Here is a 57671-nt window from a genome sequence, read left to right on the forward strand (position 1 = left end):
CATCCATCAGCTGGCCGTTGTAGATAAGGTAGGACAAAGCAGGCGCAAATAAGGTGAAAGAAGAGGCTGAGGAACCAAGTGGTACCACTATCGTTGCTGATGTCTGCTAGCAATATAAAAAGCCCCCAGCCAGCTTGTTAGCTTCGCTGTCCTTCGGGTCAACGATAGTGGTGCCACGACCCACAAAAGTCGTGGCACTACCCAACGGCTTTGTTTACAACAGCGCAAACCGCTTGCCGGGCAATGCTTTCACTACGCCCCTAAACTCCAGACCCAGCAGCAAGCTAGCCGCCTGATTAACGGGTAATTGCGCTTTCCAGCTAAGATTATCCAGTAGTTCTTCCTGTAAGGCGAGCACCTGAATAAGCTGAAATTCCTCCGTGGAAAAATCGTCGGCGTCGTAGGTGGCTGGGGGGCGTTTTTTGCCGGTTTGGTGCAGGGCCGCGTCCCAGTTGAGCACTTCCTCCAGGTCGCGCGGCTCGGCGTACATGGCGGCTTTGTTGCTTTTGATCAAATGGTTGCAGCCCTCGGAGGTGTCGGTGCCGAGGTTGCCGGGCACGGCCAGCACGTCGCGGTTATAGCTTAGCGCAATTTCGGCCGTGATAAGGGCGCCGCCTTTGCGCGCCGCTTCCACAACCACAGTGCCATCGGAAAGGCCGGCGATAATACGGTTGCGCGCCGGAAAGTTGTAGCGGTCGGGCTGGGTGCCGAAGGGAAACTCAGTGAGCAAACCGCCTTGGGTAATCATTTTCTCCGCCGTTTTGCGGTGCGCGGCGGGGTAGATAATATTGAGGCCCGTGGCCATTACGCCCACTGTTTCCAAGCCTTCCTGCAAAGCAGCGCGGTGCGCAGCAATGTCGATACCGTAAGCCAGTCCGCTGACTACAAGTGGATTATGTGTCACCAAGCCCTGCACAATACGCTCCGTTTGCTCGCGGCCATAATCGGTAGCTTTGCGAGTACCGACTAAGGCTACAGTTTTAGAATGGTTGAGGTCGGCGGTGCCTTGATAATAAAGCAGCGCCGGCGCATCGGGAATTTGCTTGAGGCGAGTCGGATAGCGCTTGCTGGTATAAAAAAGCAATTGCACCCCATCTTTTTCCGCCCGGCGCAAGGTGGTTTCGGCCAGAGTAAGCGCTTTACCGCGCTCCGCGCCAGTGAGCGTAGCCACCGTCGTGTTGCCGACGCCGGGAATCTTGCGGAGCTTGCCGGGGGGCAAATGCAGCACGTTTTTGGCCGAGCCGCCGTAGCTCATCAGCTGACGCGTAAGCTGGGGACCGATGCCGGGAAATAATGTTAGAGCAACTTCGTAGAGTAACGTATCGTCGGCGGGCATGAAATGAAAAGCGGGATAGAAGCAGATAGGAAGCTATGCTTTCCCCCAGTCAAATAGTACGCCACGACTAAAACTGAATCGCTCGCACCTTCTCCCAACATTATGCTAAAAGGCGGTCATGCAGAGCGGAGCGAAGCATCTCGCCAGCGGTAGTGAGATTAGTAAGTAGACATCAGCATGCGAGATGCTTCGCTCCGCTCTGCATGACGTTCTGATTAAATATTATTGTGCCTTGCTAATAGCATCCAGCTCTTTCTTCATGGTAACCATGAATTTGCGCACTTTCTCCAGGCTCTGAATCACGTCGATTTTTTCCTTGAGCTGGGGGCCTTTTTGCTTCATCAGGTCGCGGGCGCCGGGGATGGTGTAGCCGCGCTCCTTCACCAGATGGTAGATGGTGCGGAAAATATCGATGTCCTGGGGCGTGTAGAGGCGGTTGCCTTTTTTGCTTTTGCGGGGGCGCAATTCCTCAAATTCCGTTTCCCAGAAGCGAATAAGTGAGGGCGCTACGTTGAATTGCGCGGCTACCTCGCCGATGGTGAAGTACTGCTTTTCGATGTCGCGTTCTTTGTAGGGCATAAGGCTAGCGCGATGTAGCGCGAACTTTTAGTTCGCGTACCGTTGAGTGAATGGCTGGGGGCATTTTTGCAGCAAACCTGACGAAACGCGAACGGAAAGTTCGCGCTACTATCAAAGTCGGCTAACTTTGCCGCTAACGCCATTAATTTAATGGCGAAAAGTAGCCAAAATCCAGCCAGCCGCCAACTTTCCGGCGGCGCGGCCGGCTTCGTTCCACGATTCCAACGATTCCCTAAGCTTCCGCTTAGGCTACCTGCCATGTCACTTCCCTCGGCCCACCACGTCCGCCAGCAATTCCTCGACTTCTTCGCCTCCAAAGGCCACCACATTGTACCCTCGGCGCCTATTGTGGTAAAAGACGACCCCACGCTGCTGTTCATCAACTCGGGTATGGCCCCGTTTAAGGACTATTTCCTCGGCAACAAGCCCGCGCCCTTCAAGCGCATCGCGGATACCCAGAAGTGTCTGCGCGTGTCGGGCAAGCACAACGACCTGGAAGAGGTAGGCTACGACACCTACCACCACACCATGTTCGAGATGCTCGGCAACTGGTCGTTTGGCGATTATTTCAAGAAAGACGCCATTGCCTGGGCCTGGGAGCTGCTCACCGAAGTATACAAGCTGCCCAAAGACCGCCTCTACGTCACCTACTTCGAAGGCGACCAAGGCGACGGCCTCGGCGCTGATACGGAGACGCAGGAACTGTGGCGGCAGTACGTGGCCGAAGAGCGCATTATGCCCGGCAACAAGAAGGATAACTTTTGGGAAATGGGCGATACGGGCCCCTGCGGCCCCTGCACCGAAATCCATATCGACCTGCGCGACGAGGCCGAAGTAGCCCAGAAATCGGGGCGGGAGCTGGTAAATAATGACCACCCGCAGGTAGTCGAAATCTGGAACAACGTGTTCATGGAATTCCAGCGTCTGGCCGACAAGTCGTTGGTAAAGCTGCCGGCCCAGCACGTGGATACAGGTATGGGCTTCGAGCGTCTGATGATGGCTGTGTCGGGCGTGAAGTCGAACTACGACACCGACGTTTTCCAGCCCCTAATTCAGTTTATTGCCTCGGAAGTTGGTCTGGAATACCACGGCACGGCCCCGGCCACCGTGAATGACCAGCCCACCACGGAGAACGAGAAAACGGACATCGCCATCCGTGTAATCGCCGACCACATCCGCACTATCAGCTTCACAATTGCCGACGGACAACTGCCCAGCAACGTGAAGGCCGGCTACGTGATTCGCCGTATCCTGCGCCGGGCCGTGCGCTATGCCTTTTCCTCGCTGAATCAGAAGCAGCCTTTCCTCTATAAACTGGTGCCCGTGCTGGCCGACCAGATGCGCAGCATTTTCCCCGAACTCAAGCAGCAGCAGCAGTTTGTGCAGCGCGTGATTGAGGAGGAAGAAATTGCCTTCCTGAAAACGCTGGAAAACGGTCTGCGCCGCTTGGACGCTTTGGAGGCAACGGCCAAAGCCAATGGTAACCGCATCGACGGCGCTACGGCGTTTGAGCTGTCGGATACGTTCGGTTTCCCGCTCGACCTGACCGCCCTCATCGCCCGCGAAAAGGGTCTGACTGTGGACGAGGAAGGCTTTAAGAAAGAATTAGAAGCGCAGAAAAGCCGCTCGCGCAACGCCCAAGAGGCTGAGCAAAGCGACTGGACCATCGTAACTGAATCGGAGGAGCAGCCCGCGTTTGTAGGCTACGACCTGGAGGAAGCGCCAGCCCGCATTCTGCGTTACCGCCGCACCGACCGCAAAGGCAAAACCGAGTATCAGGTTGTACTGGATCAAACGCCGTTCTACGCAGAGTCTGGGGGGCAAATTGGCGACACGGGCTACCTGGAGTCGGACTTGTCGAAGGTGCGGGTGATTGACACGAAAAAGGAAAACGACCTCATCGTGCACACCGTCCTGGATTTGCCCGAGGATCTGGAGGCCAGCTTCATCAGCCGCATCGACCACGCCCGCCGCGACCAAATTCGCCGCAACCACACGGCTACCCACTTGCTGCAAGCCGCTCTGCGCGAAATAGTAGGCTCCCACGTTGCCCAAAAAGGCTCCTTAGTAAATGAGAAGCTCCTGCGCTTCGACTTCAGCCACTTCACCAAAGTAACCGACGACCAACTGCGCCAGGTAGAAACGCTGGTGAATGAACGAATTCGTCAGCAAATTCCGCTGGATGAGCGCCGCAACGTGCCGATTGCCGAGGCGAAAGAACTAGGCGCCACCGCCTTATTTGGTGAGAAGTACGGCGAATTTGTGCGCGTCATTACCTTCGACAAAGACTTTTCCGTAGAGCTTTGCGGCGGCACCCACGTGCGCACCACCGGCGACATCGGCTTCTTCAAAATTACCTCCGAATCGGCGGTAGGCGCCGGTGTGCGCCGCATCGAAGCCGTAACGGCCGAGGCTGCCGAAGCTTACGTGAACCAGCAGCTAGACTTGCTACAGCAGGTGCGCGAGGCGCTGGGCAACCCACAACATCTGCTGACCAGCATCGAGAAGCAAACCGAAGAAATTGCTGGCCTGCGTAAGCAGATTGAGCAGTTTGCTCAGCAAAGTCTCAATCAGCAAAAAGAACAATTAGCATCTCAGGTGAAGCCACTGAATGGCGTGAATTTCCTTGCCGCTCAGGTGCAGGTTAACTCTGCCGATGGTCTCAAAACGCTGGCCTTTAACCTACGCCAAGCTGTGCCTAACCTAGTGCTGGTGCTCGGAGCCGAGATTGAAGGGAAGCCACAGTTGGCTGTGATGCTAGATGATGCACTAGCTGCGGGGGGCAAATTGAACGCTTCCACGCTGGTGCGCGAGCTGGCTAAGGAAATTCAGGGCGGCGGCGGCGGTCAGCCATTCTTCGCTACTGCGGGGGGCAAAAATGTGGCTGGGCTCGGCGCGGCTATTGGCAAAGCGGAGGAATTGATAGGGAAGGGGTTAGGGTAAAGGCTCTAAAAACATGCTTATGCGTTGCAATATGCTCCTGCTTTGCTGTCTGTTAATGCCTATGCACTTGCTAGGGCAAACTGCTGGCACCAAGGTAATGGCGTACTTCGACGCACAAAATAGAAGACTTATAAATTCCGTAGGCGCTTCATACGCTGTCGAAACAAAGTTCACTGATAGTTTAAGGGCTGTTGAGACGTGGTATTTCGCTCCAAAAAAAGTTAGGGAAGTTGCCTCCTTTTCTAACATCCGCCGCCGTATTCGGGATGGTGAGACGGTGGTATACTACGATAATGGGAGCGTCAAGCGCCGTGAGAGCTATCAAGACGGGGCACGTCAGGGCGAGGGACTAGCTTACTATTCGAACGGTAAAATTCGCCGCCGAGACAGATATGAAAATCAAAAGCGAGTGCTTCAGGAATGTTTTGATGAATCTGGTGGCGCCATGAACTGCGATACCTTGGACCGTCGCGCTTGCCCTAACCAAGTACCTTTCACTCAGCAGACTACCAATGTGCGTTATCCTGCTAAGGCCCTAAAACTTGGCATTGAAGGCGTAGTTAAGGTGAAATTTGTAGTAAATCGGACTGGTCAACTAGTTGATGTTTGGGTAGTTGAGTCCCCTTCACCTTTACTAGATGTTGAGGCAATAGCGGCGGTGCGCAGAATCAAGCAGTGGCGAGTCGGGCTGATAGACTGCGACCCTATGGACACATTCTACACCCTGCCACTAACATTTAAGATAAATTGAAAAGTGTCCGCTTCGCTTCTCTTCTCTACAATACTATTAGTTAAGTAAACCACTGGAACTCGTCAAGCATATTACGATTAACAGGAACGAGAAATAAAACGTAGCTGCTGTGCCTTACCTTCGCAAGTAGAAATCAGCCGCCAAATCAGCGTAAATCTGCGATTCATGGACGAAGCAATAAAATCAAAATACCAGCCTGTTATCGGGCTAGAAGTGCACGCACAGCTGCTCACGCACAGCAAAATGTACTCGTCGGATGAGAATGAGTACGGTGCGCTGCCAAATCATAACCTCTCGGTAATTACGTTGGGCCACCCCGGTACGCTGCCGCGGGTGAACTACTCGGCCGTGGAGTTTGCCATGAAAATGGGCTTGGCCACCAACTGTCACATTACCCGCGACAACCTATTTGCGCGCAAAAACTACTTCTATCCTGACCTGCCCAAGGGCTACCAGATCACCCAGGATAAAACCCCAATCTGCACCCAAGGCCACGTCCCGATTCGCTTGAGTGACGGTACCACGCGGGAAATTGGCGTGACGCGCATTCACATGGAGGAAGACGCGGGCAAATCCATGCACTTGGCGGGCGAGGTAGAAACGCTGGTGGATTTGAACCGCGCTGGCGTGCCGCTAATTGAGATTGTGTCGGAGCCGGACATTCGCAACGCAGAGGAAGCCTACGCTTATTTGGCCGAAATCAAGAAGCTGGTGGTGTACTTGGGTATTTGCGACGGCAACATGGAGGAAGGCTCGCTTCGCTGCGACGCCAATATCTCGGTGATGCTGCGCGGGGCCGATAAGTTCGGGACCAAGGTGGAGGTGAAGAACATGAACTCCTTCCGCAACGTGCAGCGCGCCATTGAGCACGAGATTGAGCGGCAGATTGCCATTCTGGAAGCCGGCGAAACCATCGACAGCGAAACGCGTGGCTTCGATGCGGCGTCGGGTACTACCAGCGGACAGCGTAGCAAGGAGACGATGAACGACTACCGCTACTTCCCGGAGCCAGATTTGCCCCCCGTGGTCATCGATGACGCCTGGTTGCACCGCGTGCAGGCCGAATTGCCGGCACTGCCCCAACAGCTTTACGCGCGCTTTACCGGCGAGCTGGGTTTGTCGGATTACGATGCATCGGTGCTCACGGACCAGAAGGAAGTGGCCTTGTTTTTCGATGAGCTTACGCGCCTGACCACCAACGCCAAAGCTGCCGCCAACTGGGTGATGGGGCCGGTGAAGTCGTATCTGAATGAGCGCGCATTGCCGATGAGTGAGTTCCCGCTCACCACGCAGCACCTTGCCGATATCATTCAGCTTATCGACGAAAACAAGATCAGCCATTCGGTTGCTTCCAAGCAGCTGTTCCCGTATTTGCTCGAGAACCCGGAGAAAAGAGCCCCCCAGGCCGCCCAAGAGCAAAACTTGCTACAAGAGTCGGACGAGGCAGGCTTGCTGGCAATGGTCGAGCAGGTGCTGGCCGCAAACCCCGGCAAAGTAGCTGAGTACCGCGCCGGTAAAAAAGCCCTGACCGGCATGTTTATGGGCGAGCTGATGAAGCTTACCGGCGGTAAAGCCGACCCCAAAGTAGCCAACCAGCTGCTGCGCCAAAAATTGGACGCCAGCGTGTAATTCAATCCCAGGGGCGTGCTTTGCCAAGCGTGCCTCTGGGGTTATAAGTTAGGTCAGACGCAGGTTGTGGAACCTCATGAACCGAATCGGGTTTAAATAAGCGTTCCCATATGGCTGCCGATTTACGCGATAATCGGCAACTTGCGGCCCCAAATCGGGTCTGTAACTGAATTTTAGCTGCCCCGACTTGGCATATCAACCGAGATGATGAAGAAAATGAAGAGCATTCTGCTATTTGCCGCCGTGCTAGGCATGGCTAATGCCTGTAACCGAGCTACGGCTCCCACGTCGGACACCGCTAATGCTACTACGGGCGAAGGCTATCAGGTTACGGGTCAACTGACCAACGCTCCGGCTGGAACCAAGGTGTATCTGGCGGAACTGGGCGAAACTCAGTTTATTTCCCGCGATACGGCTACCGTTGACGAAAAAGGCGCTTTTACCCTAAAAGGTGCTTTGCCGGAAGCCGGGCTGTATCAACTCAAAACAGACGACGCCAACCAGGTGCTGCTGGCCCTCAACAACGGCAGTCAGGTGCAGCTAAGCGGCGATGCCGCGCAACTAGGCACCAGCTACACGGTGAAAGGCTCCCCCGATTCGGAGCTATTACAGCGCCTGATGCGCGAGCTGGACAAAACCAAAAAGACAGTAGAAAGCCTGGGCGAGCGCTACAACCAAGCGGCACAGGCAGGCCGTGAGGACACCATGCGCGTCATCAGAGAGCGCTTCACGACGGTGCAGGCCCGCAACATCGCTGGTATCAAGCAGCTGGTGCGTCAGAACCCCAATTCAGTCGTGTCGGCCTTTGTGGTGGGCAACGTGCTGAATCCGGATGAGCAGTTCCCGTTCGCTGATTCCATGGCCACGCTGTTCAAGAAAACTTTGCCCGACTCGCGCTATACGCAGTCCTTGGTGACGCGGCTGGATGTGCTGCGCCCCACGGCCGTGGGTGTGGTTGCTCCTGAGATTCAACTGGCATCGCCAGCCGGTGCCCCCGTGGCGCTGAGTAGCCTGCGTGGCAAGTACGTGCTCATTGATTTCTGGGCTTCGTGGTGTGGCCCCTGCCGTCAGGAAAACCCGAATGTGGTGCGCATGTACAACAAGTACAAAAGCAAAGGCTTCGAGATTTACGGCGTCTCCTTCGATCAGGATAAAACCAAGTGGGAGAAAGCTATTGCTAAAGATGGTCTCACCTGGACCCACGTTTCCGATCTGAAAGGTTGGGAAAGCGCAGCCGGCCAGACCTACGGTGTAAAGTCTATCCCCCAGACTATCCTTCTGGACCCACAAGGTCGCATCATCGCAAAAAACCTGCGTGGTGAAGAACTGGAGGAAAAGCTAAAGTCAGTGCTGGCAGCCAACTAAGGCTCCAACTTCCTAAGACCAGAAAAAGCCCCCCGGAAAGATTCTGGGGGCTTTTTTATGCTTTTTTATTTTTCCGTTTGTCATCCTGAGGCACGAAGGACCTTGTAGCAGTTGCATGACTTGTTTCAGTGCGAGAAGCTCCTTCGTGCCTCAGGATGACAATTACTTTTGACGATAACAGTGACAACGACTGCGAGCGAGATGCTTCGTGCTGCTCTGCATGACGTTCTAGTGTACTTATGCTTCTATATTTTCGGCTAACTCAAAAACATACGCTGCATAGCTTGCCAAAGCAGCTTTTTGCGGCTGGTATCTTCCTCCAGTAACTCGATTTCGGCGGCGGGCAGGTAGGCGACATCGTTTACCAGAAGCACCGGCTCATACAGCTGCGTTTTGTACACGGCGACATCAAGCAGGTTTTTGCCGAAGCCAATGATTTGCTTGGCCGCCAGTTTTTGCCGTAAGGTGCTCAGGGCCACGGGCAAATGCGACTCTACGTTGATAATAACCACATCCTCCACAATCAGCCGAATAGCCTTGAGCAGGTTGTTGAGAAACACGTTTTTGGGCAGCCGCTGAAACCGTACCGGATCCATGCGCACGATGATAACAAGGCCATTAGCATTGCTGCCGAGCGTAGAATACGGCGTTTCGGTAAGTGGCGGCGCCGTTCGCTGCGGCTGGTCTGACACGGGTGGGGCAGGGGGAGCAGGAGCGGGACTTACCGGGCTGAAACGGCCGGCGTGGGGGGCAAATTCAGGCCCGCCATGGAAGGCAGCTTCGCGGGCGCGACGGGTTTTACCGCTAAGGGTGGAACTGGCACAGGCGGTGCCGGTGCCGCAGGTGTTGGTGGCTGAGGAGTAGCAGGGGCACCGACGCAACGGGCGCCGCAGGAGCAGCTGGGGCGGCGGCGGGCAACTGGGGGGCATTTTCATCTGCCTCCGCCACCACGTACAGCGATACGTTGGTGTAGAAATTCTGAAAAAAAGCCAGCGATGCCTCGTGCATATAGAATTGATGGTTAAATGGTTGGAGGGTAAATGGCTGGTCGTTCGCGGGTCTTGATGGAGAACCAGGCGTTTACCCTTCAGCAATTTAACTATTCACCTTAATCCAAATCAAAAAGGGCTTTAAGCTCCGATGCTTCTTCGGGCTTCATGCGGCCACCGAGCACCAGGCGCAGCTGACGCCGCCGCAAAGCACCATCATACAAGCGGATTTCCTCTTCCGTTTCGGCCACGGCTTCCGGCACATCAATCGGGCGGCCCGACTGATCTACGGCCACAAATGTGAAGAAGGCCTCGTTGGATTTGACTTTGGTACCCGTCGGGATATCCTCGGCCCACACGTCGATATGCACTTCCATCGACGAGCTAAAGGAGCGCGTCACCTGGGCCTGTAAGGTTACCACGTTGCCGAGACGAATGCCGGCACTAAACGACACATTGTCCACGGAAGCCGTGACAACGATGCGGTTGGAGTGTTTTTGGGCCGAAATGGCGGCGGCGATGTCCATCAGATGCATCATGCGGCCGCCCATCAGGTTGTTGAGCGTGTTGGTATCGTTGGGCAGCACCAGCTCGGTCATGTTCACGAACGAGTCTTTGACGGGCTTCTGTTTGCGCATTGGGGTAGAAAGAATAGGCTAATGAAGCCGCGAAGATAGGCGGCTGCGCCGGGTATATCCTATCCGCTTACCCACCCCAGCCGGCCCGGCCCAGCAAGGGCACGAACCGAAACTCCTCGAAAATCTCCCGTGAAAACTCGTCTTCGCTCTCGCGCACCACGCGCATCATGCGCTGCACCTGCGCATCACCGACCGGAATAACCAGGGCGCCGCCGATGCGCAGCTGCCGCAGCAGCGGCCGTGGAATATTGGGCGAGCCGGCCGTCACCAGAATCTTATCGAAGGGGGCTTGGTCAGGCAAGCCCAGCGAGCCGTCGCCGCAGACGAGGTGCGCCTGCTGGTGCAGGGCCGCCAGGCGCTTGCGGGTGCCTTCAAACAGCACAGGGTTGTACTCGATGCTGTAAACGTGGGGCGTAATCTGGAGCAGCACACAGCACTGATACCCCGAGCCGGTACCAATTTCCAGCACTTTATCGTCGGGCGTAAGCCGGAGCAGCTCTGTTTGGTATGCTACGGTGTAGGGCTGCGAAATCGTCTGGCCCTCGCCAATCGGAAAAGCCTTGTCCTGATAGGCGTGCGCCTGAAAAGCGGGGGCGAAGAAAAGGTGGCGCGGCACGGTACCTATGGCCGCCAGTACCTTCTCATCGCGAATACCTTTGCGGCGAAGCTCTTCCACAAGAGCGCGGCGTAGGCCGCGGTGTCGGTAGCTGTTAGCGTCCATGAGATGAATACGGAGTGGTAGGGGCAGGAGGCCGGAAAATTCCGCTTTAATGCTCTACCTTTGGCTACTCCGAAAGACAGCAAAATTGCCCTCCAGCGCAGCTCTGACGGCGAAATTACGCTTTCGTTGGCATTGCCACCCCACCACCTACTTGTTGCCGGTCTGAAAGGTCCGGCTTGTTTGTCCGCCCTTGATCCGTACCATCCAAAAGCTGAAGCTGATAGGCGCCGACTTCGGTGCGGCCCTCCTGGCCTGGATATGTTTTTTTCTGCTGCGCAAATACCTGCTCAGCGAGATCAATGAAGGCTACGTTTTCACCGAAAGCGTGATGTTTTCGCTCACGGGTTCGGCTGTTGTCATCGCTTCCTTCTGGCTGGTTCTCTATGCGCTGATTGGGGAGTATCGCGATATTTTTCGCAAATCCCGTCTGGCCGAAATCATTGGGCTGGCGCGCGTGTCAGTAATTGGGGCGATTGTGATTTTCTTCGCTTTTCTGCTCGATGACGAAGGCGTAAGCAGCTATCAGCTTTACTACAAAACGATTTCGGCGTACTTCCTGCTGCATTTCTTTATCACGGCGGTGCTGCGTACCTGGGCCGTGAGCAGCATACAGAAGCTGGTGCGCGGTGGCGTGATTTCGTTTAATACGCTGTTGGTTGGCTCCAATTCTCTGGCCCACGATACCTACCACGAACTGGTGCGCACGAGTCGGCATCTGGGCCTCAAACTCGTCGGGTTTACGCCCGTGGGCGACACTATCGATGACGCTCTGGCTGAAGCCCTGCCGCGCTGCGACGGCTACCAGCGCCTGCCGACCCTCATTCGCACGCTGGACATCGAGCAAGTAGTAATCGCGATTGAGCCCAGCGAGCACCGCATGATTCAGGAGCTGCTTGCGCTGCTGGAAGGCACCACTGCCCGCGTAAGCGTGCTGCCCGACCTCTACCAGATGCTGCTGGGCTCGGTGAAGGTTAACCACCTGTTTGGCACGCCGCTCATCGAGATAAAGCAGGATTTGCTGCCGCTGTGGCAAAAGATTCTGAAGCGCCTGATCGATGTACTGGGCTCGGGCTCGTTTTTGCTGCTGGGCTGGCCGGTGTATGCCTTTACGGCCGTCATGGTTAAGATGTCCTCGCCGGGGCCGATATTCTACGCACAGGAGCGCATCGGACGGCACGGCGTGCCCTTCCGAATCTATAAGTTTCGCTCTATGTACGTCGACGCCGAGGACTGCGGCCCCGCCCTCAGCTCCGACCGCGACCCGCGCATCACACCCTGGGGCCGCTTTATGCGTAAGGTCCGCCTCGACGAGCTGCCTCAGTTCTGGAACGTGATCAAGGGCGATATGAGCATTGTGGGCCCGCGCCCGGAGCGGCAGTTTTTTATTAATCAGATCACCAAAATTGCCCCCCACTACCGCCACCTGCACCGCGTGCGTCCCGGCCTCACGTCGCTGGGCCAGGTGAAGTACGGCTACGCCGAAACCGTTCCGCAGATGGTCGAGCGCCTCAAATTCGACATTCTTTATATCGAGAATATGAGTTTGGCCATGGACTTTCGTGTGCTTCTCTACACGCTCAAAATCATTATTCAGGGCCGGGGTAAATAGTGATTGTATTACCCTTGTTTAAAGGTCGGCACAGCCAATATGCGTCTCTACAAAACTTCATTTTGCGGCGCAACCGGCTCTACTGGTAGGTTGGGCAGGGATGGATTGTACTGCTCAATTGCTTCCTCTACCGTCGATACGGTAGTATGACCGCTCAGCATGCGCTCGGCCTGGGCGTGGTCGAGGGCACCTTCGTTGTGCGCCAGGAAAATGGTGGCCACCCCGTTGCCGATGAAGTTGGTAATGGAGCGCGCCTCCGACATAAAACGGTCGACGCCCAGCAGCAAAGCTAGGCCTTCTACCGGAATCACCTTGATAGCGGTGAGCGTGCTGGCCAGCACCACAAACCCCGAACCCGTGACGCCGGCCGCGCCTTTACTCGTCACCATCAGGATGCCGATTACCGTCAGAATTTGCCCCCCGGTCAGCGTAATGTTGTATACCTGCGCCAGAAACAGCGTGGCCAGCGACAGGTAAATGGTGGTGCCATCGAGGTTGAACGAGTAGCCCGCCGGCACTACCAACCCCACTACCGGTTTGGCGCAGCCCATGCGTTCCAGCTTCTCCATCAAGCCCGGTAAGCCGGCCTCCGAGGAGGAAGTGCCCAGCACAATCAGCAGCTCCTCTTTGATGTAGCCCAGAAACGACAGCAGCTTCAGGCGGCAATAGCGCAAAATGCCCCCCAGCACCAGAAAAACAAACAGGGCCATGGTGATGTACACGGTCGCCATGAGCTTGCCCAGCGGAATAAGCGTCTCGACGCCGTACTTGCCAATGGTGAACGCCATGCCGCCAAACGCCCCAATGGGCGCAAAGCGCATCACCCAGTGCAGCCCCAGAAACACGTAGCGCGAAGCCCTCGTTAGCCGGTCGATGATGGGCTGGCGCCGGGCGTAGCGACTCAGAAAAATGCCCCCCACAATGGAAAGAAGCAGAACCTGGAGCGTCAGGTTGTCGGCCAGAAACTGAAGCCAGGAAAATTCGCCCGCTTTCTGCGTGTACTGGTTAATGCTCGCGCCATCGGCGCTCTGAGGCACTACGCCCGCGCCCGGCTGAATGAGGTAAGCTACGCCAATGCCAATGAGCAGGGCCAGCGTAGTCACGACCTCGAAGTAAATCAGCGCCTTGCCGCCAATCCGGCCTACCTTCTTCAAATCACCCATGCTGCTGATGCCCAGCGTGATAGTGAGGAAGATTATAGGGTTGATGAAGAGCTTAACGACGTTGATAAAAGCCTTCCCCAGCACATCCATCTTCACGGCCGTATCAGGCGCAAAGTGCCCCAGCAACGCCCCGGCTATAATGGCGGTCAGCACCCAGAAAGTGAGGTTGGTGACGATTTTTTTCATGAAATCAACCTGTAGTAGAAGTAAGGACAGAAGGCGGGCGCGGCTGTGGAGTGTAACTATACCTACTTGCCCCTCGTCAGGTTAAGCAGCACCACAATAGTCGGCATAAAGAAGCTGCTCAGTATGCTGCCTTTTATTCAGCAGAAATCTTTTTCTGGCCTTATGTTGTTTCATGCGCTTATCGATAGTCACAGTTTCAGCAGGCGTACATTTGTACTCTAATAACCAGCGCAGCAACACGTGTTTACAGGAATCATAGAATCGCTCGGCACTATCACGGATGTGCAAACCGAAGGCACTAACCGCCATTTTACGGTGGCCACGCCCTTTGCCCACGAATTACAGATTGATCAAAGTGTCGCCCACGATGGCGTCTGCCTGACGGTGGTGGCCGTGGATGCGGCCGCTGGCACGCACACCGTAACCGCCATCGACGAAACGCTGCAAAAAACCAACCTGGGGAAGTGGCAGCCCGGCCGCCGCGTCAACTTAGAGCGGTGCCTATCGGCCAGCGGCCGCTTCGATGGCCACATCGTGCAGGGCCACGTCGACCTAACAGCTACCTGCGAAAGCGTAACCGACCAGAATGGCTCCTGGGTGTACCGCTTTCGCCACGAGCCCGGCCCTGGCCGCGTGACGGTGGAAAAGGGCTCCATCAGCATCAACGGCACCAGCCTCACCTGTTTCGACAGCACCGACGACGGTTTCAGCGTGGCCATCATTCCCTACACCTACGAGCACACCACCTTCCAGGACCTGCGCCCCGGCGACCTGGTAAATCTGGAGTTTGATATTGTAGGGAAGTACGTGGCCAAGCTACTAGGCAAGTAAACTCGTCGGCCAAAAAAGCCCCCGGCAGGTATTTTCCTGGCTTGGGGGCTTTTTTGTTTAAACGGCTGGCTCACTGTGCCACCACCGCCTTTCCCCAATTTTATACAGCTCGGCACAGCCCCAGGCGGCTAAGCAGCCCAGCAGGGTGCCGGCTGCTACATCGGAAGGATAATGCGCGCCTAGATAAATGCGGCTGTACGAGACAATTACGGCCCAAAGCAACACTACAATCTTGATCAGCCAAAATCGCTGCGGGAGCACCAGAATCAGAAAGACGGCCAGCGAAAAGGCGTTGGCCGCGTGCGAAGACAGAAACCCAAATTGCCCCCCACAGCCGTGCACTAGGTTCAGCGTTTCCGATAAGTCGGGGTCGTGGCAGGGGCGAAGGCGAGCAAAAAAGGGTTTGAATATGCGGCTGGAAATTCCATCTGAAAGCAATATGCTGAGCCCCAACATGGGCAGCAGCAATAAGGCGCGGCGCTTAAATAAATAGCCCAGCACAAGAGCCATTACAAAGTAGGCCGGAAACCACACGAAGCGGTCGGTGAAAAAGACCATCCACTTGTCCATCAAAGATGAGTGGCTGTCGTTTGCGGCTATCAGCAGCCAGCGGTCCAGGGCTTGAAGTCGTTCGATCAATGAGAGCGTGAATAAGCGGGCAGAGTCAGGACTTGGGGGGCATTTCGGCCCATAATACGCCTTTGCGCAGCCAGGCCAGGGTGGCTGCCTCCGGCGAATGGGGCTCGGGTTGCTGGTCGTAATGCCACTCGCAGCGGGGCGGCAGGCTCATCAGAATGCTTTCGGTGCGCCCGCCCGTTTCCAGCCCAAATCGTGTGCCACGGTCGAAAGCCAGGTTGAACTCGGCGTAGCGCGACCGGCGCAGCATCTGCCAGCTTTCCTCTCGCGGGCCATACAGCAGGGGGGCATTCTGGCGCATCAGCTCTGTGTAGGTAGGGCCAAAAACGTCGCCTACTTCCTGCACAAAGGCAAAAAGCTTGTCAGCCGAACCATGCGGCCCCACGGTCAGGCGGTCGAAGAAAATGCCCCCCACACCGCGGGTTTCCTGGCGGTGAGGCAAATAAAAGTAGTCGTCGGCCGTCGCGCGAAAGCGCGGGTAATACGTGGCGTCGTGCCGGTCGCAGGCAGTTCTCAGGGTTTGGTGAAACCAGCGGGCTTGCGCCTCATCCACATAAATCGGGGTCAGGTCGATGCCGCCGCCAAACCACGCCTCACCATTGCCGGCCTCAAAATAGCGCACGTTCATGTGGATAATGGGCACGCGCGGACTGCGCGGATGCATCACAACGGATACGCCCGTGGCGAAAAAACGCGGATCGGGCATGAGCAGCACCTTGGCCGCCTGGGCGCTCATCTCGCCGTGCACGGCTGAGAAGCCCACGCCGCCCTTTTCTAGAATGGCCCCATTCTCCAGCACCCTTGAAACACCGCCGCCCCGCCGGGCCGCTCCCAGGAGTCGGTGCGAAAAGTAGCGCCACCGTCGGCCGCTTCCAGTTGGGCGCACAGACGCGTTTGAAACGCCCGCATCCAGTCCTCAACCGCAGTGCGTAGCGTGCCGGCCGGCGCAGCGGCAGCCGTAGTTTCTTCCATATTTTGGCTGTTTAGCATAGAACTCATATCGGATAAGCTGGCCAAATAGGTGGTCATGCAGAGCAGAGCGAAGCATCTCGCCCGCGGTCATCTGATTACTACTCCAGCATCAGCACGCGAGATGCTTCGCTCCGCTCTGCATGACAGTCTGACTAAGGTTAGGAGGATCAAAATTACGCAGAAAACCTGCCGCCTCACCAACTCTGCCCCCGATGCCGTAATTTCGCCTTCCCACTTTCCCGCCGTTCATGCTGAACTCGACCGCCCACTCGCCCGATACCGAATTTGCCCCCCACGCACCCGCTATAGCCGCCACCAATCCTACCCGCGAAACGCTGCTGCGCGCCTACCGCCTCATGCGCACGGCCGACGAAATGGCGCGTCTTTACGAAGAAAACAAAGCCGTAACGGCCAAGTACGTGCACGCCACGGCCCGGGGCCACGAGGCCATTCAGCTGGCCGCCGCTTTCCACCTGCTGCCTACCGACTACGCCGCGCCTTACTACCGCGACGATGCCATGATGCTCGGCATGGGCATCACGCCCTACGAGCTCATGCTTCAGCTGATGGCCAAGCGCGACGACCCGTTCAGCGGCGGACGCACGTATTATTGCCATCCGTCTTTGCGCCGGGCTGGCTTCCCTACCATTCCTCACCAAAGCTCCGCCACCGGCATGCAGGCCATCCCGGCTACAGGTATGGCGCACGGAATCAAGTATTTGGAGGGTCAATTGGTAATTCGTAATGAAGAATTAAGAAGTAAAAATTCGCAGGATGGCGACTCGGCTTCAACAGTGCCAGCCTCAGCTACTAATTCAAAACCTCTGGTTTTGTGCTCCATTGGTGACGGCGCCATGACGGAGGGGGAAGTGTCGGAGGCGCTGCAAATGGCCGTTTTGCATCAGTTGCCCATTATTTATCTGGTGCAGGACAACGACTGGGGCATTTCGGCTACCGGGCGGGAGATGCGCGCTATGGATGCATACGAGTTTGCGGCCGGCTTTAAAGGACTGCACCGCCTGCGCGTGGATGGCGCTGATTTTTCGGCATCGTATTCGGTTATGAGTGAGGCGTTTGCTTACGTTCGCCACACCCGAGGCCCGGTGTTGGTACACGCCAAATGCCCGCTGCTGGGCCACCACACCAGCGGCGTGCGCCGCGAGTGGTACCGTGGCGACAACCTGGCCCAGCACACCCCCCAGGATCCATTGCCCCGCCTGCATCAGCAGCTGCTTCTGCGCAGCTTCACCAAACGAGAGCTGGAGCAGGCGGCCACCGAAGCCGCCGCCCTTGTGCGCGCCGATTATGAGCGTGCTCTCCTCGCGCCCTCGCCCGACCCCGCCACCTTCGCCGACCACGAATTTGCCCCCCAGGCCGTGACCGAGGAAGCCGGCGAACGCACACCCGCCGGCGCCGACAAAGTGCTGATGGTAGATGCCGCCCTGCACGCCGTGGATGATATTCTGCGTGAGTTTCCCGAGGCGCTTTTCTACGGGCAGGACGTAGGCGGCGAGCTGGGGGGCGTTTTTCGCGAAGCCGCGCTGCTGGCCAAGAAATACGGCGATGCGCGCGTGTTCAATACCCCGATTCAGGAGGCTTACATCGTGGGCAGCACGGCCGGCATGAGCGCCGTGGGGGCGAAGGCTATTGTCGAGATTCAGTTTGCCGACTATATCTGGCCGGCCCTCAATCAGCTGGTGGAAGAGCTGTCGAAGTCGTGTTACCTGTCGAATGGGCAGTTTCCGGTGCAGGCGCTTATTCGGGTGCCCATTGGCGCTTACGGCGGGGGCGGACCTTACCATTCGGGCTCTATTGAGAGCACGTTGCTTACTATTCGGGGCATTAAAGTGGTATACCCGAGCAACGCGGCCGATATGAAAGGCTTACTGCGCGCCGCTTTTCTCGACCCCAATCCGGTGGTGCTGCTGGAGCATAAAGGTCTGTATTGGAGCAAAGTACCCGGCACCGAAGACGCCAAAACCATCGAGCCGGCCGCGGGCTACGTGCTGCCTTTAGGCAAAGCCGCCATTGCCCAAGCCGCCGACGCTGAGCAGCTTCGCCGCGGCAATACCTGCGTGGTGGTTACCTACGGCATGGGCGTGCATTGGGCCAAAACGGCTAGCCGGCAGTTCCCCGGACAGGTGGAAGTGCTGGACCTGCGTACCCTGAACCCGTTGGATTTTGAAGCCGTACAGGCCGCCGTCGTACGCCACAGTAAAGTGCTGGTGCTCACCGAAGAGCCGCTCATGAACTCTTTTGCCGAGTCGTTGGCGGGTCGTATTCAGCGCACCTGCTTTCAGCAGCTCGATGCGCCCGTCTTTACGCTAGGCGCTGCTAATTTGCCCGCTATTGCGTTGAATGTGGATCTGGAGCGGCAGATGTTGCCTAGTTCCGCTAAGGTAGCCGTGGCCTTGCAGGAGCTATTGGAGTATTAAGGGTGCCCTTTATATGAAGAGTTAGCTTAAAAAAGCCCCCAGACGAGTTCTGGGGGCTTTTTTTTGTTTGCCAACGGCTAATTCTTAACCAGCTTCAGTAGTTGATGGAAATTGCGGTTCGCAACCCGAATCATATAAGTGCCCACCGGATAAGTTGCTGTAGTTAAGCGGAAAGGAGCGCCACCGGCCGCCTCGAAGCGAGCGAGCATTCGTCCGTCGGCCCCATGAATCTCGATGGTATAGCTTACCTGTGGCAATCCCGACAGATCAATGGTAGTGTACTCATTGGCAGGATTGGGGTAAAGGGTAAGCAGCGCGGCGGGCTGGGTGATGAAGGTAACGGGCTTCACCTCGCTCAGCGTTACTTTATCATCCGTATCTACCTGGCGCAGACGATAATATACCGTGCCGGGCGTGGCTCCCACGTTTTTGTCGCGGAAATCATAGGCCTGGCGCTGGGTGGTAGTGCCGCTGCCCAGCCGCTGCCCGATCACTGTAAATTCCTGCCCGTCGAGGGAGCGCTCAACGTCAAAGCGTGCATTGGTTTGCTCCTGAGCCGTGGCCCAGGAAAGAAGTGCATCGCGCCCGGCAGCATGGGCCTGAAAGTCGATAAGTACCACGGGCAGAGGTGCTGGTGCTGCCGGCGCTGGGCCTTTCTCGGGCGCTGCAATCTTCACTGGCTGAGGCACAAAGCGGAAATCGGCATCCGCCTGGGCTGGGTCGCGGCGGGGAGCTTTAGAGGGCGTTCCACCATAGGCAGCGTCAAAAATATCAACTAGGCCATTGGCGTTGTCGTCGTGGTAATGCGCGTTGCCCGGATCGAGGAAGTTGGGAATCTCATCGCCGTCCGCATCTTCCAGCCATGCCGGAGCATTGCCAACGGCCGCATAATAGGCTGCTTTGCTTGGGTTAGCAGCGGCGAATTTTGCCCCCCGAGCTAGCAAATCGTCAAGGCTGCTGTTGTTATGGTTGTCATCAAAGCCTTCCTCCCAATCAGCCAACGCATCATTGTCAGCGTTCAAGTCGAGCAGGTCGGCTACGTTGTCAAGGTCGCTGTCTGCAAGGGTAGCGGCGCTTATTTCGGTGCCAGCTACGGCTGCTTTTCCTGTAGCCGCATCAATGCCGGGGGCTGAATCATAGGCGTTGTCCAGGCCGTCGTGGTCGAAGTCCAGACCCGAAGGCGCGCGGTAAGCGGCTGTGGTTTGGGCTTCGCGGTTATCCAGAATCCCATCGTTGTCGGAGTCCAGATCGAGCATGTTGCGTACGCCATCGTTGTCAGCGTCGGCATTGGCAAAAATCGTCTGGCGGCTACCTGCGCTGAGCTGGGCAGCTACTGGCATTCCATGCACATCAACGGCTCCGCCAATGCGGCCAGCGCCCGGCTGATACTGAGCGGGCTGGGCGTAGTTATTAGCCTCCAACGCATCTGTGATGCCGTCGCCATCCGAGTCCGCATCCTGATGGTTGGGGGTGCCGTCCAGGTCCAGGTCAAAGAGGTCGTTTATGCCATCACCATTCACATCGCGAAAGCCCCCCACGCCGGGCACCATGAAGGAGCCAGCCAGATAGCGCGGCGTGCCATTCACCAGCACATCGGGGTCGATGCCAAAGCTTTCCGCTAAGTCCGTGAGGCCGTCGTTGTCGTCGTCAATATCGGCCAGATCATCTACGCCATCCTGGTCAAAATCGCAGCTGTAGGCATAGGTATAAATCGATTCGCTGGGGGCCGAAATAAAGCCGTAGGTCCAAGTGTTTATCGTGTAGTCGTTGCCGGCTTCGTTGCTGTCGTCGCCCCAGCGGTGCACTCCCTGATAGGCGGCTGTGCTGGAAATAACACCATCAGTGCGCACGCTGGCCATGTCAGGAGCGGGGCGGGTTTCGGGGAAAAACTGCGGTTTGGCCGCCGTAAGCCGCGAGTCGTCCCAATAAAGGCGGTCGTAGTACGTATTGCCCCCACCGATGGGCGGATATTCTGCACCCGCAGCCCACTCGAATTGCCCTCCACATCATACACAGGGAAGTTTACGGGCGCTCCCTGGCTCGTGAAGGAAAGCTTAATGGGCAAGCCGGCGGCTACTAGCTTGCCCGCCCGGTCAAGTCCATTCCATACCAGTGTGTTGGCTCCGGGCACCACCGCTTGCTCCAACAGCACGTCGTCGCCATCCTGTACGCCGTTGCTATTTAGGTCAATCAGAATAGCCACAGTGCCCGTTTCGTCGGAAACGGTGGTAAAGGCTACCTTGCCAAGGCCGCCTTCGCAGAAACCGCGCTGAGAGGTGACAAAGCGCGGCGCAGGTGCGCTGGGCCACAACTCTTTATCAGGATTGTTGACGAAGTTCGGGTACTCAGGATAGCCTGTATTGCCTGCCTGGCTGCGGCGCCGCTCCGCGAATGTAGTGCCGGTAGCCGCGCTGGATCGGGAGCCATTGGCGTTCGAAACAAAGTAAAACACGAGTGGCCGAATCCCGGCCAGCTCAATCTGCTTCACGTAGTACTGGCCCCGGTGCTGGGGGCTCTCTATCAAAGGGAAAAGGGCGAAGTTGGCCGACAGCCGGTTCTCATAGCCCGTGCCGCCCGACGTAGTGGTAGTAAACGACCATAGCTTGCTGAACAAACGCCCTGGCTTTTCCTGCCCGGCGGCGTCACGCACGGTAAAGTCCCAGAAGTCGTACTCCGAGCGCACGGCGCTCATAAAGTTGGGGTTGCGGGCACCTAAGTCATTGAATCCCGGCTGAGTGCCTTTGTTGGTAAACTCACCTTCCTGGGTGAACTCCACGTAGAAATCGTGGGTGGCACCGGTGGTATTCGTGTACGTCAGGGGCTCGTAGCCGCCGTCGCCGGCCGCGGCTGATGGCCCTATCTCGTGCTGAGCGGTGTTGGCAATTACGCCCGCCTGATTGGTCAGCAAGCCCGCCTGGCTTAGGGTGGCCGGGTCACGCAGCAGCTTGTTTTGGCTGACGATAGTGCCCGCGCCGGCTCCGTAGCGGAGAGTAAGCAACAGGTTGGCGTGCGTGCCGCCGCCAATCCGCGCTACGCGATGTACTCCGTAGTTGAGCGTTTCACCCGCCTTCAGCCGAATGTGCAGGCGGTAATCTTCGAGGAAAGGAACATCACTGGTGCCCCAGGCAAGCGGCTTCAGGAAGCCCAAAGACAAATTTAGCCCCCCAGTAGCGGCGTTGACATCGTGGGTTAAAAAGCCAGCCCGATCGTTTCGCGGATCGGTGAGCGAGTAGGGCAGGTTGGTGGCAGGGTTAACGGCCCGGTTTGGAGTAAGCTGACGGGAGCCTTCCGCCAATAGCAGGTAAGGAGCCAGTGCCAAAACTGATACTATAGCGCGTAAAAGTATTTTCATACAATAGAACTAGGCGATAGGAGAAGCAGACCAGAGCCTACCCAGCGCGGCCCGGATGAGGAAGCCTGCGCTGCCCCACGCCCAGACCCAGGCAGGAGAAACACAATTAACAGGAAGAAGAGAAGCTAAATCAGAGTGCTCCTAAAGTAGAAATATATCTGCCTCTCACAGCTAGTTGTGTGAGCTTCTGAATAGCAAAATTATAGCCATAAAGCGCCTATATAAGCATTTTACGCACTTTATATTGGTAAAAGCCTAAATGATTTCAACGCATTTGTTGCGCACTTTTATGACTTAAATAATAAAAGCTTTAATAAATTCAACTTGGTTAAATCCTAGAAGGGATAACCAATGCCGAGGTTGAAAGCGGTTTGGTCCTCACTTTTGCCCAGGAATTTGAAATTGCGGATGGCCCATTTCTCCCCGTCTGGCGCTGTGGGGTCGTATACCTTGGTGGCTACGTCGAGGCGCAGAATCAGGAAGGAAAAGTCGAGCCGGATGCCCACGCCGGAGCCCACGGCAAACTGCTTCCAAAACTGATCAGTCTTAAATTGAGCGTTAGAGCGCGGATCGCTTTGCAAGGTCCAGACGTTGCCGGCATCCGTGAAAACGGCTCCGTTGATGAAGCTATACACTGGGAAACGGTACTCCACGTTGGCCTCCAGCAGCAGCTCGCCGGGTTGCTCCAGGTTGTAGTCGCGAACTATTGTGCCATCATCAAGGCGGGTGGTGGTGTAGGCACCGGGGCCCAGGCGGCGCGGCTTCCAGGCCCGGACGCTGGAACTGCCCCCGGCAAACAAATACTTGTCGTAGGGAATAATCAGCTGGCTGCCCGTAACGTTGCCGTCGGCGTCCTCTACATCGGTGCGGGTGAGCGCGCGGGCAATGCCGCCGTTGAAACGGTATACGAAGAAAGTTTTGGGGCCCAGCTTATGGTAGCGGCGGTAGTCGGCCGTGAACTTGGCGAAGTCGTACACGTTCAGGTTGATACGATTCTGGTAGAGCGCCCGCGTGAGGCCGCCAACCTCCACAAACAGGCGCAGAAAAGTAGCGTCACGCGTCTGGTTGAAATCGTTGGAGTTGAAGAGCGACGTGGCATTAATACTAGGCACGTACAGTTGCGTGAAGCTGCGAAACAGTGGTGAACCTTGTTCGGCTAATCGGTTGAGGCGCACTTGAAATGAGTCGGAAACAGCGGACGCATTAATAATGCTTACGTCGATGGGGGTGAGCACCCATTGATGATATAAAGAACGCTGCCAGATGTAGTCGAAAGTGCCCTCCAGGTTGGTACGCGTATACTCGGGGCGCTGCACATAGGTGTAGGTAAGATTGAGGCGGGTGCGAGGGTTGTAGCGCGACAGAATGCGTCCCGAGCGCCAGGGCAGAATAAACTGCGGGATAACTAGGTTAATATTGCCCCCCAGTTGCGTGGTAAGCACGGTTTCGGGGATATCGCTGCCTGTTACGCGATTGTATTGCCCTTCAAAACCAGCCCGCACACCAAACTCCAGCACCTCGGCCCCACCGAACACATTCCGAACTTTCAGGCGGGCGTTGACGAAAGGACCCACTTGCTCGGCCACGTAGGTAGCACCAAACTCTGTCAATTCCTGAAAGCGTTTGTGCGGCGAAGCATTTACTACTGCGTCGAGCTGGTAAGTGGTATCAGTACCAAGAGCGGGCTCTACCTTGACGTAGTTGATATTGTTGAAGCGAAATACATCGAGGTCAGCCAGTTGGCGCTGGGTAAGCTGGGTATTAGCCAGACTATAGCGCTGCTCGGGGCGCACTGTCAGTTTACGGTCGAGCACACGAGTACTGAAGCGGTGGCGAAAAGCCAGATAGTACACGGAGTCGCGCAGGATAGTGTCGCGCTTCACTCCAAAACGTATGGCTCCGGCGTCGGTCAGAAAATTTACGTGACGAACAGAGTACACATGGTGCTCAAGGCCCGGCGCCGGATTGGCGATGAGTGTGCGAAGCTGCACTGTGTTGGGGGCAAAGCTCGTGTCGGCCTCAAGGGTAATGTATTGTTGACGAAAATCGTAATAGCCCTCGTTTTTGAGCAGGATTTCCAGACGAGCGCGTTCCTGCCCAATCAGGGTTTCATTGTAGCGTTGGCCCAGCTGTAGCAGCGACGCTTTCTGGTTGGCTCGCACCACGCGCGCCACCCCCGAATCGGGGATAACATATTCGAGCTTGGCATACGTGAAGGGCGCGTTCTCGGTGATGTGATACGTCACGGTCACCATGCGCTTGCGGACGGTATCGGTGGCCGTGACGCGGCTGCGAAAAAAGCCCTGCGACTTCAGATAAATGCTGAGCTGCTCCACCGTCTGCCGAGTCAGGGCGGAGTCGTAAACTACGGGTGCTTCGCCTAGACGCATGATGGCGTTGCCTTTGTCGAGGGCCAGCTGGTGGCGGCGCAGGTGCTGGTCGCGCTTTACGAGCAGCTTGCCCACCTTCACCGAGTCGGGGCGGGCGGCCTGAATGCGCTTGCGGTATTCGAGGCGCTCATCTTCGAGGCGCTTCTGCACCTTGGCGCGGTCGTAGAACGTGCTGCCCAGCTGGTAGATGGCCAGCTTTGGCAACGGAAAGCGGGAGTTGGGCTCTTGCTGATACAGGGCTTGCAGGCTAAGCGCGTCGGCCTGCTCTACGCCCGTGAGCTTATTGGCGCGCAGCAGATTACGGCCGGGCGGCAGCAGGCGCGTGGGCGTACAGCTGTCCAGCAGCCCGATGAGCAGAACTGCCAGCCAGACAACGCGGCTTTTCTCCTTAAAAAAGCCCCCAGCGGGCCTGGCAACGGCGAATATGGTTTCAAAAGCGGTAGCGAAGTACATGCACGTATGGCACCTGAAAAAGCGTCGGCTCCGGCACGCTGCTCTCCGGTGTGAGGAAAGCAAAACAGTGTTGGCGCTGCTAAATTCCACCTTTTTACTGGAATACGCTGGAATCGGTTAGCTCAACCAGATAGGAACCTGTTTTCCAGTGGAAAGCCAGGAAAGCAGACCGGACTAATTTAATCAGTTTCGCGCTTTGAAGGCATGGCAAAATGCTGCTTTATGCACCTGAGGGCTGCGGTGGTATAGCCGCATATCCTTTAATTTGTGGCAAAGCCTTTTACCTCAGGCTGTCGGCGCACTCATAAATAATAGTGGAGGCTTCGGCCTTGCAGCATCGCTAACGCTGCGAGGCCGAAACCTCCACGAGTGCATTTTCCTTACTCCTTTCCAGTATGATTTGTATTGTAATGGGCGTGTCGGGCAGTGGCAAAACCACCGTTGGCCGCGAGCTGGCCCAGGCTCTGAGCTTGCCCTTTTATGACGCCGACGACTTTCACTCGGCGGCCAACGTGGAGAAAATGCGCCAGGGCACCCCGCTGACCGATGAAGACCGGCACGGCTGGCTCGCGGCCCTGGCCGCGGGCATCACGAAGTGGGAAAAGGCGGGCGGCGCGGTGCTGGCCTGCTCGGCGCTGAAAGAGAAATACCGGGCCGTATTGCAGGCAGCCGCCGCGCACGCTGTTTTCTGGGTGGTGCTGGAGGGGAGTAAGGAGCTGCTGGTGTCCCGGATGCGGACCCGCTCGGGCCACTATATGAAGGAGCAGATGCTCAATTCGCAACTGGCTGACTATGAGTCGCCGACTTATGGGCTGCACCTCAGTATTGAGGCATCGCCCGAAGAGCTGGTGAGGCAAACCGTGGAGTTTTTGAGAAAACAAAAGGGTGAAAAAGCCCCCCGCTGATTCTATCCAACGGCCCCCGGCTTAAGCGGCTGGAAGCGCTACAAGGACGCCTGCTCGAACTGCTCCCGGTGGTCACTGTTAGGCCGCAGCAGCAGCCGATTGTGCGGGTAGTCGATGATCAGATCGAAGCGGCGCAGCACATCGAAGCCGAGCGTTCCACTGCGGGGCACCGTCACGCGGTCAACCAGATTGTGGGGGTCGGGGAAGGCCGTCAGCAGGGAGCGGAGTTGATAGGCGCCCAGCTGCAACAGCGCTATGGGGCCCAGATAGCCCTGAATCAGACCGCTGAAGCCATAGCCCAGGTCGGCACGCTGGCGCTCGGGGGGCAAAGACAGCCGCGGATCGGAAGCGGTTTCCAGCGAGAGGGCGTGGTTGGCGCCCGTATCCAGCATCAAGCGTAAGGGTATTGCCTGTGAGCCCGTTAGGGAAATATTGGTGGTAATGTAGGGTCGGGAGTCATCCAGCTCGATGGGCAGGCTGCTCCAGCTGTCGTCCGTTGTGGGGCGTGGAGCGGTGGGCTCAGTAAAGGTGATTTGACCCAACGTGGGGTGAATGGAAACAATGAAGCTGCGAAACAGATCATAGCCCAAAATGCCATGAATTTGTATGCCTAACAGCGCTTCGAACGCTACGACCTGTTTGGTGACGATGATAAAGTTGATGGACGGCGCTTCAATGCCCGCAAACTCAACCCGCACGGAGTTCGTTCTGTGGGCCAGAACCGGCGCTTTCTTTCCTACTCCGGATAAGTTGTAGGCTTTGGTTGTCTGTACGCCCAGCTGTCGGCCAAGCTTGGGGTTGGTAATGAGGGAGGTGGCAATGCCGGTATCGAGCAGAAAATTATACGGCCCTTTGCCATTAAGAAAAACCGGAATGATGAGCAGGTTGCCGTGGGCTTTATACTCCATGGAAACCTGCTGCTGGCTGGCCTTTTTGAAGCGAAACGGCGAATCGATAAAAACCTCTGCATCCGGTGGCGCCGCAGTGGCAAACGCCGGCCAGGCAGCCAGTAAAAAAAGCCCCCCAAGTAACCCACAGATACTACGGCAAGCCCCCAGGCTAATGCAAAAGGAAAGGAATTGCTGGAGGGTGGCTATCGGCGCTTCGAGCAAGCGCAGCCAAGGCGAGATAGTAGCCATAGAGGCAGGTGGCTCGGTGCCGCCGACACCCCCGTGGTGCCTTTTGCCCGAAATCCGCCCCTATACACTCACTTTCAGACGCCTGCTTCAATGATTATTCTTTGAGGTGCCCGATTCAGCCCGTAAGCTGCCCGTTTTGACGCCAGAAAGAAGAGCCAAAGTAGCACTAGCGAGCAGCTTTCTGCCACACAAAAAAAACGGCCTATACGCAACGGGTAGGCCGTTTTTGTAGATATTTTGACGGCTATTGAAAGGCGTCAAAAAAGCAAAAAAGGACACAGCGAGGCGTCCAGCTTTTGCTGGGGCAGGTGTGGAAATTCACTCACCATTTTTCTACGCCTGCCGGGGAGTTGCAGCTCCCTGCCTCGCTGTGTCCTTTTCTGCTACTGCCCTGGGGCAGCTATCGATTCTTGGAGGTGTGTTTGTTTGATTATTAATATAGGCCCAACCTGCGCGGTGGCTTAAACAAAGCCTGCTGCCAAGCACTGGGGGGCTTTTTAGTCAATATTTTCCGTGTCTTGCAAGGGCTGTAACTACTTGTTTCTGGTGATGAACGCCTTCACGTTATCGCGGTAAAAACGGGTCCATTTCAGCGTGTGGCCGCCGGTGAGCTTCACCAGGTACTCTCCGTTGAAATACCCCTCGAGCTCTTCCACATAATTCAGATTGATCAGATAGGAGCGGTGGATGCGCGCAAAGTCCGTCGGATCGAGGCGCTGGGCCAGCTGGGTCAGGCTCTCGTACAGCACGTAGGAGCGCTGCAGCGTGTGCAGGGTGATGTAGCTGCCGTCGGCATCGAAGTAGAGAATATCATCGACCTTAATAAAAAACAGTTTATGCTGCTCCTTGACCAGCAGACGCTTTAATGGGGGGCGCGGCCCTGGCAACTCCTCACCGGGCCTGCCCCCTTCTGGCGAGGGCTGGGATTGGGTTACATTGGCTTTCATAGGATAAAGCAGTTAACAATTCAGCGCTTAGTTTTTAAGGATAAAATCAGGCATTCCGAAAGGAAACCCGGCATCGCGCCGGCCTGCGGAGGGCGCTGGCTTTTTCGTGCCAGCACCCGCCCCATCAGGGGCGGCGCGTCATTCTGCTTGTCAGGGACACCTTTTGTTTCGGTACCGCCTGCCAAGACCGTGTTCCTGCTTTATTCCTCCACGTGAGGAGTAAATATGTGCTGTCGTGGTTAGTTAGTAAGTGAAAGACCAGTAGTCTGGAAAGAGGCTGCATCCACGATACGAATAAATTCGTACTATCTGTTCAGCTTCTTGATTTGCCCCCCACCAGCCGACCAGCCGCTTGTTAGCCGAAGGTGTAATTATCTGCTGCTCTTTGCATTCGGATAGGGGCGGAGTATGTGCGTCTGCCGGGGATACCGACCAAAGTGGCAAACGTTACAGAAAACCTCGATTTTATTTGTCTACGGCTTGCTACGGGTAGTACTGCGAGTGAAACATGGGGTAAGGTGCATGGCCGCTTTGTTGGTTTCAGGAAACATACAGGCAGCTGAAGCGCTCAAATATTCGCCTGTATACTATATGTTCAGAAAGATGATGCCATCAATATAACGTTCTTATTATCAGCGCTATTGCAAAGACGCAGCGTTGTTATAATCCTGATCTGTTCGATTTCGATACACCCGTTGTCCGGTTATGATACGCTGGTGATCGGCCACAAAAAAGCCGCTTCGGGGAAGAAGCGGCTTTCTGGTATGGGTAGGATAGGGGCTTACTGGGCCGTGAAGGTGGTGCGGGTGACGGTGGTTACGCCACTTACCGTTTCCGTGTCCACGAGGATAAGCCGGGTTTGGTTCAGTTCCTCAATCGTGCCGGTCAGCTCAACATCATAGACAAAGCCCGGAGCGGCGGTGAAGCTGACGGCGCCCGAAAGCGTCTGGTCGTTGTTGGACAGGCTCCATTGGCCCGTCAGGGTTTGAGGGCTGGCGCTGAAGCACTTGGTTTTGCCCTCATCCACAACAAATGCATTGCTGGCCTGAAACTTATACAAGTTGTCTTTAAAGCAGGCATCCTCGCTGGTAAAGATGTCTACGGCCGCCTTGGTGCCTTCCTTTTCCGTGACGGCAGTTACCATCCAGGTCTTGGCCATGAGCTTCTCGGTGGCCGTCTGGTTTGTGGGTTGAGGATCGTTGTTGTTGTCGTCGCCGCAGCTAACGAGTGCCCCGGTCAGGGCCAGGGATACAGCAAAAGAGAAGAGCTTGTTCATAAAGGGCAAACGAGATAAAAGGAATAAAATTACTGGCGGACAAACCTAGCTATACTACGCGTTGGGGCTGCACTATTTTGCCCCCCAGCGGCAAATCAAATGCCAGCAAGCTCGGCTATGGATAGAAAAGGTAGCTGAAGTTCAGCAACACAAAATCTATACAATACCGGCACCTTTTTTTGCCACGGCACGCGTCTTTGCCTGGTTGAGAGGCAAGGTGATCAGAATATCGGTGCCTTCTCCTTCCCGCGATTCAAAGGTGAGGGTGCCGCCATGCCCTTTGGTAACGATATCGTAGCTGAGGGAGAGGCCCAGTCCTGTGCCTTCGCCGGGGGCTTTGTCGTGAAAAATGGTTGGAATACCTTCTTTGCCACGTCCGCGGGCATGCCCATACCGTTGTCGCGCACTCGCAGCTCTACTTGCCCATTGCTTTGGCGGGTGCTCACCTGCACCTGCGGCTGGTAGTCCGGATCAGTAACCGCGGCTTTCTGCTGCACGGCATAAAAAGCGTTGGTATACAGGTTCAGGAGCACCCGCCCGATGTCGGGGGGAACCAGTGCCACGGGCTCCAGGCCAGCCTCAAAGTCGGTAATTAGCTCTACTTCAAATGCGGGAGCTTTGGCGCGCAAGCTTTCATAGGCCAGATTCAGGTACTCTGTGGCCAGGGCGTTCAGGTCGGTGGGTTTGCGCTCACTGGTACTCGGCCGCGCATGTTCCAGCATGCCTTTGATAATAGCGGAGGCCCGCTGCCCGTGTTGGGTGATTTTGCTCAGATTCTGTTCCAGCTCGGCAGCCAGCTCTTCCACCTCCTGAAAGTTTCCCGCGCGGGCTTCGGTCTGCAACTCCTGGCTGATGTCGGCCGACACGTCGGCGAAATTGGTGACGAAGTTTAGTGGGTTCTGAATTTCGTGGGCGATGCCGGCGGTCAGCTCGCCTAGTGCCGCCAGCTTTTCCGCTTGCACCAGTTGCGCCTGGGTGGCTTTCAGTTCTTCCTGTTGGCGCTGAAGTTGGGCATTGGACCGCTGTTTTTGCTGATTGTTGAGCCAGAGCAGAACGCTCAGTCCGGCTACTATTACCAGGGCCGCCAACGAGCCCAGCAGGAGCAGACGCTGCTGACTATTTTGCTGGCGAATCAGCTGTTGGTTGTGCGTCAGGAGTTGAATCTGCGACTGCTTCTTTTCCAACGCATACTGGTACTGGAGCGCGGCCGTGCGGCGGGTCACTTCCTGATTGTCGAGGCTGTCACGGTAGGCTATGAACATGGCGAGGTAGCGATACGCTTCGTCGAAGCGGCCACGGGCTGAGCTAGCTTGGGCCAGCACATCACTGGCGTCGCGAATCGTGCTTTTGTTGCCGGTGCGCTGGCCCGCCAGCAGCGCCTCGCGCCCGTACACCCAAGCACTATCGGGCTGCTCCGTATCGAGGTAAGCGCGGGCCAGAATGAGCTGCACCAGGGGCATTCTGCCTACGTCATCCAGTTGCTTCATGCGTTGCAGGGCCCGAAAAGCCGCAGAAAAAGCTGCCCGGTAGTTGCCCAGACGCTCATCCATATCGGCAATGCTATATAGACTCATGGTAATGCCGCCTTGATTATTCAATTCTTTCGCCAGCACGGCGCCCTGCTCAAAATAGCTCCGCGCCTGCGCCCACTGGCCCTGAATGCGGCACAGCTCGCCTAGCCCCGATACGCAATGGGCAATGCCGTCCTGGTCGCCTACGCCCCGCGCCAACTTGAGGCCCCGCACAAAGTACTGCCGGGCCTTTTGGTATTCGCCCAGCGCGATGCTCGTATTGCCAAGCTGGCTGTTGAGAAGTGTCAGCCACTTCTGGCTGGGTATTGCATCTGCCAGCTTCAGGCCCTGAAAGCTATAAGCCATGGCCTGCGCATAGTTGCCCTGCCCGGAAGCGGTGTACGAGAGGTTGTACAAACACGAAATCTCATGCAGGTGGTCATTGAGCCGGACAAACAGCTTTCGAGCCTTATGAGTGTAGTCCAAGGAAAGCTCGTACTGATTGCGGAAGCGGTAATAAAAGCCTAAACCCAGCAAAGCGCGGGCTTCGCCAAACGTGTAGCCTATCTCCCGCGACAGGTTTAGGGCTTCTTCATAAGCGGTTTTGGTTTGCTGGGGGGCATTTGCGCGCTGTACGAATGCCAGCGTGTTGAGGCGGTTTACTCGGCCTGTATCACGCTGCGGATGCGCCTCCACCGCGGCTTGCCAGCGCCTGCCCACTGAGTCTTGCGTCCTTGCTTCAAAAGACAGGAAACTCAGCAAGCAAAGCAACAAGAGCGTTTTCATACATAATCACTTGTCCAAAAATAACTTGATAATAAGGTATTGATTCAAGCGGACTTAGCAAAGAAAGAAACTCTTGCCTAAGCTAAAATAGTCATATTAAATCTTGTTTTTTGAACACGTATTAATAGCGCGACTTCCATCTATTGCGCCAAAAAAGCCAACAGGAGCGAGGGCTACCAATGTCTTTGCGAACAGACCAGTAAATCTTCAGGTCGCGGCTCTCGACAAAGTGGCTTCGCTTTCGTATCTTCTCTTTCTCAGCGTAACCCTGCCGTGGTTGTGGCAAATTTCAGGTGTGCTGGGGGCAATTATGCTATACCAACTGTGCTACGTGAGTCGGGCCGTGACACCGCTGAGCTACCCGGAACTGCGCGCCCTGGTGGCCCAGGCCCGTGCCTATAACGCGGCGCACGGCATCACCGGCATCCTGTTTTATGGCGAGGGCAATTTTGCCCAGGTGCTGGAAGGCGAGCAGGCAGAGGTGGAGCGCCTGTTCGACTGCATTCAGCACGATGCACGGCACTACGACGTGACGGTGATTACGCGCGTGACCCGTCCCCGGCGCACCTATCCGCAGTGGGGCATGGCAGGCCATCGGTTGGCAGAAGCACAGTTTGCTGAGCTGGTTAAGTACCTGCCCGAAGAAGCAGACGCGCCGCCGTTGGAAGCTCGCCTGGAGGCATTCGTTAGTAAGAGTGAGCAATTGTAAGCTTTGCCTACTGCGCCTCAACTACCTAGCTCTACTGTACGTAAGGCAATGACCAATCCTTACACCTAACACCCCCTCTTATGAATTATTCTTTCCTTCGCCCGGCCGGTCTGGCTGGACTGATGGCTCCTGCCTTGGCGAGCTGCCTGCTGTTAAGCAGCTGTGATACCAAGCCGAAAGCCACCGAAACCGACACCCAGGCCACAGCGGCCGATAGCACTGCCACCGCAACGACCGGCGAAGTGAAGCCCACCGGCGCCAAACCGGCGTGGGGGCCAAATCTGAAGCCTGAGATGCAGGCAGTCATTGAGCAGCTAATGAGCTTCAACAATAAGCCGCTGCCTGAGTTGACTGCCGTTCAGGCCCGCAAGCAGCCGAGCCCTGCCGACGCGGCCATGAAGCAGATGCAGGCCAGCAATATCACGCCCCCGCCCATGCAGGTGGACACAGCCAGCCAAACCCTAATGCCCGGCGTGAAGGCGCGCATTTATACGCCCAAGGCCGGCGCAGCTCCCTTTCCAGTAATTGTGTATTACCATGGCGGCGGCTGGGTAATTGCCACCATCGACACATATCATGCTTCCGCGCAGGCATTGACCGAGCAAACCGGGGCCGTGGTAGTATCGGTAGAGTATCGCAAGGGGCCGGAGCATAAGTTCCCGACGGCCCACGACGACGCATTCGCCGCTTATCAGTGGGCGCTGAAAAATGCCGCCAGCATTAAAGGTGATCCGAAGCGAGTAGCGGTGGCGGGCGAAAGCGCCGGCGGTGGTCTGGCGTGCGCCGTGAGCATGCAGGCCCGCGACAAAGGCGTGGCGCTGCCCAAGCATCAGCTGTTGGTGTACCCCATTGCGGGCTCCGACACTAATACGCCTTCTTACCAAAAGAACACGGAGACCGCGCCGCTTAATAAAGCAGGCATGGAGTGGTTCTTCAAGAACTACCTGCGTACTCCCGCTGACGGAAAGGACCCACGCATCAACCTGGTGGCCGCGAATCTGAAAGGCTTGCCGCCGACCACCATCATCGCCGCCGAATACGACCCGCTGACGAGCGAAGGCAAAACCCTCGCTGATAAGCTCACAGCCGCCGGCGTGAAAGTGAATTATAAGCTCTACGATGGCACCACTCACGAATTCTTCGGGATGGCGGCTGTAGTACCCGAGGCCAAGCAGGCCCAGGGCGTGGCAGTAGCGGATCTGAAGGGCGCGCTGAAGTAAACCTAGCTGCTCTCTGTAAAAAAAGCCCCCCGCTTGTTGAAGTGGGGGCTTTTTTTGCGAAGTGTAAAAGCAGCAGCAGACTACTGCAATCGTGTGGTCAGCGTTCTTCTTACTCTCGTGAACAGCGGCGGCTAGGTTGGGCTAAAAGGTCAGATTGCCTTCGTTAGCTTTGTAGCGCGGCCGAGCGGCAGCTCGCAGGGGCCGTTGTTGGGGCAGAATTTCGTGCCTGACAGTGAAAAAAAAGGGGCGTAATCTCCGGCAAAGTAACAGGCAACAGCACAGCTCCTATGGTCAGTAAAGCGTTAAAAAGCCGCGTAGAGCAGCTCAAACAAAAGAAATACCGCAAACGCTTGGGGCTGTTTCTGGTGGAGGGCGGCAAAAGCGTGCTGGAGCTGCTGGCATCGGATTTAGTAACCGAACGCGTATTTCTGACGGCTGAGTACGCCGCCAAAATTCCGCCACTACCGACGGCTGTGCCTTTCGAGCTGGTATCGGAAGAAGAGCTAACTCGCCTCGGGACCCTGGCCACCAATACAACAGCCCTGGCCATCGCCCATCTGCCGGCCGAGCCGCCGCTTTTGTCCCCCACAAACACCTTATTGCTGGCGTTGGACCAGGTGCGCGACCCCGGCAACATGGGCACGCTCATTCGGCTGGCCGACTGGTACGGCCTACAAGGCGTGGTGTGCTCCGATACCTGCGCCGACCCATGGGCGCCCAAAACCATAGCCTCCACCATGGGCTCGTTCGCCCGCGTGCCCGTCTGGCAGCGCGATTTGCCCGAGTGGCTCGACAATTTGCCCCCCAGCGTGCCCCGCTACGGTGCCCACCTCGAAGGCGACAACGTGCACCGCCTCACCCTGCAACCGTCGGGCGTGCTCATCATGGGCAGCGAGTCGCACGGCCCGCGGCCGGAGGTGCTGGAGCGCCTCACGCAGCGGCTCTACATTCCGGGCGCTGGCGGCGCCGAAAGCCTGAACGTGGCTATTTCAGCGGCGATTCTGCTGGATAACTTTCACCGGGAACTGTAATGAGTAGTTGTCAGATCAATGAAATGATATGAAGCTCGTAGTTGAACTCAGCTGCAAGCTATTCGGCCATTACTTCCAGTAGCGACAACCAATTGTCAGTCATTGCGTCAAAACTGGAGAAGCTGTAAAAAAGCCCCCGGTAGCCTCTGCAGAGGCTACCGGGGGCTTTTTTACAGCTGCGCGAATGATTGCACAATGCATCACTTGCCTCAGCAAAGTGGCCGTGCGTCGGGGCTTTAGCCATCGATGGCTGGCACTACCAGCACGGGCACCGGGCTGCGCATCAGCAGCTGACTGGTGATGCTACGGTGAAAAAAGCCCCCCAGCACACTGCGCCGCCGGGCCAGCAGAATCAGACAGTCGGCCTTGGTGGAAGCCAGCGCTTCCAGAATGCCTAAATCGGGGTGAATGGCATAATAGCCTTCCACTGAAAGTCGGGGCCCGTCGGTGGGTAGTAGGCCGCTGTTGCCCACATAATGCAGGGCCGAGGCGCAGGCCATATCATTTTGCATAGCGGCTGCCGTGATAACCGTGGTGCGCTGGGGCCGCAGCTTGTGCAGAATGTGGGGCGCCAGCGCATGAGGCGGTAGCGCAAAGGCCTCGGCATCAGCGGCAATTGCCACGTGCTGCGGAGCGGCCGGACCCGTGTAGGATTGGGGCACCAACAGCAGCGGCAGCTCCACATTGCGGAGCACATCCAGCGTGGCGGCCCCCAGATCGAAGTCGGCGCGCTCCGCATGGGGGCGACCCAGCACAAACAGCGCCGGATGGTAGCGCCGGGCCAGGTCGTTGATGACAGCGGGAAAAAGATCGGTGGCTAACTCGATGGTGGTCGGCGAATCCAGGCCGGCGGCCATTTCCTGCAGCGCCTGCTCCAGGTATACGGTGGATTGCTGATCTGCCGGGGCTTTGCTGGTTTTCCGCAGCAGACCCCGATGATTGGAGTGCAGCAGCACCAGCCGGGCCCCGAGCGGCGCGGCCAATTCGTTCGCAAACTGCACCGCCCGCCTGCTTTCAGGGAAAAAACTGGTCAGCACAATGAAGGTGATAGTCGTGCTGTCAGCGGCCGTCGGCTCGGCGGAAGTAGCAGGCTTTGGGGGAGTATCCATCATGAGAGAAGCTGTTATCCGTGGTGAAGGCTTAGCGTTGGGAAGAGTGGGCCTACAGTGCGGAGCGTGAAGGGTAAACAGGCCGCCACCAGTCATACAGTGTCGGATGTTAAGTATAAGCAAAGCTGTACACAAATGGAGAGGTAATGCCATGATCCCACTCAGGCAGTAAGGTGAGGTAAGTCATGGCAGGTTTCGGTGGTCACAGCGATGTTTACGGACCAGGCTGGCCGGCTGGTGCCGACATGCTCGTGGGGGCTTTTCTGGGGAAATTGAAGCCCCGAGCAACCGGAAAAACTCGGTTTCGCCTCTGTTATTCTTACTTCAATAGCTGCCCGCATGCTGAATCTGGCCACTGACATTCTGGGTTTTCTGTTTTGCACCGGCATCATTGTCGTAAGCGGTACGAAGCTGTCGAAATACGGCGATCAGCTTGCTATCCTAACCGGTATCAGTCGGGCGTGGCTGGGCCTGGTGCTGCTGGCATCGGTTACGTCGTTGCCGGAGCTGCTTACCAGCATCAGCGCGGTAGCCATCGTGGGCGCTCCTGACCTGGCCATGGGCAACATTCTGGGCAGCTGCGCCTTCAATATTCTGATTCTGGCCTGGGTGTATTTATTTGCCCCCCAGCGGGCGTTGCGGCTGCCGGTGAGTGCGGAACACACGCTTTCCGCCTCTCTGGGTGTGCTGATGCTGAGCGTGGTAGGAGTAGGCTTTCTTGCCCCGGAAGCCTTCGGAACCTTGGGCTGGATGGGCGGCTACAGCGTGGTGCTGGCGCTGCTGTACTTCCTGTCGATGTATAGCATTTTTCAATACGGAAACACCACCGCACCCGCATCGGAAGCAGGCCCCGCCGCATTTAAAGCCGATACTAAGCTGCAACCGGTGGTGCTTCAGCTGCTTCTGCACGCCGGACTGGTGGTGCTCAGCGCGCTGGCGCTCCCTTATTTTAGCGAGCATCTGGCCGAGGCCAGCGGTTTGGGCGAAAGCTTCTTCGGTTCATTTTTTCTGGCCATTACCACTTCCCTGCCCGAAATCGTGGTGTCGCTGGCGGCAGTGCGGCTGGGCAGCATCGATATGGCGCTGGGCAACTTATTTGGCAGCAACTTATTTAATCTATTTGTTCTGAGCCTGAGTGATATGGCCTTTCTGTCCGGCCCAATTATCGCGCACGTAAGCACCAGCCATCTGCTCACAGTGATGGGGGGTATTATCCTGACGGCTCTCAGTATTATGAGCCTGTTGCCGCACCCTGGTCAGGTTCTTCGGTTGTCACCGGGGGCCCTCAGTATAGTGCTCATCTATGGCTTGCTGACCCTGCTGCTGTATCACAATCGCTAGGGTTGGGCGGCCGGCTGCCTGCGCAATTTCTCTGCATTTTGCCCCCTATGCAGCAGCCATCCAAGTAGTTGGCCCAGTACCAGCACCAGCACAGCCGGGGCCAGAATCAGTACAAGCAGGGAGGTGCTCAGGGGCTGAATGCCCAGCAGATTGCGCAGCAGCGGCAGGAAGTAAGTCAGCAGCAGCAGACCCGTGCACAGGGCCAGGGCCAGCCACACGTAGCGGTTGCGCAACACGTCGTTGTGTCTCAAGGGCGTAGCAATACCGGCCATGTTGAACACGTGCAGCAGCTGCGCCCCGGCCAGGCCATAAAACAGAAGATTGTTGCCGACTTCTTCTGCTACCCCATAGTACTGACGGGCAATGTAATAGCTGCCCAGCAATACCACGGTCATCAGGGCCGCGTAGGCAACGGCCAGTCGCCAGTCGCCGGGGCGCATGATGGGGCCCTGCGGATCGCGCGGCGGGTGCTGCATCACTCGCGAACTACCTTTGCCCACGCCCAGCGCCAGCGCCGGGAACACGTCGGTAAGCAGGTTCAAAAACAGGATTTGCAGCGGCAGCAGCCCCAGGCCAGCCCCCAGCAAACCAGCCGCCGTCACTACCAGAATCTCGCTCAGATTGCAGGAAACCAGATACAGCACAAAGCGCCGGATGTTGGTAAAGATGATGCGACCCTGCTCCACCGCCGCCACGATGGACGCGAACGAATCATCGCGCAACACCAGGGCGGCCGCCTCACTGGCTACCTGCGTGCCCCGCAGGCCCATGGCCACCCCGATATCTGCTTTTTTAAGGGCCGGCGCGTCATTTACGCCGTCGCCGGTCATGGCTACGATGTGGCCGTGCTGCTGATATAGGCTGATCAAATCCAGCTTTTGCGCGGGGCTTACACGGGCAAATACGGCGGTGTGCGCCAGTCGGCCTCCCTCACCATCGGGGTCCGAAAACAAGCTGGGTAGCTCCGCGCCAGTGATGGCAATGGCTTCCTTGTCGGTAGTCAGGCCCACCTGATGGGCAACGGTGAGGGCAGTAGCTGGGTGGTCGCCGGTTACCATAATCACCCGGATACCAGCTTGTTGGCAGGAAGCCAGCGCCGGAATTACTTCGGGTCGGGGCGGATCCAGAAAAGCAACTATCCCCAGCCACACCAGCTCATTGGTCCAGTCGGATTGGTGCTCATCGGGCAACAGCCGGTAAGCGAAGCCCAGCGTCCGCAGCCCGCTTCGGGCCAGCTCTTCGGCGTGGAGCAGGTATTGAGCCCGCTGTTCCGCGCTAAGAGGCTGAGGGCCGCTGGGGGGCATTTCCAGATAGGTGCAGCTGCGCAATACTTCTTCGGCAGCCCCTTTTACGGCCACCCACACCTGCCCATCAGGGTGCTCATGCACCGTGGCCATCAGGCGGGTATCGGAGTTGAAGGGCTGCTCCGCCAGGCGGTTGGCGGTGGCGTGCGCGCCGGGTACATCGAAGCGGCTGGTATGGGCAAAGGTCAGCAGGGCTACTTCCAGCGGGTCGCCCAGGGCGGTATCCGGATCGGTGTGCGAGTAAGTGGCATTATTGCAAAGCGCAGCCACACGCAGCAGCTTCTGAAAGGTGTCGCTGCTGAGCAGTGCCGGTTCAATTTCGGCGGCGTCGGGCTTCACTTCCACGCGGCCCTCGGGAAGCCAGATGGTGTGCACGGCCATCTGATTCTGGGTGAGCGTGCCCGTTTTGTCCGTGAAGATGACGTCGGTGCCGCCGAGCGTTTCCACGGCCGCTAACCGCTTTACCAGCACTTTGCGCTCGGCCAGACGCAGCATGCCATAGGCCAGCGCCAGCGTAGCCACAATGGACATGCCCTCCGGAATAGCTGCCACGGCCAGCACAATAGCCGTTTTGAACAGCACATAAACCGATTTTCCTTCCAGCAGCCCCCCACTACAAACAGCGTAGCCAGCCCGAAAGTGATAAAAACCAACTGCCGCGCCAGCTTATTCAGCTTGGCTTCCAGCGGCGTAGCGGTGTGCTTGGCCTCCTGCACCAGCTGGGCGATGGTGCCCAGCTGCGTTTTGCCCCCCACACCGGTTACAAAGGCCCGGCCCGTGCCATTGACTACGGCCGTGCCCTTAAATAAGTGGTTGGTCTGCTCGGCGAGGTGCGCCGCCGGGTCGGTAGGTTCCAACTGCTTGCTGACCGGCATCGATTCGCCAGTGAGGGCCGACTCGTTGACTTGCAACTGCTGGGCGTCGAAAAGCTGGGCGTCGGCGGCTACTACCTCGCCGGCTTCCACCAGCAGCACATCGCCCATCGTAATATCATCAGCCGGAATGGCGCGCACCTGCCCATCGCGCAGCACCCGGGCGCTGGTTGCGCCCATGCGGCGCAGGGCTATCATAGACGCCTGCGCATTCCACTCCAGCCAGAAGCCAATCAGGGCGTTAATGAGAATAACGGCCAGGATGGCGTAACCTTCGGCAAAGTCCTGAAACGCAAAGGAAAAGACAGCCGCGCCACCCAAAACGGCCACAATCATGCTCTTGAACTGGCGCAGCAATACCCGCGCCCAGCTTTCCTGTACGGCCGTTTCTACGGTGTTGGGGCCATAAATACTCAACCGCCGCTGGGCTTCCGCCTCAGTGAGGCCAGTAGTCGGCGACGTGGCTGAGTCAGTAAGGGGTGGTACGCTGTTGATGGTGGCTTGCTGCATAGAGTAAGGAGTAAGCAACGAGCACAGTGGAACCCCTGGTCCGAAGCGTACTCCAATCTAGCTAAAAAGCAGCTTTTGAGAACTGTGGTTCGCGCTTTAACGAGTAGAGGGGGACTCTTAAATCGCCCTGTCAAGCACACCGTTATAATAGTAATTAGCGCGAAGCCACCGACTAGTTTACGGGCAACACCAGCACTGGCACCGGACTGCGGGCAATGATGTGGGCCGTGACGCTGTGGTGAAAAAGCCCCCCAAGGTAGTTGCGCGACCGCGACAGCACCACCACTAAGTCGGGGCTGACCTGGGTAATGGCTTCGAGCACGCCCACCGCCGGATCGGAGTGGAGAAAGCCGCGTAAGTCCACCGACCGGACGCCCTTGGTTAGGCCGCTTGCCTGCACGTGCATCAGCGCGCGGGCGCAGCCGGCATCGTCTTCCAGAGCAGTTACGTGCACGACCGTTACCTCCGCTTTTATGTTTTGGAGCAGCTCAATGACGGCGCCGGCGTTGGCGAGCACAAAGTTCTCCTGATCCACGGCTATCATCACGCGGCGCGGCTGGACCGCGGCCGGGGTAGCGTCGGGCACGACCAGCACCGGAAACTGCGCTGCCCGCAGCAGATCGAGGGTGGTGGCACTCAACTGCTCGGGCGATGCGTGATTGGCCGCCGGCAATCCTACCACGAACAGGCCTGACGGATAGCGGGTCACCAGATCGTGCGCCACTTCCGGCAGCAGATCGGTGGCCAGCTCCACGGTAGCCGGGGTGTGCAGCTGTGTGGCCAGTCGCTCCAGCAAAGTCGCCGTGTCGGCATCCCGGTCAAGCTCCTGGCGCCGCCAGCCTTCCCCGGCAAACATATAGAGGTCGTAGAGGGAAGAGCGGTTTACGTGCAGCAGCACCAGTCGGCCGCCCTGGGCGCAAGCCAATGCATCGGCATAGTGCAGGGCCCGCAGGGCAGCCGGGTAAAAGTTGGTGAGCACAATCAGGGAAATGCCCATGGCAGTACCGGTTGTTAGGCGACGTGGGTGCGGCGTGAACTAATCCATAGCCGGAATCAGCAGAACCGGAATAGGGCTTTCGCCGATAATCTGGGCCGTAACGCTGCGATGAAACAGGCCGCCGAGCAGACTATGGCGCCGCGCAATCACGACCAGCAGATCGGCCTCCAGCTCGGCCGCGCCCTGCAAAATTCCCTCCGCCACGCTGGTGTGGTACACGATGCGAACCGGGTCAGTTTCTTTCACCGATAGCAGACCGCTTTTCCGCACACTGTGCAAGGCATCCTGGCCGGCGGCCGCGCCGGGGTCTTTTTGGTCCGTTACGTGGATAATGGTGAGCGTGGCCTGCAACGAGAGCAAGAGGTGCTGGAGGATATCCTGGTTTTCATACAGCATAAAATCCTCGCCATCAACGGCTAACAGTAAGCGGCGCGGTGGAAAAGTGTCCCAGCCCACGGTGGGCACCGTGAGCAGCGGGTGGGGCACATGGCGCAGCAGATCCATGGCCGCATTAACGATGCCTTCGGCCGGCATAACCGCTGTGCCCGGCCGCCCCAGCACCAGCAGCTGCGGATGATGCTGGCGCACGGCCTCCGTCACGGCATCGGGCAGGTAGCCTTCCGAAATTTCCACCTGAGTAGGCACGGGTTGGCTGCTGGCCAGCTTCGTCAGCGCTTCGAGGGTTTCGCGCTCATTGTGGTGGGCTCCGCGGTTGGTGTACTCTTCGGGCGAAAGCAGCCCGTCGTGGCGCACGTGCAGCAGCACCAGCTGCGACTGCAAGGGCAACGCCAAGCCAGCGGCGTAGGAAAGAGCGCGGTTGGAAACGGCGAAGAAATCGGTCAGAACAACGATAGGAGATGTCATGGTGGCGAGCTGATAGACGTGACAGACAGGTTTAAAACTGGCTTAAAATAACGCTGGGGGGCTTTTGTGGGGAACAAATACGCGACGTACGCAGGCGCTAAGCGGCCGCCAGCGCCTTGGTCGTGGTGTTGTCATGCGTGATATAGCCATCCCGATAGCTATGCTGTTGAGCCAGCTGCCAGTGCGCGAGCATGGTGGCCAGATTGAGCACGTGGCCCTGAGCGGCGGTGGCTTCGGGCCCCTCAAAATTGTGGTCAAAGGTGTATTTCAGCAGCCGGCACCAACGCTCATACAGCGGGCCGATGTAGGGATGCACATGGGTGGCCCGCAACGGCCGGCCCTGATAGCATTCACCCGCCAGCGCAGCTTCCCACCACGCCAGATGCTCCTGCTGGGCCGCGCTGCGGCTGTAGGCGTTCATGGGGTTGCCAAAAACCGAGCTCAGCACTTCATCATTAGCCAGCCGATCCATAAACTGGCTGACAAGCTGCTGGCGCCGGGCTGGCGTATCCAGATCAGGGAGGGAATGCATATTCATGGGGAAAGTGATGAAATGCAAGCTGTTAGCTCGCCGTGGAAGAATCGTGCGAAGCCTGACGCTGGTGCCAGACGATGCCGGTCAGCGTGAGGAAGAGGAGCCAGAACCAAAAAGCGGGTGTGATCATAGCGCAGAAATGAGGCAGTGAATACTTCGCTGTTAAGGGCGATTACAGGGTAAAATTCGGGATTGGAGGCCCACTAAAGAATGGCCTTCGTCACCGTAAGTCTTGATTTTAATCATCCTAAATTTTATTGCATAAATCATATTTTGCCAGAGGTTAGACCAGCATACTGCGCCTAGATTCCTGTGAACAGCTTGGCCGATTCCCGGTATTCGGGCACGATTACCGAAGACCATTTTAAGTCGTGACGCATACTCTCCGCCAGGGAGTTAGCTGCTGCGGGCTCGCCATGTACCACGAAAGTGCGCTTGGGGGCTTTTTGAAATTGCGCAGCCAGCGCAGCAGCTCCGAGCGGTCGGCGTGGGCCGAGAAGCCGTCGAGCTCGGCCACGTGGCAGTGCACGGGCACCCATTGCCCAAACATCTTGATCTGCGGAGCGCCGTCTTGCAGGTCGCGGCCCCGGGTGCCTTCGGCCTGGTAGCCCACCAGCAAAAGCGTGTCCTGGGCCGGGGCAGCCGATGATACAGGTGATGGATAATGCGCCCGCCCGTAAGCATACCGCTCGACGAGATGATGATAGCCGAACCCATCAGCTGATTCAGAGCTTTCGACTGCTGCTGCTCGCTCACAAACGTCAGGTTCTCAAAATAAAACGGGTTGTTCTCGCCCAGCCGGTGTGCCCCGGCATGGTGCTGAAAAAGAGACGTGACGCGGATGCCCATGGGGCTGTCGACGTAGATGGGCACCGTGGGCACGCGGCCTTCCTGCCGGAGTTTTTTGAGGTAGTAAAGCAGGGTTTGGGTGCGGCCCACGGCAAAAGCCGCAATGAGCAGTACGCCCCCGCGCCCCAGCGCCTCATTTACCAGCCGGGCCAGCTCCTGCTCGGGGTCCTGAATGCGGGTGTCCCGGTCGCCGTACGTAGACTCTACCAGCAGCACATCGGCCGTTTCAATGGGCGTCGGGTCGAATAATACGGGATTGTCGTAGCGGCCCAGGTCGCCGGAAAAAACCAGCTTTTTCGATTGCTGAAGCCCTTTTACGGTCATCTCGGCAATGGCGGAGCCCAGAATATGGCCCGCGTCGCGGAACACCACCTGCACCTGATCGGTGACCTCCACGGGCAGATCGTAGGGCACTGAGCGCAGGAGCGTAAGCACTTGCCGCGCGTCGGCGGTGGTATACAGCGGCTCGGCGGGGTGGTGCTTGGAGTAGCCTTTGGCGTTGGCGTATACGGCCTCTTCTTCCTGTAGCTTGGCCGAGTCGAGCAGCATTATCTCGAGCAGATCGGCGGTGGCATCGGTGCAGAAAATTGCCCCCCGGAACCCCTCACGCACCAGTCGGGGCAGGTAGCCGCTATGATCGATGTGGGCGTGGGTAAGCACCACGGCCTCCAGATCGGGAACGGGCAGCGGCAGCGGCTCCCAGTTGCGCAGGCGCAGCTCTTTCAGGCCCTGAAACAGCCCGCAATCTATCATCAGCTGCCGCCGCTTGGGGCCTTTGTCCAGGGTCAGCAGGTACTTGGAGCCCGTAACGCAATGCGCGGCGCCCAGAAAAGTCAGGCTTACATCGAGCAGCGACTCCTCAAAGGGAATCCAGGGCTCCACTATCGACTCAGCCGAGTGCGTGGCCGGGCGGGCTACCTGCGCCTTTTCACTCGAAGCAGACGGCATCAACCAGGGTTTAAAAGGGGAAAGCGGACGAATGGGACGTACCTGGCGCATGGCATCTGGGATAAGGGTGGCAGCGAATTGGAGAGCAGAAGAGATATGGTGTTCCGGACAACATCACATTTACAATATATTGAAGCCTGAACCCAGAGTCTATGATCTAAATCATCTCCTTGGGTAATCATTCTCACATAGTGCCCGCCATTGAAGAGGTAGCGTTTTGCAGGCCAGACTACCCAAAAAAAGCCCCCAGCCTTATGGCTGGGGGGCTTTTTTTGCTTGTTGCGAGCCGTGATGAGAAAGCCAGATAAGCGACCAGCAAGCCCAGCCGGACGCAAGGTTCGCGGGCCAGCGCTTTCAGGTGAGGCGCCCCAGCCAGCTCGGCGTACTGGGGCCTTGCGCGGGGAGCAGTAGCACCGGTATCGGGCTTTGGCGCAGCACTTGGGCCGTGACGCTAAAGTGGAACAGCTGCCCCAGAAAACTATGCGGCCGGACGATGAGCACCAGCAAATCGGCCTGAACATCTGACACGGCCTGCATAATGCCTTCGGCGGGCGGCAGACTTTTTTCCTCGTACAGCTCCAGGGCCGTGGCGGGCGGAAGCAGCTGGCTCAGGCGCACATTTGCTAGGGCCCGCTGGCCCGGAAATGCCTGCCGCTCATTCGGCGCTTCGGCGTGCAACACGGTATACGCAGCTTGCCAGGACGCCAGCAAGGGCGCCATGGCCCGGCTGGCGGGGTTCAGCACAAAAGGATCGGCATCGACTGCCAGCGCGATGCGGCGCGGAACCTGCGTGGTGGTGGCCGCTTCCGGCACTATCAGCAAGGGCCAGTGCGTGTCGCGCAGTACTTGGTTTTGCCACAGCAGGTCCAGCAGGCTGGTGTCGGTGTGCGTGCCCATCACCAGCAGGAGCGGGTGGTAGCGTTCCACGGCCTCCGCCACCATCTCTACTTCCGCGTGGGTGGACGTCACAATTTGGGTGGTCGCGGGCAACTGCCGGGTCAGGCGCTGCAAGGCGGCGTCCATGTCTGCCTGACTGCGGTAAGTATCGGTTGCGGTCATGGTCACCAGTTCGGGGTCGGGAGTTGCCTCGCGGTACTGATGCAGCAGGATGAGGCGCGCCTGAAGCGGCTCACTCAGCACGGCGGCATACCGGGCGGCATGTTCCGAGGCCGCCGACAGATTAGCTAGCACAACGATAGACGGGCTCATATCAGGCATATACAAGTACAATAAGTGGCAAGAAACCGAAAACAGCCGCGGCTGGGGGCTTTAGTCCTGGGCGGGCAAAATCAGCAGTGGAATCGGGCTTTCCTCAATAAGCTGAGCCGTGATGCTCTGGTGAAACAAGCCGCCCAGCAGACTGTGGCGGCGGGCTACTACTACCAGCAGGTCGGTTTTTTGGCGGGCGGCTTCCTGCAAAATGCCCCCCACCAGGGAAGGCTGATATACCTCATGCACCTTGGTTTCCGGCAAGGCCGGCAGCAGGTTGGTATCCTGAATGGTGCGCTGGATAGTGGCGGTATCCGGCCTCATGTGCTCGTCGTCGGTTACGTGCACCACATCCAGCGTGCCTTGGGTTGCGTGCAGCAGCCGGCGCATCACATCCTGATGCTCCACCAGGTGAAACGGCTCCCCGTCGACGGCCAGGAGCATGCGGCGCGGCGGGAGCGTATCGGCCCCATTCGCCGGCACAATCAGCAGGGGATGAGGCTCGTGGCGCAGCAAGTCCATGGCGGTGCTGGTCACAATTTCCGGCGGCAGGGTGGCCGGCGTCGGCCGGCCCAGCACCAGCAGAAGCGGATGATGACGCTGCACCATTTCCTGCACTGCATCAGGCAGAAATTCATCGGAGATGGCTACTTCAGCAGGCACTGGCTGGGTGGCGGCCAGCTGCTCAAGCTGGTGGGTGGTTTGGCGCTCCGCCCTCCGGGACCGACGGCTGCGGAACTCCTCCGGCGAGAGCGGCCCATCCTGGCGCAGGTGCAGGAGCACCAAATGTGCCTCCAGGGGCACTGCCAGGCCCGCCGCATACGTGAGAGCCCGGTTTGTGAGGTCAAAGAAATCGGTCAGGACAACAAGTGAAGGATTCATGGCCGGCAGATATTAGGAAAGAATAAGACAGCGTATCCGGGGTCTGGGGGCATTTCGTCGGGGCTACGTAGCGCCGGCGGTTAGGCCGAAGCTTTATGACTGCCGCGCAGGTAGGAGCTCATCAGGGCCAGGGCCGTCAGGAGAAAAATGGGCAGGATGAGAAGGAAAGAGTTCATGAGGGTAGCGAAAGTGGGGCACAGCGCGCTGGCCCCGGGTGGAAAAAATGATACTATAAACATCCACTTTTCGAAAGCATAAAGCCATGATGTAAATTAGCTTAGTATCTGATTTATATCATGTTTGCCTTTCCCCGGTGCGCCTACCCAACAAGGCGGGCGGACAAGGCGCAGGGTCCTGGTGGGTATCCTCAACATTAACTTCTTGTCTATGCCATCCGACACCACTTCTGCCAGGTCTGCTGTGCGGGCCGAACGACGGTTTTTGGCGGGCCCGCGGAGCCGCCGCAGCGAGCTGCGCTTTATGTGGACGGTGGTGCGGGAGTTTTTGCGCGGCTTTCGGGTGCTGCACTTCGTGGGGCCGTGCGTATCCGTGTTTGGCTCCGCCAGAGTAACCGCAGGCTCGCCGTTTTATGAGCTGGCCCGGGAGTTGGGCGCGGGCCTTAGCCAGCAAGGATTTACGGTGCTTACGGGTGGTGGGCCGGGCATTATGGAGGCCGCCAACCGGGGCGCCCGCGATATGGGCGGCCCCTCCGTGGGGTGCAATATTGAGCTGCCCGAGGAGCAGCATCACAACCCCTACCTGGATACGTGGCTGAGCTGCCGCTACTTTTTTGTGCGCAAAGTGCTGCTGGTCAAGTATTCCTACGCCTTTGTAATCATGCCCGGCGGCCTCGGCACCCTCGATGAGCTGTTTGAAGCCCTGACGCTTATCCAAAACAAGAAGATTCTTGATTTTCCGGTGGTAGTGGTGGGCCGCGACTACTGGCAGCCCCTGCTGGAGCTGCTTACCCAAATGGAGGAGCACGGCATGATAGCGCCCGCCGATGTGCGGCTGCTCACCTTCACCGACTCGGTGGAGGAAGCCTTGGCCCACATTGAGCATCACGCCGTCGTGAAATTCAAGCTGTTACCCGGCCGCGAGCCCCGGCGCTGGTGGTGGTTTGGCGAGTAGCTAGTAGGCGTCCGTTTGGTTATACTCCAGCTCCAGGAGCTGAAATCTGGCGTAGGGCCGGGGCTGGCCATCTACTATCCAGCTCGCCTCTGCCTGCGTAGGCACCCGCACACCGCGTATGGTTTGATACTCGGCGAAACGCCCCACCCAGGGCAGGGCGGCGGTGTCGCTCTGGTAGCGTTCGGCTTCGCATTGCACTAGCTCATTGCGCTCATTAAAGCGCACCAGGTACGAAATTGCCTGCCCCTGATACGTGAAGGTGAGCGTAGCGGAGTGCTCGTCCTGAGCCATCCAGCTAACCCGCTCGCTGGGCAGCAGGGCAGTAGGGAGCCAGGCAAGCTCACCCAGCCAGCGCATCAGCTCTGCCCGGTCGTAGCGCGGGCCGCGACCGCACATGACCGGTGCCAACCCAAACAGGCGCACGAGCAGCTGGCCGCGCCCGGCTACATATTCATCCCGGGCAGCAAAGAGGGTGGTGGTGCCCTGCCAGATGAAGCCCGGCGGATCGGCAGTGAGGTATTCTTGCCCCGAAATTGCCCCCCAGTCGCCATCCAGTGAGGTTTTAAACTGGCCCGTATGCCGCAGCCGTACGGAGCGCAGGTAGGGCTGGCCGTTGGGCAGCACGTGGCGGAAGTAGCGCTGCACCGGCGCCGGCAAATCAGCCAGCTGCGTTTCGTGGTAGATGCTGGTGGTTACGTCGGTGGAATTGCGCAGGAGGCGCCGCGCATCCTGGCGTAATTGGCGCCCTACCAGGGCACGGCCAACGCCAAACCCAGCGGCAGCGGCCGCCAGCACCCCCGATACCAGCAGCCACGGCTTGTTTTCATTTATAGCCATAATCAATTTGGGTTTGTAGGAATGCCCTTTTTTAGAAGTAGGTGCTGATAATTAGCCAAGAATATGTTCGTAAAATTATATATATTACTCTCTCAGGTACATGACGACCATGGTAGTCATCGCATGATAAAAATCAAGCGCACAGGCGGATGCGGCGCATAGCGATGCTGCCGGCCTGATGGTTTCTTGCCAGTAGCTTTACTTTCTAGCCGCTCCTGCTCATGGTTCCTTCCCTGCTCATTCTGACCGATTTCTTTCAGGCGGCCAACCGGGCGCTCGACTACGCCACCAATCTGGCCGATCCGCTTGGGGCCCGGCTGGTGCTGCTGCACGTGCGCCGCAACTCCGTGCTGGACCCTGAAATGATGAGGGGAGAGTTGTCCAACCTTAGTAGGGAAGCTATTTCGCTGGCTATGAGCAGTGTAGCGCGCCAGCTGGCCGTGCCGGTAGTGGCTGAGGTAGGCTACGGGCGGGTGGCTGCCGCCGTGGCCGATGCCGTCAGTCGGCACCATCCCGAACTAATCGTGCTGGGCCGGCCCGATTATTCTACCACCCCCGCCGAAATGGTGGAAACTACGTCCCTGGATATTCTGCGGGCCGCCCCTTACCCCATGCTGCTGGTGCCCCACACGGTAGTGAGCAGCGCGCCGCCCTCGCGCCTGCTGTTAGCGGTTGATGGTCAGGCTTTTGATTTGGGTGAACACGCCGGCGTTGTCCACCGGCTGCTGGCCGAGCTCATGGCTTCGCTCACGGTGCTGTACGTAGCCGCCCACTCCGACTACGACAAAAAGCCCCCACGACCCTGGAAACGGTAGTGCGCACCGGTCTGAAGCTGGAAGCGACGCCGATCGAAATTCGCACCATCAGTAGCCGCAACCCTGCACAGGGCATTTTGGAGGAAGCCAATGCGAAGGAGTTTGACATGATCGTAGTCATCTCTCGGCGCCGCAACTTTCTGGGGCAGCTGTTTCACCGCAGCGTCACGGCCCAGGTGCTGATGCACAGCGAGTTGCCCGTGCTGGTGCTGCCTGCTCTCTGATAAAGTGCTCCCTGCCCGCAACCCGAAAGCCTGGGCCGGGCAAGGAGTGATGAAGATCATGAATGGCTATGTTATTTCTCATTTTTATCGAGTGCCGGATCAAGCATTTTTGAGCTGAAAGCACCGCATCAAAGCGCCCGATCGGTCAGCCAAAAAGCCCCCCAGACGCGCTGCCTGCTTTCCGGATAATTGTCTGACTCAGAAAACGATGAACGATTAACTCGGGGAGAAGCCAGCTTTGCCTGCATGAAGCTTGACGCCCTTTTACCCATCCAGCACTCTATCACTATGGCACAGGAAACATACACGCGGTTTTTTCGGGAGCTCACCAATCAAAACGTGGCGCTGGTAGGAGGGAAGAACGCCTCCCTGGGCGAGCTTTTCAACCAGCTTACCCCGAAAGGAATAAATGTGCCCAATGGGTTTGCCACCACGGCCGCCGCCTATTGGCTGTTTCTGGATGAAAATCAGCTGCGGCAGCCCCTTACCGCGCTGCTGGCTAGCCTCGACGAGAAGGAGTTGACCAACCTGCCGGCCGTGGGCACCCAGGCGCGGGCCTTGATAACGCAGGCCAAAATGCCCCCCAGCGTGGCGGAGGCCATCGGGCAGGCGTACCGGGAGCTTTCGGCGGGCCACGCCGGCGGCCTGGCGGTGGCCGTGCGCAGTAGTGCCACGGCCGAAGATCTGCCCACGGCCAGCTTTGCCGGGCAGCACGACTCGTTCCTGAATGTGCAGGGCGAGGAGGCTGTGTTGCAGGCTTGTCAGAAGTGCTTTGTGTCGCTGTTCAACGACCGGGCTATCAAGTACCGGCTCCAGAATGGCTTTGATCATCTGCGCGTTGCCTTGTCGGTGGGCGTGCAGATGATGGTGCGCTCTGATGTGGGCTCGGCGGGCGTGGCGTTTACTATCGAGCCCGAAACCGGCCACGCCAACCTTATCTACCTCACCGGCAGCTGGGGCCTGGGCGAAAATGTAGTGCAGGGAGCTGTGAATCCCGACGAGTTTTACCTGTTCAAACCCTCTTTGCGGAGCGGTCATCGGGCCCTGGTAACCCGCAAGCTGGGCGACAAAGCCAAGACTATGCGCTACGCCCAAACCGGCATTGAAAACTCCGACACCCCACCCGAGAAGCGCGCGGCTTTCGTGCTCTCTGATGCGGAGGCGGAAGAACTGGGGCGCTGGTGTCTGCTCATTGAAGATCACTACGGCATGCCCATGGATATTGAGTGGGCCAAAGATGGCCTCACCAATACGCTCTACATCGTGCAGGCCCGGCCCGAAACCATTCATCATGGCAGCCAGGCGCTGCGCCTGCACGAGTACCACCTGACCCAGAAAGGCCCGGTGCTGGCTACGGGCAAGGCAGTCGGCAATCAGATTGCCACGGGCGTGGCGCGCATTATCGCCTCGCCCGCCGACGGGCACCGATTGCAGCCGGGCGAAATCCTGATTACCGACATTACCAGCCCCGACTGGAACGCGGTGCTGCGTAAGGCGGCCGTCATTGTGACGAACAAAGGCGGGCGCACCAGCCACGCGGCCATTGTGGCGCGGGAACTGGGCCTCTCGGCCGTGGTGGGCACGCTCAATGCCACCGAAAAAGTGCAGGATGGGCAGCTCATCACGGTTTCCTGCGCCGAGGGCGACGAAGGTCAGGTGTTTGCGGGCAAGCTGGCCTGGCAGGAAACCGACATCGACCTGGAGCGCGTGGAAATGCCCCACACTAAGCCCCTGCTCATTCTGGCCGACCCCGACCGCGCCCTGCAACTCGCCCGTTACCCCAGCCAGGGCGTGGGGCTGATGCGGATGGAGTTCGTAATTAATAGCGCCATCCGCATTCACCCCATGGCCCTGGTCGATTTTGATAAGCTGCAGGATGCGCCGGCCCGTCAGGAAATTGAGCAGCTTACCACCCACTATTCCAGCAAGCCGGAGTACTTCGTGGATAAGCTGGCACAGGCCATCGGGTTTGTAGCGGCCGCATTTTACCCGCGCCAAGTGATTGTACGCCTCAGCGACTTCAAAACCAACGAGTACGCTAACCTGGTTGGCGGTCGGCAGTTTGAGCCAGAAGAAGAAAACCCCATGCTTGGCTTCCGGGGCGCCTCACGCTACTACAGTCCGCAGTACCGCGAAGGGTTCCGGCTGGAGTGCGAAGCGCTGCGGCGGGTGCGCCTCGATTGGGGCCTGACCAACGTGAAAGTGATGGTGCCTTTCTGCCGCACCGTGGCTGAGGGCAAGCAGGTGGTGGCCCTCATGGAGGAGTTCGGGCTAAAGCGGGGCGAGCAGGGGCTGGAGGTGTACGTAATGGCTGAAATTCCCAGCAATGTTATTCTGGCTGAAGATTTTGCCGCTGTCTTCAATGGGTTCTCCATCGGCTCCAACGACCTCACCCAGCTTACCCTGGGCATCGACCGCGACTCAGCTATTGTGAGCCATCTGTTCGACGAAAACAACGAGGCCGTAACTCGCATGCTCGCCCAGGTTATTCGGACGGCCAAAGCCTGCGGCCGACCCATCGGGCTGTGCGGCCAAGCTCCCAGCGACTACCCCGCGTTTGCTCAGTTCCTGGTGGAGCAAGGCATTGACAGCATCTCGTTTACCCCCGATGCCCTGCTGAAGGGAATGACCAATATGGTGCAGGCCGAGCATGCTCTGAGCCCCCGCCAAGCCGCCCCGGAAGTAGGAGCGTAGGTATCGGGTTAAGCTGGCCTAGGGGGCTTTTTCAGCGCCGAAAGCAAAGAAGGGAGTCGAAGGTTCCGGCGCTAGTGCCGGAACCTTCGACTCCCTTCTTTGCTCTGAATATTGCCTTAAGCCGTGGTGGGCAGCACCAGCACGGGCACCGGGCTGCGGCGCAGGATATCGGCCGTGACGCTATGGTGAAAAAGCCCCCAAGAAACGTATGCGGCCGCGCCAGCATTACGATAAGCTGGGCCTTCAGCTCCGATGCAGCGTGCAGAATGCCGTCGGCCGGCGCTTCTTCGCATACCTCGTACAGGCTGTTATCGGTCAGATGGCCAAACAGCCCCGTGCGCATTGCGGAGGCCAGGCCCACATCGGCACGCGAAGGGCCGGCTGCCTCGGCCACATGAACGACGGTAGTAGTAGGTTTCAGACTGGCCATAAGCTCGGTGAGGGCTAGCGAAGGCGCACTCAGCCAAAACGCTTTATCATCGGTGGCCACCACCACGCGCTGGGGCAGGGAGGTATCCTTCCACACTTCGGGCACCACCAGCAGCGGATGCTGGGCCTGCTGCAAAAAGGGCAGCGCCCAATTGCCCATCAGCCTGTCCAGCAGATTGAAGGGCTCCTCCCGCCCAAACGCCAGCAGCACGGGCTTGTGGCGTTTTACCACGTCAGCCAAGGCCGGGCTTAGCATATCCAACACTATTTCGGCCTCAGCCGGAACAGGCAGCTCCTCTGCTCGCTGTACCATGTACGCCATCGTCTCCTTGCGGCTGGTTACCGTAATGGGCGAGGCCATGGCGGCAGCCTCCGGCGCGAGCATCGGGTCGAGGTATACGTGGAGCAGCACCATCCGTCCATGCAGGAGTTGGGCCAGGCGGGTGGTATACGTCAGGGCTACCTCGGCGGAAGCTGACATATCCGTTAAGACAACGAAGGTAGGCTGCATATACAATAGAGTAATAGGTAGGGAAATGGAAGTCGGTGAGTGCCCTGTTTGCCGCTACGGCCATTACAGGGTAGCCACGGAAGCCACAGCGCAAGGTCGGCAAAGGCAGGCTTTATCAGCGAATGAAGTCAGCTCCGCGATTGGTGATGCGTGGCAATGCCCAGCAGGGAATAAAAGGGGCAATAGCCGGCAATGCCCGTCAGCAACAGCGTGAGCGGAACAAGCAGCCAGGCCAGTAGAACGGGAGTGCTGAAGCCTTGCCGTACCAGAAAGCCGGTAAGAAAGGTTGCCAGGAGAATGCGAATCACCCGGTCGTAGGAACTTAAATTCTGACGCATGATTGATAAGCAGTTAAGTGAAAATGAGAAGTGACAGCGGGGGCTGGCCTCCAGACCAGAGTGGTCTTGACAGCAGCCGGAAAAGCTTGCGTAAAAACAAGCAAGCGGGCGGCCAGCTACTCCCGGCTTGCTTCTCCAACTGGCCTGAGAGAAGCAGTTGAGCCGGCCATCCACTGATCAGAAGATTTTCTGAAAAACCGTGGGCGCGGGCCTCATCTGGTGGCGGCCTGCATCAACTGCGCCGCATGATTGTGTACATAGTAGGTGCTGGATTTTACTTCGAATATCCTTATTAATTAAGGATGGTAATATGATGGGTGTCAAGCAGCTGGATGATTTATGTTATGCGCTTTTCCGCCGCGCAGACCCGGTCGCCGATGCACATTTCCAGTTACACGGCAGTCGAGGCTATTGGGGGGTAATTCAGCCTGATTTGCGCTTTATCAGCCGGCGAAAAGAACACTATGGGTGAGGTAGGTAGCTGTTTCACCCCAAACACCCGTAGAGCTTGTCTATACTTCATTTCACGCACTATTCTACCAGCTCATTTACACAACCAGTGTGCTATGTCACTTACTAACAGTCTACTAAACACAGTCCTGCGTCAGGCCGGCCAGGAAGTATCGCGTAAAGAATTCTTGACCATGGCCGGGCGGGGCCTGGCCGTAGGAGTCGCCGCCAGCACGTTTGCCAGCTGCCAGGATAAGGCGGGTGGGGAGGCGGCCAAAGCCACTACCCCGACCACCGGCACCCCAGCCTCGGAGGCAACTGCCGCCACCGTCTATACGGGCCCCGGTGGCCAGCAAGTGCCCTCATCGGAAGCCGTGTCGCCACCAGCGAAAGTGCCGGCGGGGGTAGAGAAGCCCATTGAGCTGGAAGCCTGGAAGTCGGATGTAGACCCCCAATCGGGCCCCACGCCCACGCCTTTGCCCCCCGATCAGCGGGTGGGCTACGCGCTGGTCGGGTTGGGCCACCTCACGCTGGAAGAGCTGCTGCCGGCTTTCGGCGAGTGCAAAAAATCCAGGCCAATAGCCTTAGTCAGCGGCTCGCCGGAGAAGCTGCAAAAGGTGGCGAAGCAATACGGCATCAAGCCCGAAAGCTGCTACAGCTACGCGGATTATGACAAGCTCAAGGACAATGCGGAGGTGCAAGTGATTTATATCGTGCTGCCCAACTCCATGCACGCCGAGTACACCATTCGGGGGCGCAGGCGGGCAAGCACATTCTCTGCGAAAAGCCCATGGCCAACTCCGCAGCCGAGTGCGAGGCCATGATTGCGGCCTGCAAAAAAGCCAACCGCAAGCTCATGATTGCCTACCGCATTCAGTATGAGCCCTACAACCGCTTGGTGCGCAGCATGGTGCGGGAAAACAAGTGGGGCAAAACCAAGTACATTCAGGCTCAGAACAGCCAAAGCTCCGCCAACCCCGACCATTGGCGCCATAAAAAAGCTCTGGCTGGCGGCGGCGCCCTGCCGGATATAGGCCTGTACTGCCTGAACACCTCGCGCTTCCTGCTGGGCACTGAGCCGACGGAAGTATTTGGCTACTCCTACAGCACGCCCGGCAACCCGCTGTTTAAGGAAGTAGAGGAAGTAATGTCGTGGCAGATGCGCTTTCCGGGGGGCATTTTGGTCGACTGCATCACGCACTACAACACCCACGACTCGCGCTTCTACCGCGTCAACGGGGAGAAAGGCTGGATGCACCTGAACAATGCCTACGCCTACCAGGGCCAGCAGCTGCAAACCTCCCACGCCGAGGGCCCCGCCAAGATGCAGAACCAGATTACCATCAGCCCGGTAAATCAGTTTGCGGCCGAAATGGACCACTTTTCCGCCTGCGTGCTGGAAGACAAGCAGCCCCATACGCCCGGCGAGGAAGGCTTACAGGACCAGCGCATTATGGAAGCCATCTACCAGTCGGCCCGCGAAGGCCGGCCGGTAAAATTGCCCCCCGTAGACGGTACGGACGTGTTTCGCGGGCCGGAGCCGAAGGATAACGCGTAGGCTTGCTTGTGAGTAGCTCACAAAAGTTTTCAGTGTAAGAAATATAAAAAGCCCCCGCTCAGGAGCGGGGGCTTTTTACTGAACTAGATAAAGCGAAATAGTAAACCTTAGAAGCCCAAGCCTAATGCGAAGCCACTAGGTATCCAATTCGATCCATCGATTCCAGGAATATTAATCGACCGAGCGAACGTACGCGCCCCTGTAGACAGGTTGAGCGTATTAATCTGGTACATATTGGGGCCGTTGACAGTGTTAACAAACATATAGGCGGTGTTGCTGGTGCCCCCAATATCCAGGTCGCGTACGTCGGCGGTTACATCACCTATTTGTCTCAGATTATCAGGCCCAGTTACGAGGGGAATAATTTGGTAGAGCTTACTGATGAGATTAACGGAGTATTCAATACCATAAAGGTTGCTTGCCGTGGCACCCACAAAATTATTATCGTGGGCAATTGTTCGAGGATTAACGGGTAGATTACTACCTACAGGAATACCGAAAGAAGGATCAGCAGTAGTGAAGCCGGTAGTTGGATTTACGCGGAAATTCTGGCCGTATGAACTCGCCAGGCGAATCATGTCTGTAACAGGATCAAAGTCAAAATTACCCGCACTTACTACTGTCACATTAGCGTTTAAATCAGCCACGCGGGTAGCTGCGCCAGTGGCCAAGTCAATGGTATAAAGCCGGCTACTTGACCTGTCTCTCGCTATTACGATGGTGTACAGCTGACCTGTAGCGGGCCTAAAGTCTACACCAATAGTACTTTCACCCACACCAATACCAGTAACGCTCTTTGTCGTGTAACTGTTTGAGTCCGTGGGGTCAATAATAGTAAACGTATTAAATGTTACATCGAGCCCGTTTCTTACATTGGTGACAATATAAGCTACAGGTCGTGTAGGAATAGCTAAACCAGTGTAGTTCAAACTTGTGCTGTAGCTAGCCAACGTGCGAGCTGCACCTGTGGTCAGATCCACGGTAAAAAGTGTGGGGCTGCCATTAACTGAATATAGGCCCAGCGCGGTACCCGTTTTGGCGTCAATATCAAAGCCACCGTCGCCACTAACGTTCAAGTTCAGATTGCCCACGGCTACGAGCGTGCCGTTGTTAGGCGGGTTAACCAAGTAAAGCTGCTGGTTCTGCGTGTTGATGCCATAGAGGGCAGTCGTGCTAGCACCGGCTACGTTGTTGGTGTAAGCCACACCCGTTACAGTCGCGCCTGCGGCCCCGTTGATATTGCCATCAGTAGCGGCCACTGCCCCGGTTTCTGGATGTATTCGCAGATTTTGGCCCGTACTCGTGACCAGCCGAATGCGGTCGACCGCAGGGTTGAAATCAAAACTCACCACATTGCCCCCAACGCTGGCGAAAAGGCCCCCGCCCCAATAACGTGAGCCTTACCCGTGTTCTGGTTAATCACATAAATACGGCTGCCACTGCTGACCCCATAGAGCTGCCCAGTACCTGGCCGGAAGTCAATAGCTAGGATTCGTTCACTGCTCTGTAAGCCGGTTATAGAAACCGAGGCTGTACGGGTTGCAGGATCTTTTGTGGAATAAGCATCGAGCCTTGTGCCACCGGATAAGGCATAAAAGGGAATGTCTAATCCTAAATTTGGAGGAGTTGGATTAGTAGGTGGCGGGGTAGGTTTGGGAAAGTACTGCTCCAGGATGTCTTCGCAGCCTGTAAGCGACGACAATAACAGTACGGCCACGCCCCATTTGGCGAGGGATAAGTGTTTTAGCATACAAACAAGATTATAAAATGAAAGAAAGAATAAATTGAATGATTCGCTTTAACCACTACGGTGTGCTAAGGTCATAAGATGCGAGGTTGTCAAAATAAAATCCAAGTTCTCATTCTATTTGTTGCCTTCTTTTCTTCCCTCTCAACCTTTCATGTTGGACGCATAAAATGCTGCAAAGGCCACTGGTTAGAATTGCGAAAATCTCGAAAGCATTTGCCCCTCCACTAAGCTTGAGCCCTTGAACAAGAAAAAGCCCCTGCTCTTAAGTAGGGGGCTTTTTCTTATTATCCTAAGGAAAGGAAAATTACAGGCCTAACCCGAGCGTGAAGCCTGTGATGAAGGGCGCGAAGACGAAGCCTGGCGTGGGCGACGGCCTGATAGGTGGAAAGCCGAAGTCTCCTAATTCTGTGGCCGCGCCGGTTGTCAAATTGATCGAATACAAACGCCCCACATTCGGGCCGCTCATGACCGCGTAAGCCTTCTTACTAGTGGCGCCAATATCGAAACTGCCATCGGAGAGGAAGTTGATACTTAAGGGACCAATTTCTGTGATCGTCCCGGCATTGGGCGGGTTCATTAAGTAAAGCTTATCCTCTGTGAAATCTAGCGCGTACAAGTTAGTGGAGGTAGCGCCAGCCACGTTATTATCGTAGGCTAAGCCCACCACTCTATTGGCGTTGCCTCCATTAATACGCCCATCTTCAATTGCTACGCCGTCAACCGGATTCACCCGAAGGTTTTGACCTGAGTTGGTCACAATCCGAATCCTATCCACGACGGGGTTAAAATCGAACCCAAGGGTAAGGGACCCACTGAGGGGAATGCTGACGGGTGCGACCAGCGTAGCAGCTCCATTGGCGGGGTTAATAGTATACAGGCGGCCATCGGTCGCACTGGTCGTGGCAACCAGAGCATAGAGTTGGCCGGTGGCGGGGCGTATATCGAGCCCAAAGATGCGGTCGGTTACAGCGCTCAAGCCCGTAATCGGCATTTCCTGGATTTTCGCCAGCGT

Annotated in this window: 47 protein-coding genes and 5 pseudogenes (2 of these 52 only partly in view); 18 read left to right on the forward strand and 34 right to left on the reverse strand. The window is 57.4% G+C overall.

The window, feature by feature from the left end; all coding sequences use genetic code 11:
* The 3 genes from H9L05_RS16550 to H9L05_RS16560 form a co-directional block, all read right to left on the reverse strand.
* On the reverse strand, positions 1-37 hold the 5' portion of the coding sequence (locus H9L05_RS16550; protein ID WP_187731864.1) for an aminotransferase class IV. The gene continues 203 nt to the left of window position 1, outside the view; the window shows 37 of its 240 coding nt (coding positions 1-37); it begins with the start codon at positions 35-37; its stop codon lies beyond the left edge, outside the window.
* A gap of 177 nt (positions 38-214) precedes the next feature.
* Positions 215-1336, reverse strand: coding sequence for a DNA-processing protein DprA (gene dprA / locus H9L05_RS16555; RefSeq protein WP_187731865.1), 1122 nt, complete (start codon positions 1334-1336; stop codon positions 215-217).
* Positions 1337-1558: 222 nt separating this feature from the next.
* Positions 1559-1915 carry a MerR family transcriptional regulator gene (locus H9L05_RS16560; RefSeq protein WP_133272670.1) on the reverse strand — a complete coding sequence of 119 codons (357 nt, stop codon included), beginning with the start codon at positions 1913-1915 and terminating at the stop codon, positions 1559-1561.
* A 258-nt stretch (positions 1916-2173) separates the two neighbouring features.
* Here H9L05_RS16560 and alaS point away from each other — a divergent pair, with 258 nt between their 5' ends.
* The 4 genes from alaS (at position 2174) to H9L05_RS16580 (ending at position 8603) form a co-directional block, all read left to right on the forward strand.
* Positions 2174-4858 carry an alanine--tRNA ligase gene (gene alaS / locus H9L05_RS16565; RefSeq protein WP_187731866.1) on the forward strand — a complete coding sequence of 895 codons (2685 nt, stop codon included), beginning with the start codon at positions 2174-2176 and terminating at the stop codon, positions 4856-4858.
* Positions 4859-4955: 97 nt separating this feature from the next.
* On the forward strand, positions 4956-5609 hold the full coding sequence (locus H9L05_RS16570; protein WP_187731867.1) for an energy transducer TonB: 654 nt from the start codon (positions 4956-4958) through the stop codon (positions 5607-5609).
* A 165-nt stretch (positions 5610-5774) separates the two neighbouring features.
* Complete coding sequence (gene gatB / locus H9L05_RS16575; RefSeq protein WP_187731868.1) at positions 5775-7238, forward strand: Asp-tRNA(Asn)/Glu-tRNA(Gln) amidotransferase subunit GatB; 1464 nt, start codon at positions 5775-5777, stop codon at positions 7236-7238.
* Between the two features lie 204 nt (positions 7239-7442).
* Positions 7443-8603, forward strand: coding sequence for a TlpA disulfide reductase family protein (locus H9L05_RS16580; RefSeq protein ID WP_187731869.1), 1161 nt, complete (start codon positions 7443-7445; stop codon positions 8601-8603).
* 257 nt (positions 8604-8860) lie between these two features.
* Here the strand turns inward: H9L05_RS16580 and H9L05_RS16585 are convergent, their stop codons facing one another.
* The 4 genes from H9L05_RS16585 to H9L05_RS16600 all read right to left on the reverse strand — a co-directional run bounded on the left by H9L05_RS16585 (position 8861) and on the right by H9L05_RS16600 (position 10951).
* Complete coding sequence (locus H9L05_RS16585) at positions 8861-9295, reverse strand: hypothetical protein (protein ID WP_187731870.1); 435 nt, start codon at positions 9293-9295, stop codon at positions 8861-8863.
* Positions 9296-9407: 112 nt separating this feature from the next.
* Entirely contained in the window at positions 9408-9611 is a 204-nt protein-coding gene (locus tag H9L05_RS16590) for a hypothetical protein (RefSeq protein WP_187731871.1), read from the reverse strand.
* 100 nt (positions 9612-9711) lie between these two features.
* Positions 9712-10230, reverse strand: coding sequence for an acyl-CoA thioesterase (locus H9L05_RS16595; protein WP_187309392.1), 519 nt, complete (start codon positions 10228-10230; stop codon positions 9712-9714).
* A gap of 67 nt (positions 10231-10297) precedes the next feature.
* Complete coding sequence (locus tag H9L05_RS16600; RefSeq protein ID WP_187731872.1) at positions 10298-10951, reverse strand: protein-L-isoaspartate(D-aspartate) O-methyltransferase; 654 nt, start codon at positions 10949-10951, stop codon at positions 10298-10300.
* Positions 10952-11141: 190 nt separating this feature from the next.
* Here H9L05_RS16600 and H9L05_RS16605 point away from each other — a divergent pair, with 190 nt between their 5' ends.
* Positions 11142-12560 (forward strand): sugar transferase, encoded by a 1419-nt coding sequence (locus H9L05_RS16605; RefSeq protein ID WP_223284517.1) that lies wholly within the window; start codon positions 11142-11144, stop codon positions 12558-12560.
* Between the two features lie 47 nt (positions 12561-12607).
* Here the strand turns inward: H9L05_RS16605 and H9L05_RS16610 are convergent, their stop codons facing one another.
* Positions 12608-13909: a cation:dicarboxylate symporter family transporter gene (locus H9L05_RS16610; RefSeq protein ID WP_187731873.1), complete on the reverse strand. Its 1302-nt coding sequence runs from the start codon at positions 13907-13909 to the stop codon at positions 12608-12610.
* A gap of 240 nt (positions 13910-14149) precedes the next feature.
* Between H9L05_RS16610 and H9L05_RS16615 the strand changes: the two genes are divergently transcribed.
* Positions 14150-14740, forward strand: a complete 591-nt coding sequence (locus tag H9L05_RS16615; RefSeq protein WP_187731874.1) for a riboflavin synthase — start codon at positions 14150-14152, stop codon at positions 14738-14740.
* Between the two features lie 57 nt (positions 14741-14797).
* Here the strand turns inward: H9L05_RS16615 and H9L05_RS16620 are convergent, their stop codons facing one another.
* Positions 14798-15379, reverse strand: a complete 582-nt coding sequence (locus tag H9L05_RS16620) for a phosphatase PAP2 family protein (RefSeq protein WP_187731875.1) — start codon at positions 15377-15379, stop codon at positions 14798-14800.
* 25 nt (positions 15380-15404) lie between these two features.
* Positions 15405-16348: pseudogene (gene hemF, locus H9L05_RS16625) on the reverse strand (oxygen-dependent coproporphyrinogen oxidase).
* Between the two features lie 248 nt (positions 16349-16596).
* Between hemF and H9L05_RS16630 the strand changes: the two are divergent.
* Complete coding sequence (locus tag H9L05_RS16630; RefSeq protein WP_187731876.1) at positions 16597-18783, forward strand: alpha-ketoacid dehydrogenase subunit alpha/beta; 2187 nt, start codon at positions 16597-16599, stop codon at positions 18781-18783.
* Positions 18784-18860: 77 nt separating this feature from the next.
* On the opposite strand, the gene H9L05_RS16635 is transcribed toward H9L05_RS16630, so the two are convergent.
* From H9L05_RS16635 to tamL, 3 genes are all read right to left on the reverse strand, one after another.
* Positions 18861-20642, reverse strand: a complete 1782-nt coding sequence (locus H9L05_RS16635; protein ID WP_187731877.1) for a T9SS type A sorting domain-containing protein — start codon at positions 20640-20642, stop codon at positions 18861-18863.
* Positions 20537-22135 carry a hypothetical protein gene (locus H9L05_RS16640; RefSeq protein ID WP_187731878.1) on the reverse strand — a complete coding sequence of 533 codons (1599 nt, stop codon included), beginning with the start codon at positions 22133-22135 and terminating at the stop codon, positions 20537-20539. Before H9L05_RS16640 ends, H9L05_RS16635 begins: the two co-directional genes overlap by 106 nt.
* Positions 22136-22470: 335 nt before the next feature.
* Positions 22471-24978: a translocation and assembly module lipoprotein TamL gene (gene tamL / locus H9L05_RS16645; protein ID WP_187731879.1), complete on the reverse strand. Its 2508-nt coding sequence runs from the start codon at positions 24976-24978 to the stop codon at positions 22471-22473.
* 395 nt (positions 24979-25373) lie between these two features.
* Here tamL and H9L05_RS16650 point away from each other — a divergent pair, with 395 nt between their 5' ends.
* The gene (locus tag H9L05_RS16650) at positions 25374-25883 is read left to right on the forward strand and encodes a gluconokinase (protein ID WP_187731880.1); all 510 of its coding nucleotides are present in this window, start codon (positions 25374-25376) and stop codon (positions 25881-25883) included.
* A 38-nt stretch (positions 25884-25921) separates the two neighbouring features.
* Here the strand turns inward: H9L05_RS16650 and H9L05_RS16655 are convergent, their stop codons facing one another.
* The 5 genes and pseudogenes from H9L05_RS16655 to H9L05_RS16670 form a co-directional block, all read right to left on the reverse strand.
* Positions 25922-27022, reverse strand: a complete 1101-nt coding sequence (locus H9L05_RS16655; RefSeq protein WP_187731881.1) for a pepsin/retropepsin-like aspartic protease family protein — start codon at positions 27020-27022, stop codon at positions 25922-25924.
* Between the two features lie 533 nt (positions 27023-27555).
* The gene (locus tag H9L05_RS16660; protein WP_187309408.1) at positions 27556-27969 is read right to left on the reverse strand and encodes a LytR/AlgR family response regulator transcription factor; all 414 of its coding nucleotides are present in this window, start codon (positions 27967-27969) and stop codon (positions 27556-27558) included.
* A gap of 781 nt (positions 27970-28750) precedes the next feature.
* On the reverse strand, positions 28751-29245 hold the full coding sequence (locus H9L05_RS16665) for a DUF5004 domain-containing protein (RefSeq protein ID WP_187731882.1): 495 nt from the start codon (positions 29243-29245) through the stop codon (positions 28751-28753).
* Between the two features lie 156 nt (positions 29246-29401).
* The gene (locus tag H9L05_RS25205) at positions 29402-29605 is read right to left on the reverse strand and encodes an ATP-binding protein (RefSeq protein WP_317175196.1); all 204 of its coding nucleotides are present in this window, start codon (positions 29603-29605) and stop codon (positions 29402-29404) included.
* A gap of 41 nt (positions 29606-29646) precedes the next feature.
* A pseudogene (locus tag H9L05_RS16670) lies at positions 29647-31542 on the reverse strand (tetratricopeptide repeat-containing sensor histidine kinase); the annotation flags it as partial.
* Positions 31543-31819: 277 nt separating this feature from the next.
* Here H9L05_RS16670 and H9L05_RS16680 point away from each other — a divergent pair.
* The 3 genes from H9L05_RS16680 to H9L05_RS16690 all read left to right on the forward strand — a co-directional run bounded on the left by H9L05_RS16680 (position 31820) and on the right by H9L05_RS16690 (position 34502).
* The gene (locus tag H9L05_RS16680; protein WP_187731883.1) at positions 31820-32251 is read left to right on the forward strand and encodes a BLUF domain-containing protein; all 432 of its coding nucleotides are present in this window, start codon (positions 31820-31822) and stop codon (positions 32249-32251) included.
* A gap of 80 nt (positions 32252-32331) precedes the next feature.
* Entirely contained in the window at positions 32332-33471 is a 1140-nt protein-coding gene (locus H9L05_RS16685; RefSeq protein ID WP_223284518.1) for an alpha/beta hydrolase, read from the forward strand.
* Positions 33472-33758: 287 nt separating this feature from the next.
* The gene (locus H9L05_RS16690) at positions 33759-34502 is read left to right on the forward strand and encodes a TrmH family RNA methyltransferase (protein ID WP_187731884.1); all 744 of its coding nucleotides are present in this window, start codon (positions 33759-33761) and stop codon (positions 34500-34502) included.
* Between the two features lie 236 nt (positions 34503-34738).
* On the opposite strand, the gene H9L05_RS16695 is transcribed toward H9L05_RS16690, so the two are convergent.
* The gene (locus H9L05_RS16695; protein WP_187731885.1) at positions 34739-35614 is read right to left on the reverse strand and encodes a universal stress protein; all 876 of its coding nucleotides are present in this window, start codon (positions 35612-35614) and stop codon (positions 34739-34741) included.
* A 336-nt stretch (positions 35615-35950) separates the two neighbouring features.
* On the opposite strand from H9L05_RS16695, the gene H9L05_RS16700 reads away from it, so the two are divergent.
* Entirely contained in the window at positions 35951-36952 is a 1002-nt protein-coding gene (locus H9L05_RS16700) for a sodium:calcium antiporter (protein WP_187731886.1), read from the forward strand.
* On the opposite strand, the gene H9L05_RS16705 is transcribed toward H9L05_RS16700, so the two are convergent.
* The 9 genes and pseudogenes from H9L05_RS16705 to H9L05_RS16740 form a co-directional block, all read right to left on the reverse strand.
* On the reverse strand, positions 36949-38835 hold the full coding sequence (locus H9L05_RS16705) for a cation-translocating P-type ATPase (RefSeq protein ID WP_223284970.1): 1887 nt from the start codon (positions 38833-38835) through the stop codon (positions 36949-36951). The genes H9L05_RS16700 and H9L05_RS16705 overlap by 4 nt on opposite strands.
* Positions 38718-39638: an HAD-IC family P-type ATPase gene (locus H9L05_RS16710; protein ID WP_223284519.1), complete on the reverse strand. Its 921-nt coding sequence runs from the start codon at positions 39636-39638 to the stop codon at positions 38718-38720. The genes H9L05_RS16705 and H9L05_RS16710 overlap by 118 nt, the downstream gene beginning before the upstream one ends.
* A 172-nt stretch (positions 39639-39810) precedes the next feature.
* Positions 39811-40635 (reverse strand): universal stress protein, encoded by an 825-nt coding sequence (locus H9L05_RS16715; protein ID WP_187731888.1) that lies wholly within the window; start codon positions 40633-40635, stop codon positions 39811-39813.
* 39 nt (positions 40636-40674) lie between these two features.
* Complete coding sequence (locus tag H9L05_RS16720; protein WP_187731889.1) at positions 40675-41499, reverse strand: universal stress protein; 825 nt, start codon at positions 41497-41499, stop codon at positions 40675-40677.
* Positions 41500-41596: 97 nt separating this feature from the next.
* Entirely contained in the window at positions 41597-42031 is a 435-nt protein-coding gene (locus H9L05_RS16725; RefSeq protein WP_187731890.1) for a globin family protein, read from the reverse strand.
* Positions 42032-42336: 305 nt separating this feature from the next.
* Positions 42337-42584 (reverse strand): annotated as a pseudogene (locus H9L05_RS24040) (MBL fold metallo-hydrolase RNA specificity domain-containing protein).
* A gap of 134 nt (positions 42585-42718) precedes the next feature.
* A pseudogene (locus H9L05_RS16730) lies at positions 42719-43882 on the reverse strand (MBL fold metallo-hydrolase); the annotation flags it as partial.
* 303 nt (positions 43883-44185) lie between these two features.
* Entirely contained in the window at positions 44186-45049 is an 864-nt protein-coding gene (locus tag H9L05_RS16735; protein ID WP_187731891.1) for a universal stress protein, read from the reverse strand.
* 51 nt (positions 45050-45100) lie between these two features.
* Complete coding sequence (locus H9L05_RS16740) at positions 45101-45922, reverse strand: universal stress protein (protein WP_187731892.1); 822 nt, start codon at positions 45920-45922, stop codon at positions 45101-45103.
* A gap of 387 nt (positions 45923-46309) precedes the next feature.
* Here H9L05_RS16740 and H9L05_RS16745 point away from each other — a divergent pair, with 387 nt between their 5' ends.
* On the forward strand, positions 46310-47053 hold the full coding sequence (locus tag H9L05_RS16745; protein WP_187731893.1) for an LOG family protein: 744 nt from the start codon (positions 46310-46312) through the stop codon (positions 47051-47053).
* On the opposite strand, the gene H9L05_RS16750 is transcribed toward H9L05_RS16745, so the two are convergent.
* Positions 47054-47890: a DUF6544 family protein gene (locus tag H9L05_RS16750; protein WP_187731894.1), complete on the reverse strand. Its 837-nt coding sequence runs from the start codon at positions 47888-47890 to the stop codon at positions 47054-47056.
* A 221-nt stretch (positions 47891-48111) separates the two neighbouring features.
* On the opposite strand from H9L05_RS16750, the gene H9L05_RS16755 reads away from it, so the two are divergent.
* The 3 genes from H9L05_RS16755 (at position 48112) to ppsA (ending at position 51623) form a co-directional block, all read left to right on the forward strand.
* The gene (locus H9L05_RS16755; RefSeq protein WP_187731895.1) at positions 48112-48705 is read left to right on the forward strand and encodes a universal stress protein; all 594 of its coding nucleotides are present in this window, start codon (positions 48112-48114) and stop codon (positions 48703-48705) included.
* Complete coding sequence (locus tag H9L05_RS16760) at positions 48705-48929, forward strand: universal stress protein (RefSeq protein ID WP_187731896.1); 225 nt, start codon at positions 48705-48707, stop codon at positions 48927-48929. Before H9L05_RS16755 ends, H9L05_RS16760 begins: the two co-directional genes overlap by 1 nt.
* A gap of 288 nt (positions 48930-49217) precedes the next feature.
* The gene (gene ppsA / locus H9L05_RS16765) at positions 49218-51623 is read left to right on the forward strand and encodes a phosphoenolpyruvate synthase (RefSeq protein WP_223284521.1); all 2406 of its coding nucleotides are present in this window, start codon (positions 49218-49220) and stop codon (positions 51621-51623) included.
* A 31-nt stretch (positions 51624-51654) separates the two neighbouring features.
* Here the strand turns inward: ppsA and H9L05_RS16770 are convergent, their stop codons facing one another.
* Together H9L05_RS16770 and H9L05_RS16775 are read right to left on the reverse strand one after the other, a co-directional pair.
* Positions 51655-52563: a universal stress protein gene (locus tag H9L05_RS16770; RefSeq protein ID WP_187731898.1), complete on the reverse strand. Its 909-nt coding sequence runs from the start codon at positions 52561-52563 to the stop codon at positions 51655-51657.
* Positions 52564-52691: 128 nt separating this feature from the next.
* The gene (locus tag H9L05_RS16775) at positions 52692-52901 is read right to left on the reverse strand and encodes a YgaP family membrane protein (protein ID WP_187731899.1); all 210 of its coding nucleotides are present in this window, start codon (positions 52899-52901) and stop codon (positions 52692-52694) included.
* Between the two features lie 644 nt (positions 52902-53545).
* On the opposite strand from H9L05_RS16775, the pseudogene H9L05_RS26360 reads away from it, so the two are divergent.
* Positions 53546-54159: pseudogene (locus tag H9L05_RS26360) on the forward strand (Gfo/Idh/MocA family protein); the annotation flags it as partial.
* A gap of 99 nt (positions 54160-54258) precedes the next feature.
* Positions 54259-54909, forward strand: coding sequence for a Gfo/Idh/MocA family protein (locus H9L05_RS26365; RefSeq protein WP_317175197.1), 651 nt, complete (start codon positions 54259-54261; stop codon positions 54907-54909).
* Between the two features lie 107 nt (positions 54910-55016).
* Here H9L05_RS26365 and H9L05_RS16785 read toward each other — a convergent pair whose 3' ends face one another.
* The 3 genes from H9L05_RS16785 to H9L05_RS16795 all read right to left on the reverse strand — a co-directional run.
* Positions 55017-56258: a DUF4394 domain-containing protein gene (locus tag H9L05_RS16785; protein WP_187731900.1), complete on the reverse strand. Its 1242-nt coding sequence runs from the start codon at positions 56256-56258 to the stop codon at positions 55017-55019.
* Complete coding sequence (locus tag H9L05_RS25210) at positions 56255-56659, reverse strand: DUF4394 domain-containing protein (protein WP_187731901.1); 405 nt, start codon at positions 56657-56659, stop codon at positions 56255-56257. Before H9L05_RS25210 ends, H9L05_RS16785 begins: the two co-directional genes overlap by 4 nt.
* A gap of 304 nt (positions 56660-56963) precedes the next feature.
* Positions 56964-57671: the 3' portion of a DUF4394 domain-containing protein gene (locus H9L05_RS16795; RefSeq protein ID WP_187731902.1), read on the reverse strand. Its footprint extends 222 nt past the window's final position; the window shows 708 of its 930 coding nt (coding positions 223-930); its start codon lies off the right edge, out of view — the gene reads right to left on this strand; the stop codon is at positions 56964-56966.

Origin of the sequence: Hymenobacter qilianensis, from assembly GCF_014489555.1 — a bacterium.
Lineage (GTDB): Bacteria > Bacteroidota > Bacteroidia > Cytophagales > Hymenobacteraceae > Hymenobacter > Hymenobacter qilianensis.

What these genes read in the sequence shown, in the direction of transcription:
- H9L05_RS16700 (WP_187731886.1), top strand. Translation starts at nt 35,951, where the DNA reads ATGCTGAATCTGGCCACTGACATTCTGGGTTTTCTGTTTTGCACCGGC.
- H9L05_RS16665 (WP_187731882.1), bottom strand. Translation starts at nt 29,245, where the DNA reads ATGAACAAGCTCTTCTCTTTTGCTGTATCCCTGGCCCTGACCGGGGCA.
- H9L05_RS16725 (WP_187731890.1), bottom strand. Translation starts at nt 42,031, where the DNA reads ATGCATTCCCTCCCTGATCTGGATACGCCAGCCCGGCGCCAGCAGCTT.
- tamL (WP_187731879.1), bottom strand. Translation starts at nt 24,978, where the DNA reads ATGTACTTCGCTACCGCTTTTGAAACCATATTCGCCGTTGCCAGGCCC.
- H9L05_RS16610 (WP_187731873.1), bottom strand. Translation starts at nt 13,909, where the DNA reads ATGAAAAAAATCGTCACCAACCTCACTTTCTGGGTGCTGACCGCCATT.
- H9L05_RS16650 (WP_187731880.1), top strand. Translation starts at nt 25,374, where the DNA reads ATGATTTGTATTGTAATGGGCGTGTCGGGCAGTGGCAAAACCACCGTT.
- H9L05_RS16720 (WP_187731889.1), bottom strand. Translation starts at nt 41,499, where the DNA reads ATGACATCTCCTATCGTTGTTCTGACCGATTTCTTCGCCGTTTCCAAC.
- H9L05_RS16695 (WP_187731885.1), bottom strand. Translation starts at nt 35,614, where the DNA reads ATGATGGATACTCCCCCAAAGCCTGCTACTTCCGCCGAGCCGACGGCC.
- H9L05_RS16630 (WP_187731876.1), top strand. Translation starts at nt 16,597, where the DNA reads ATGCTGAACTCGACCGCCCACTCGCCCGATACCGAATTTGCCCCCCAC.
- H9L05_RS16735 (WP_187731891.1), bottom strand. Translation starts at nt 45,049, where the DNA reads ATGCCTGATATGAGCCCGTCTATCGTTGTGCTAGCTAATCTGTCGGCG.
- H9L05_RS16685 (WP_223284518.1), top strand. Translation starts at nt 32,332, where the DNA reads ATGAATTATTCTTTCCTTCGCCCGGCCGGTCTGGCTGGACTGATGGCT.
- H9L05_RS16690 (WP_187731884.1), top strand. Translation starts at nt 33,759, where the DNA reads ATGGTCAGTAAAGCGTTAAAAAGCCGCGTAGAGCAGCTCAAACAAAAG.
- H9L05_RS26365 (WP_317175197.1), top strand. Translation starts at nt 54,259, where the DNA reads ATGGTGCGGGAAAACAAGTGGGGCAAAACCAAGTACATTCAGGCTCAG.
- H9L05_RS16580 (WP_187731869.1), top strand. Translation starts at nt 7,443, where the DNA reads ATGATGAAGAAAATGAAGAGCATTCTGCTATTTGCCGCCGTGCTAGGC.
- H9L05_RS16635 (WP_187731877.1), bottom strand. Translation starts at nt 20,642, where the DNA reads ATGGCCAGCGTGCGCACTGATGGTGTTATTTCCAGCACAGCCGCCTAT.
- H9L05_RS16570 (WP_187731867.1), top strand. Translation starts at nt 4,956, where the DNA reads ATGGCGTACTTCGACGCACAAAATAGAAGACTTATAAATTCCGTAGGC.
- H9L05_RS16595 (WP_187309392.1), bottom strand. Translation starts at nt 10,230, where the DNA reads ATGCGCAAACAGAAGCCCGTCAAAGACTCGTTCGTGAACATGACCGAG.
- H9L05_RS16750 (WP_187731894.1), bottom strand. Translation starts at nt 47,890, where the DNA reads ATGGCTATAAATGAAAACAAGCCGTGGCTGCTGGTATCGGGGGTGCTG.
- H9L05_RS16600 (WP_187731872.1), bottom strand. Translation starts at nt 10,951, where the DNA reads ATGGACGCTAACAGCTACCGACACCGCGGCCTACGCCGCGCTCTTGTG.
- H9L05_RS25210 (WP_187731901.1), bottom strand. Translation starts at nt 56,659, where the DNA reads ATGCTAAAACACTTATCCCTCGCCAAATGGGGCGTGGCCGTACTGTTA.
- H9L05_RS16740 (WP_187731892.1), bottom strand. Translation starts at nt 45,922, where the DNA reads ATGAATCCTTCACTTGTTGTCCTGACCGATTTCTTTGACCTCACAAAC.
- H9L05_RS16660 (WP_187309408.1), bottom strand. Translation starts at nt 27,969, where the DNA reads ATGAAAGCCAATGTAACCCAATCCCAGCCCTCGCCAGAAGGGGGCAGG.
- H9L05_RS16755 (WP_187731895.1), top strand. Translation starts at nt 48,112, where the DNA reads ATGGTTCCTTCCCTGCTCATTCTGACCGATTTCTTTCAGGCGGCCAAC.
- dprA (WP_187731865.1), bottom strand. Translation starts at nt 1,336, where the DNA reads ATGCCCGCCGACGATACGTTACTCTACGAAGTTGCTCTAACATTATTT.
- H9L05_RS16710 (WP_223284519.1), bottom strand. Translation starts at nt 39,638, where the DNA reads ATGCAGCAAGCCACCATCAACAGCGTACCACCCCTTACTGACTCAGCC.
- H9L05_RS16745 (WP_187731893.1), top strand. Translation starts at nt 46,310, where the DNA reads ATGCCATCCGACACCACTTCTGCCAGGTCTGCTGTGCGGGCCGAACGA.
- gatB (WP_187731868.1), top strand. Translation starts at nt 5,775, where the DNA reads ATGGACGAAGCAATAAAATCAAAATACCAGCCTGTTATCGGGCTAGAA.
- H9L05_RS16775 (WP_187731899.1), bottom strand. Translation starts at nt 52,901, where the DNA reads ATGCGTCAGAATTTAAGTTCCTACGACCGGGTGATTCGCATTCTCCTG.
- H9L05_RS16560 (WP_133272670.1), bottom strand. Translation starts at nt 1,915, where the DNA reads ATGCCCTACAAAGAACGCGACATCGAAAAGCAGTACTTCACCATCGGC.
- H9L05_RS16655 (WP_187731881.1), bottom strand. Translation starts at nt 27,022, where the DNA reads ATGGCTACTATCTCGCCTTGGCTGCGCTTGCTCGAAGCGCCGATAGCC.
- H9L05_RS16590 (WP_187731871.1), bottom strand. Translation starts at nt 9,611, where the DNA reads ATGCACGAGGCATCGCTGGCTTTTTTTCAGAATTTCTACACCAACGTA.
- H9L05_RS16640 (WP_187731878.1), bottom strand. Translation starts at nt 22,135, where the DNA reads ATGAAAATACTTTTACGCGCTATAGTATCAGTTTTGGCACTGGCTCCT.
- alaS (WP_187731866.1), top strand. Translation starts at nt 2,174, where the DNA reads ATGTCACTTCCCTCGGCCCACCACGTCCGCCAGCAATTCCTCGACTTC.
- ppsA (WP_223284521.1), top strand. Translation starts at nt 49,218, where the DNA reads ATGGCACAGGAAACATACACGCGGTTTTTTCGGGAGCTCACCAATCAA.
- H9L05_RS16715 (WP_187731888.1), bottom strand. Translation starts at nt 40,635, where the DNA reads ATGGGCATTTCCCTGATTGTGCTCACCAACTTTTACCCGGCTGCCCTG.
- H9L05_RS16770 (WP_187731898.1), bottom strand. Translation starts at nt 52,563, where the DNA reads ATGCAGCCTACCTTCGTTGTCTTAACGGATATGTCAGCTTCCGCCGAG.